We start from the raw sequence: 52,672 nt of genomic DNA, 5'->3' as shown, positions 1-52,672 counted from the left end.
GAACCCCTTCTCCGTGTCCGTTGCCTCGACATAGCGCCAGAGGCATGCGAGGAACATCTCCTGCGCGGGCTCTGGCTGGAAACGAATCTCGACGGGAATGTCGCGCTCGCCCGGCACGAGGTCTCGGTGCTGCAGTCTGTGGAGCGAAACGCTTTCGTAGAAGCGGCGCGCGACGATCACGCCGTGGTTGTAACCAAAGAGCTTCTTCCAGACAGTGTGCAGCTTGTCCTTGCGCGCATTGTACGTGCCCGGCCTCTCAATCTCGTCAGCCTTGGTCCATCCAGGCAAGCGACAGCGGTAGCGCGCCGGCACGATCATGCGCGCGCCGGTCGCGGGATCGCGGATCAGCACTGGAGCGAACTGGCCCGGCCACATGCGACCGTATCCATCAGCGTTGGCTTGAGATTTGATTTCGTCCAGCTTCTCGCGCGCAGCGGTTATCTTGTTGGTAGCCACCCGCTTGTCGTTCTCCGCCTTCTTTGTAGGCTTGAGTGAGGCCAGCACGACCTCCGCCTTCACCAAGCGCTCGGTCTGCACGGAGATCTCTTCTTCAACCGCGAGCGTGGCGGCCTGATAAGCCTCCAGCATCTTCTCTTTGACACCCATCTCGCCTTCGTTGCGAGGGTGCTCAAAGGGTTCACGCATGGCCTTGGGGACGACCTTGAACAAATCGCCCGTAAATCGCCTTGCCTCCATCATCTTGGCAAAGGCGTGGATATCGAGCGTGCCACCCATGCGCTCGTATAGACGGAAGTCTTCCCAAACTTCGGCGGAGTAGCACACGGCGTCCCCCTCCTAAGGGGAAGGTCGTACGTTCGAATCGTATCGGGGGCACCAAAAACAATGACTTACGGTATTGACAAATCCGTCCCTCCGTTTCTGGTGGTTCCTTTTCGGCCTGTTTGGTCACAGTGGTCACAGTGACTTTTAGGCCTTCGGGATCGTCTCCCAATGCGCTCCGGCCCACCTCATGGCATGCCGCTCCGCCCTCTCCCTGGTCCCGTAGTAGTGATACGTCTCGGGCTTGTAGATGCTGATACCTTGCGGGCAAAAGTGGAGCACCCATCCATGATCGATACGCTTGCTTATCTTGAGAAAAGGAACCGTGCGGACAGGGCTGATCAGCCTGCCCGTCCATAGGTCGAGAAGATCAAGTCCGCAGCTGACGCGCTCCCATTCGATGAGGATGTCGGGCATCGGCGCAGGGTACGCCGGGGCGGTCTCAGCGGCTTAGATGCGGTTATCCGTGACCGTGATGTCTTTGAACGCTGTAGCCGATGTGGCGTCAGTCACGGTGCAGCGGTAGGTGCCGGTGTAGAGGCCTGCGGGGGGGCGTCCAGGCCTCGTAAAGCTCGTTCCCTGCGTACTTGGCGAACTGATGCCGAACGAATCGCCGCTGATGTAGGTCCATGCGTAAGTGAACGGTGCCAACCCGCCCGTTACGGTGGCCGAGGACGATCCAATAGTGTCGTTAGAAACGGCCGAGTTCGTGCTGCCTGAGACGTTGCCGGCAGAGACTGACATGGGGGTGTATTTCACGGCCCCGGCGAGCTAGGAAAGACTGATGGGTAAGGCTGTTGGAACGCCAGCGTTAGCGGCCGTGTTCGGCACCCACGCTCCACCGCGGAGGAATGCAGATAGGGACGTTCCTGTGGGCGCCCCGAACTCGGTGTAAACGTCAGATAGCTTCGGATTGGACGGAACAGCCATGGTTATGCCTCAAGCGCCGAAACGCGCCCAGCAAGCTCCTTCAGCGCGTTGGTGATGAGGGCTGTCAGCTGACCATGGGATAGGGTCATGAGGCCGTCAGAGCGTCGCGCCACAGCCTCCGGCACCACTTCCGCCACATCCTGGGCGATGAAGCCGATTTCACTCCTGCCATCCTTCTCATAAGAGCACGGGGCTAACTTAAGGAGTGCCTAGAGACCACGATCAAGCGGCTTGATATTGGACTTCAGGCTTACATCCGATAGCGACTGGAAGTCCGGTGCCGTACATACGCCCGTCGTGTTCACGATGCTAAGCGTCTTGCGCGGCGTCGAGCCTGCCGAATCGTAGGAGTAAAACGAGAAGTCGGCGTTGGTTTCCAGCCACTGCTTCCAACGCGGCACACCGTTGCCCCAGCCGAAGTTAGATAGGTTGGTTTGCGTACCAACGGTGCCGATGCTCTGGTTGAACAGGCTGTTCACCTACATATTGCCGTTGGCTGTAATGAGACCCGAGAAGATCGCGCCAGCCAGAGCTGCATAGTTGGCAGGATTGAAGTTGCCAGCGTCCCAGGCAGCGTTACCGTTGAACGTAGGCCGGCTAGAGAAGGACCATGCACCAGCGCCTGACATGGTCGCATAGGTAGACGAGCCGGACCCGAACGCCAAGCCGGTGCCCGAAGTGGCCTCACCGAACTACACAAAACCATGCTGCGACGAGTCTACCTTTCGATAGATGCTCATGACAGCCGTCGTCCAATCTGAGCCATTAGAGACTCGGGTGTGCTGGGTAACGAGCTGATCGTTATTCGACGTGGCCTACTGGAACAGAGTCGGCACGTAGAAGTTGCCGGCTGTATTGCCCAAGGCTGCAGTCGGCGCAAAGGTTACGGAACCGGTCATAGTTCCACCGGCCACCGGCAAATAGCCAGGCTATTGGGTGCCGCAGACATAGATCCAGTTGCCAGAGCCGAGGGAGCGGAAACGAATCACATCGCCAGCCGCGGTAGTGATGTTTGCCGCACCTGGAATGGCGATAGCGCTGGAATTAACGATGGTGCAGGCGCCAGCGAATCGGCACTCGCGGACAATACCCGCAGCAGTCGTGCCAAAGGACGAGATGCTTGCCGATCCGGTGATCTGGACGGATTCGGCGTCTGCCGAGCCTAGATCGGTCGTAGAGCCGGCCGCCAGAGTCGCCGAAGCCAGGGCATTCGTAGAGCGTATAATGGCCTACACCGCCCTCAGATAGTCGTCCAGGCTATTGCCGATGGGATCGGAGCCAGCCGGGCTATTCGAAGCGGCGATGGTGAACAAATCCGCCATTTTTACAGGTACGGGCATGTCTGATCCTCAGATGACCTTTTTCAGGATTGCGGCTGGGTTCGTAGTGGGGCCGGTGATAGCCATTGTGCTGTTCGGGACCGCTCGGCTTGGTGCTATGGCCTTAGTCAAATGGATGCCGGATTCATGGCTGAAGCGCCGGCTTCTGACTGATACCGAGACCGGCAGATTGGCCTATAAGCCCACCAGCACTAGCGGCGTACTGCGCAAACGCTGATCGCTGTGCCGGAGTCATTCGGCGAATGATGGCTTGAGATTCGGCCGATTGCGGATTGAGCATAACCTGGGCAAGCTTTTCTTTGATTTGGTCAGGGACATTGAACAGCCCATAGACCTTGCTGACTGGTGTCGTGAGGCGGCCAAGTAGACCGCTGTCAGCCAGTGATGGCAGGCCTATGCCATTGCCTATCTCGCTCAAAAGATTCTGGCTTGCAAGGTTCTGGACAGTATTGGACCCGACTGAACGACCAGTGTTGTTGGCCACCTTCAGACGGGACAGGTCACCAAGGAGTGATGTAACCGCGTCCTTCTGCTGCGGAGCCAGGATAGAAGATGCACTCGCCTGCTTCTGACCCGTCACTTTCTATGCGAGTGAGTCAAGCTGCTTTACCGCATTACCGAATCGGTCTGGCGTAAGTACGGGGTTACCGAGCTGATCTACAATCTGGCCGAATTCACCAGCCTGTGGGCTAGTAACCCGCGAGAGAAGTCCGCGGCCAAGCTCAAGCTAATTAACCGGCTGACTCATGTCGCGGAATGCCAAGCGCGCATCACGATAAGCAGGATTCTGCCGCTCAAGTTCCGCTACAAATGCAGCCTTGGTGTTTGCAATGGCGCTTTGCTCAACCTTTCCGATGCCCTGCTGTTGCGCGGTGTTCAATGCATCATCAAGGGCCATCTTAACGTAGTGCTGCCCGCGAAGCGAAGTTAGCGGGTCGCCAAGATCAATCCCCTGATTATCTGCAATGGTCTTTGCAGTCTTTACGGCCTGCTAGATCGCCGGTCGCTGTGCAAGTTCCTGCATTCGCGCGGAAGGCTGAACGATCTTATCCGCCTGATCCATTGCCGATTGCAGGGTAGCGCCCTATTGCGGCGACAGGGGCAGGCCATACTGCTGCGCCTAAGCCTGTTGTGCAGCGTCTAAAGCTTGCTTCCTCGTCTGATCGGCGCTCCACTGCCTGGCGATCTGCTGCGAATCGTTGTCTTGGAACGCCTGTTGGTAGCGCATATCGGCTGTCGCACTTCGACGTGCAATGGCATTATCTAGCTGATCCTGCGTACCGGCCACGCCCTGAAGAAGCCCCAAGCGAGCGGCATTATTCTTCGCCTACTGCTCGGTGAACTGCTGCATGAGAGCAGGATCTCGCTCAAATACCGCACGCTGAAGCTAAGCTAGACCGGCATCGCCAGTCTGTTCCGCCATGCTCGCATTCACACCAGGAATCTGACTGGCAGTCGCATTCTTGGCTGCATTACCGCCGAATCGGGTGAGCGTATTGGCGACGATCTGGTCTTGCCCCTTATCGAAGAATGGGGCGAGCAGCGCTTTGGCTCCGCGATAGGTGGCGCCAAGGCCATTGACGATGCCGTGACCACCCAAGCCTGCCCCAGCACCGATGGCGGCATTTCCCAAGCGACTCCATTCGCTCTGGTCGGCGGAAAGGGGTTGGATGGCGCCCTGGAGACCACCAGAGATAGCCGCGCCCGTATATCCGCCAGGCACAATCGAGCCTGCCAAGCCGGCGCCCTTAAGGGCTGTGCCGCCAGCAATGGCTTGCAGTGCCTAACCGGAGATGTTTCCAAGGACGCCAGCCTTCGTCCCCATCAGGGGGGCATCCTGGGCGTTGGCGTCGGACTGCTCCTGCTTCAGACGGTCGTATGCGGCCTATGCTCGATCACCCACCAAGGGAAGGTGTGAGGCAAGACCCGCGCCGACCTGCTGAAGACCACGCAGGTTGTCCACCACAGACTTACCCATGCCGGCAGCATAGTTCTGCCAATCCGTGCCAAGGCCGTTCGCCGGAGCATCATCCAGGCCAACAAGATGACCCAAGCCAGCCTGACGATAGAAGTCCTGCGGCAGCATGTCGGCGTAATACTTCTTGCGGATAGCTGCTGCCAGCTTTCCGTCCGAAACGTCCGCGTACTGCGGGTACTGCTACCGGATATCGTCAAGAATGCTCACTGTCCAATCCCAAGGCCGAGAGGATCTTGCTGGTTAAGGTTGACCTGTGCGGAGGGCGCGCCAGCCGACCCGCCGGCAAACTTCTGGAACGTCTTCGCAGCCTTCGGCGTAACGACCTAAATGGAGCGTGAGCCGTAACCCATGGCCTGATTGGCCTAATCCTGGATCGCAGCCAACCGGCTCTATACAAGTTCGGCGTAGGTCTTCAGGGTTGCGCGCAGATTGCTGTTAGGAGCGTTGGGATTCAGCGATTCGCCGATTTCCTTGCGATCACCCAGCGCGCTTTGGCCGCCAGCGAAGACCTTTGCAGCCTCATCGCCCACCGCCTTGGCAGAGGTGTTGAACTGAGCCAGGGCCTGACCACGCTTACCGCCAAACTCCGATCCAACGAAGTTGCTTGCGCGGTTTACGAGAGAGATATTGGAGTTGTCCATCTAATCCAGGCTGTCAGAAAGGGTCTGTAGATGGCCCGCAAGCGTGTTGAGCGCCTTAATTTCCATCGAGCCTTTTCCGGATGTGAAGTTCTGCCGTGCGGCTGCGCGAGATTTGTAGCTTCCGGCATCCAGCGCGGGGTCTACCTGCTGAGCAGCGGCGATGGCAGATTGCCACTATGGACTCATGGCCTGTCGTCCGGTGGGGACCGGATACCGGCCATCCACGATGGCCTGAACCATGTTCTTCTCTTGATCGGGAAGACTATCCAAGTAGTCCTAACCGCTCAAATTGCTTTGCTGCGGTTGACCACCCCTTGGTTGAATGCCGAGTTTCGCCCGAATGTCATCGTCGGTTGCACCAAACTGGCGCATGAGGGCAATCTGCTGAGCAAGAGCCGATCCAGCGGACTGCTGAGGCTGCCAGCGTGGCGCTGTCGCTAGTGGCCTCCAGGAGCCGTCCTCCTGCTGCTCTTGGGTAACGATGTTGTTGCCCGAATTGATTTGCCGAACGGCCTTTGCACGAGCATCCGCCTGAGCCTTCTGCGCCTGCGCCTCGTACAACTTGGAATGAAGCAGATTCTGCTGCATCTCAATAGATGCTTGCGGATCAATGCTGCTCAGCGCCTACTGATAGCCCTGCATATCGAACGTGCCGTCAGGCTTGGCAAACTTGGTCGCAAGCGCCTGCATCTGCTGCTTACGCTGCATATCGGCCATCGCAGACTGCATCTGTGCCTGCCTGTAGCGTGAAGTTTGGAGATTGGACGCACCCTGCTGGACACTATCCATGCCACCGAGAAGTCCGCTAGAAATTGCCTGAAACGGCGTTACTCCCACTTGGCCGTTAGCCGACAGGATACCGAGGCCAGCGCGCAGAAGCCCCTGATTTGCGATCTTCTGCTGATCCTAATCGCTCAGCCCGCTGGTGTCACCGAATAGACCGCTATACCAAGCCATTAGCTGTGACTCCCCCAGCCATTCATCAACATCTGAAGGCCGATATTACCTAGGTTTTGATTGGATAGACCTTGCGATGACATGAGCCGCCTCAGCCGATCACCCATGCTGAATCCAGAGGCTCCCTGATTAGATAGCGGTCCATTCACATAGCTAGGGATGCCACCCTATTCACCCGTAGCGAAGTTCATCTGCTGCTATAGCTGTTGCGATGGATCGAGCCACGATGGCAGCTGACCCACATAATGTTGGGGCTAGCCATACGCTCCAATCTGATATCCGACCTAAGGAGATGCCTGCATTCCTGAGAGAAAGTTGAATCCGGTCATGATTTCCTCACAGATAGTAGCCAAGCAGGCCAACACCACCACCGATAGCAGCACCCCATGGACCGCCTACGGCCATGCCAGTGGCGGCTCCGCCCGCAGCTGATGCGAGCGCTCCTCCGGTGCTCCGCGGCTTGTATGCGGGATTCAAACCAGTGGTCGATTGACCCTAGAACGCACCCTGAACCGAGTTGAGCGCCTGCCCCATATTCGCCAGACGCTGCTGATCGTAGCCATATGCCTGGTTGTACCAGTTGTTCGCAGCCTGATCGAGCATCCCTTGATTGACCTGCTGCTGACCCGCAGCAAGGTTGCCGTACTGCCCCAAGAACTGGCTCTGCAGGGCATTGGCACCCGTCACGCCTTGCGATGCGTTGAGAATCAAGCCGGCATTCTGCTGGGCTGCACCGAGCTGATTAGCGATGCCTTGCTGATACAACGACGCGTTACGAGCAAGGTCGGTCTGCTGAGCCTGCACATTGCGATTCAGTGCGTTCTCGGCGAGCTGCTGCTGGTTCTGGTAGTCCTGGCCGTAGAGGCTCGTAGACACCTGGCCGAGGTTCTGGGCCAAGGTGTTCTGCGACTGCTGCATGGCGTCGTTGTAGGCGCTGCCGCCGAAGGCACCGTTCTGTGCGAACTGCGCAGCGAGAGCCGGTGACGTGTTCTTGTTGTAGCTGTCGACAATGTTTTGCTGGGCCTGGTTGACCATCTGCCCCAGGTAGGGATTCTGGCCGGCGTACCGGTTCGTGCCGACGTTCGTGGTCTGGCCCAGGAACGGGTTGGCGCTTGGATTGACGCTATAGCCGCCGTTGAGAACGTTCTGCAGCTGGGCGGCCTGAGCGGCCTGGTTGGTACCCTGGCCTGCAGCGCCCTAGCCCGCCATGGTGAGCGCGCCCATCTGCTCAGGCGTCAGCCCGGCAACGGTCTGTCCGTTGTACTGCTGATAGGGCTAGTTATTTACCGCCTGCGCCTAGTTGATGTAGTTCTGATAATCGTTCGACAGCCACGCAGGCAGCTATACCTGAGTGGTGGTCGTGGTGTTCTTCGGCTAGGAGCTGCCACCCATGGTTAGACCTCGTAGAGACTGGTAACGCGTCGGAACTTGCCGACCCAAGATGCGTCTTGCGGCGTCCAAAATAAAGTTCGGTTCAGGCCTGCCGCACTCTAAATATATTTGGCAACCTCAAACCCGTAGTGTCCTTGGCCCTTGGCGTCCGACCAGCCAAGCCAGATGTTCAGGTCAGCCGACACGGCGAATGGCATCACCACTACTTCGCAAACAATGAAGCCCGCAAGGTGGCCGTCCTCTGCATGGAAGACATACAGGGTGGCCTTATTGGCAGCTAGGGCTGCATAGACGTCCTCAGGCATCCACGGCTCATCATTCGTGCTGCGTATCTGCTGGATGCCAGGCAGAACTTCAGACCAAAACTGTCGAACAAGCTACACCGGGACCGCCTGAAACTTCATCTTCCCGTCGTTCGTGGTGCCAGATAGCATCGGAAGCATTCAATTACCCGTCAGTGCGCGTTCTTGGACAAAGGTTGGGGCAGTAGCGGAGAAATCGCCCGCCACCGTGCACCGCCAACCACGAATGATGTACTTCGATCCTGCCGTGCCAAGCTCCGATACGGCGCTGTTAGCGACGAAATCGCCCTAGTTCCACCTGCCAGAAGACGGGACTGCGGTTTGAGCGTTCGTGACGGCTTGCAGCTAACCCTCAGACAGGGCATTGAGCTAAAAAGTAATGTCTCGGATGAGCTGCGTCAGCCTCAAAATCTGCTGCTGCAGATCCTGGGGCAGCCTGGGGTCGGTCTGAATTCTCATTCGCGGCTCGCCTGCTGGATATCGACGTCAAGACCGTTGAGAGACACAGGCCCAGACCAGTCGAAACGCACGCGGTGCCAACGGGCGATGCGCCGGAAGTCGAAACGAGCCTGGCTTGACTGCGAAATCGTCTGATCTTGGGTCGGAGCAACGCCAAGATTGCCGCGGTAGTAGTTCGTGCCGATTCCGGTGGTCGGCTGCGTCCTGTAACGGGGGGTGGCTCGCCGGAACATGCTCCAATTGGTCTGGTCTCCAAAGTCACCAGAAACCAGATAAGAGGCTCCGGGGCTTCCCGTCAGCGAATAGAGCTTGTGATCGGTGCCAATCACTCCGGGCACAGTCTGATCGCTGATCCAGAACGGCGAGTCGTAGGCGATGTTTGGCAGATTGTCGTAGGTCGAATACAGCGTGCCAAGACCATCATAGGTGACAGCACCCGACGCATACTCAACAGCAGATTCGATGCTCTGCGATGCCCTTCCCCACTGATTCGTGCGGATGTTGTAGACGATGCAGCTATCACAGATTCCCGTGGTTGAAGCCACGGAAGGGTAATACCAGTACACAAGGTCGCGGGCCAGATCGACAGCCCCAATAATGTTGGCTCGCTGCGATCCGTTCAGTGATTGGAAGAACCATTGCCGAATAGGAGCGCCAATGGACCGCGGGACCGTACCGTCATAGACATAGATGTCCGCCGGACCGATGAAAAAGTGGGAAGAACCCACGACGACCACAGACTCCTGACCTGAGCACCCGATATCGCCTGGAATGCGCTGCCAACTCCACACAACGGGAGGGCCGACATATCGCCCCAGGAACATCGACTTGGCCTTGTAGGCCACGACATCGTCGCCAAGCTCGCGCATCGCCGTAATGCGGCCAGGCGCGGTAACTAGGCGGCCATTAGCGCACTGGGTGGATACAGCGGGCGTCCACACCGCCTGGTTGAACAGGCCAGAACACCACCACCCATCAGGCTGATCACCGAACGATCCGGTAAGGTCGGATACATCGCCTACGAGGACAAAGCCTGAGGCTGAACACATGACCGCTGCGGCGGGTGCAGTGGCGATATCTGCAAAATTGGCGCTTGGAGCAGCCTGTTGGATGCGCTGCGCCCGATTGGTGGCGAGCACATTGTTGCCAAACATCGTGAACCGCCAGCGATTCAGGCCCGTATATCCGCCAGCCTGGCTGCGATCCGTCCAAGTGCTGGCCGTGACATCCCAAAGCTTGGCCTGAGTTCCAGCCACGATGCGCTTGGAGCCATCCAGGAGGGTGCCCACATAGGCGCCCTTACACGCACTGTCCAGGGCAGACAGACCCACATCAACCCGGCTATTGGCTGCCGTGAAGCCTTGGGTAGACGGCACGATCTGGTCGCAGTCAGTGATAACGCCAGGAACCGCCGGATCGAGGTCGGGCGAGAACCCCTGAAGATCAATGCGCATTAGTGCACCACGAAGTCGGGACGCATGCGTGGCGTGGGGCTATAGCGTGCATAGTCATCTTGCCGTCTAAGCGCGTCCATGGCCGTTTCGTATCCAGATCGCCAAATGGGAATGCGGTCGTCATCCTGCATGTACGCTGCGGCCTCCAAGAGTGCGGCGTACAGATACACATTAGGATTGGCGATAACGAGCCAGTTCTAAGTGGCTGATGCGCTTAGCGACGGAACTCCGGCGAAATAGACCATCCGGTAGGCATAGTCCGTGTTGCAATTCAAATAGAGCGTGTTGCCGCCAATCCAGTAGCCTGATGGAACAACCGTGATCGATCGATTAGTGCTTCGCTCGGGAGGGAGTGGATGCAAAGCTGTCTCAACACCACCAATCGTGATGATAAAGGCTTCCATCTGCCTGAAATCGGAGGGTAGCGTAACCTGCTATCCCGAAGACGTGCCCGAGGTAATGGTTTGCTGTGAACGAGTGCGAAGATCGGAATTGATCCTTGCCTCGGCAAGCGCAATGAAGTCAGGAATGGACTGCGTAAGGTCGGTACGCGCAAGCCAGCGGGCGATGGCGTCCTATAGCGTGGCGTAGTCGTTAATCATTAGACCTTACCTTTCCAGATGCGGAACGGCTCGATGGCTGGATCATTGAGCAGCCGAGAGACATGCTCATCATTCGCCATGAACTCATGAACTGTAATGCCATTTCGATTGCAATAGGACTCCACCAACACGGCCGGCACCCTGGCTGCATGGCGCATTTCAGTAGAACCAATAGCACCAGCGGCACGAGCATCCATGACCTATTTAAGGATTGGCTCTACATCCTGGATGCGGTTCAGAGTGGCGTCGTCTCCATCCAAATGGAGCTTAGATATCACGCCCATTCGATGGGTACCACGTTGACCGTGCCGGCAGCAGTGTCCTGGATGGCGGCGATCACGTCACTTCCGGTCACGTTAAGGATGATCGCCTCATTGGGTGTCACAAGCATGTCGGTGGCGAGTGCCGTCGCCGTAGTCTTGCCTACGCGCACATGTGCATTAGCGGTCGCCGAAACACGCACATACCTGGCGACAATGCCTGCCTAGTTGTTGGGGATGGATGCCGACGCTGATGCAGCACCCGTTGTGATATTCACGCCAGTGAGGTTCACATCAAGGCAGATGATCGGACTTTTGAACGACATAACAGCTCCGAAAAGAGAGGGGGCCGAAGCCCCCTCGTTAAGACCATTAGGTCAGGTCGCGAATCACCGCATGAGCGTCCTTGTTGTCCATCTGCAGGCCATATTCCCAGGTCAGCAGCATCTTTTCGGCGTCACCGGTCTTCGCCAGCGGCTTGGCCTCCACGTTACGCAGGGTCTTGAACGTGACGTGGTCCAGATCGAGCAGGTATGCCGAGTTCTCAGAGCCGAAGAAGCGATCCGGCACGACATTCAGACGACCGAAATCGGTCACGTAGAAGTCGAACGCGGCGTTCAACTCGTTGCTGTCGGACTGCTCGAAGCGGGTTGCGTTGCCGGAGAACGTCGAGACAATCACCTTGTCCGAGGGGCGAACCAGCAGAACGCCAGGCGAGCCACCTGCCGTATACGCCGTCTGCATCGCCGACTTGACCAGCGACTCAGTAAGCGCACGGGCCGTACCGGCCACAGGGGCGGTATTGCTGGACGGGATCGGAAACGCACCCGTACCGGCACCCACCGAACCCTGGGTGATCCAGCCGGCGAGACCGCGGGTCTGGCGGGCGGTGCCCGTTGCGCCGGCATTGAAGGTCTGATTGCCGATCAGGGCGACTTCCGCGTCGCGCTTCAGCTCCTTCATCTTCTTCATCTTCTGGAACGCAATTTCGGACTTGCGGCCAGCCTTGTCGACCACCTCTTCAGTGTCCGAGATGATGAAGTTCTTGTAGCTGATCTGCGTGTAATTGCCCCAGCGGGTGCTGGGGGCGACGGCGGTGAACGAACTGATGTCATCGCCTTCCAGCTGGGCGTTGTTGGCCGCGGCCGCCAGGGCGTCGGTCTGCCACTCGAAGAAACGGGCGACGCACTTGGACTTCTTCAGAGACGAATAAAGCGGCGTCTCGGTGGGAGAAATGATGTCGATGACATCCGACAGGTCTTCACGCTAACCGATGGCGGTATACGTGGTGTAGGTATTTGCAACGATGGTCATGATTAGCCTCTATCAGAGCGAGCCATGAGCAGCGCAACCACATCATCATCTCGCCCGGACCGCTTGGCCTTCTGAGCGAGCTGTTGGATTTGCTGCGTCTTGGCGTTAGTTGGGGAATTGGCCGTGCCAGGCTTAACGACCTTCGGAGGGGTCTTCTGCTCCTGAGTCTGCTTGGATTTCACGGCCTGGGCGCGGTCCCATAGCATCGCCTTACGGGCGATGAGGACAGCGCGATGGTCGGTCAAACTGTTCAGCTCATCCGGCGAGTACCCTAGCGAAATGAGATGCTGGGCGATTTCTCGCTGTTCGGCACCACGCTTCGTTGAGTCACGCCAATCAGGCAGCGCATCCAGAAGCTTGGCCTCGTTCACCTTGACGGATTCGTGGAAGGCCTTTTCTTCCTCGTTCTTCCGGATCTGGTCGATGGCTTGGCGTTGCTGGTCTACCTGATTCAGCAGTGCGGCCTTTTGAGACATGCGCTGCTGCTGCCGCAAATACTCCTGCGGGTCGGTTTCGATGAGCTTGGCAAGTTCGGCCTGATTCCCGACAAGCTCCTGATAGAGCGCTGCCGACAGGTTATCGAGCTGGTTAATACGTTGGCCGTATTCCTGCTGGACAAACTGACGTTCTTGCTGCGCCTGCTTGGTTAGCTCTGCCGCTTCGGTCGTCTTGCGCGTGTAGTCCTGCTGCCGCATATAGCCCTTAAAGGCTTCGTCGGCGGAGATTTCCAGTTCCTCACCCTGGACGGTGATCTTGTGCTTGTTGGCAAGCCATTTGCGTTCCTCTGGCGTAGCCTCCTTATCGTCCTGGGCTTCTTCCTTCTGCCCTGCGGCCTATCCTTGGTCGCCTCCATTTTCTTCATCGTCTCCGCCAATGGCGGATGACGTGGAGTCCTCTTCCTCTTTGGGTTCAAGTCGCTTAAGGATGTCTTCCTCGGACAATTCCACCGCGGAGTTATTGTCCTGGCTTTCGTTGAGTTCCGTTTCCGGATTGCTCATGGTGTCACCTCACGGTTATGGCGATATGTCTCGCCCGTTGTTGAGGCGAACACACCATTCGCCCCGATCCACATGGGCGCCTGAGTGCTCGCCTATCCACACCGGGCAATGGCTGTCGAATGACACCCAAATCCGGCAAATCGTCAATGGCCTTATCTGCTTCTCAACGCGTCTTAGAACGATGTCGAGTTCAGCCCAGCTACGCGGGCCGCTTTCTGCGCCAGAGTGGCCTGGGCAACCTTCCCCGTTTCCACATGAGATTCGAGATGACCCTTCACTCTTCGCAGCAGGTGAAGCATCGTCCACAGCTTTTCGCGGCCTTCCGCGTCGCGGGCTGGCGAGTTCTGCCATTTCTCTAAAATCTCCGATTCGATAGCCACAAATGCGTCAACGAGAAGTGGATGGGCCAATAGTTGGGCGGCGTCCTGACCACGCTTGATTTCAAGCTCTGCCTTGTCGTCTGTCATTCCTGCTCGTTCCGCTGTTCGTAGGCCACCACTTCGTCAGCTGTGGATGCGTCCTTGGCGCCCATCGCCTTGGCCGCAGCGATCTTGGCCTCGGCATTGATGCGGGCCACCTCAATCTGCGTCTAGGACTGCAACTCGGCCTTGTAACGCGCCAGGTCTGCGTCTAGCTGCGCCTTGACGGTTGCCAAGCGCTCGTCCTGCTCCAACTTGAGCTGGTTTCGCTGTGCCTCAAGCTCCTTCTCGTGTTGCTGCTGAGCAGCCTAGGCCTGTTGCTTGACGATTTCCAATTGAGCGTCGTTCTGGTGCTTCTGCGACTGTAGCTGGGACTGACTTTGCACCTTGAATTGCTCCAGCTGCATCATTTTATCAGCCTCAGACGGCTGCGGTGGTTGCGGCGGAGCCTGATCGGGCGGCATGAAATATCGGGAAGCATCCTTCTTGCCCATGGCGCTCGCCATGTCTTCAAGCGCGTTGTACGCCTGCTGGGGCATGACTAAGCCATATTGAGCGGCCTGCGATTGAACCTGTAGCAGCTGCATCGCCATGGCTAGCTGGCGATCCTTGGATGCCGTGCCAACACCAACCGAGACCGTCATGTCATAGTTGTTCTTCCATGCACGCGGATCAATGGTCATCCACTTGCCGGAGATGCGGACCTATTCCTGTCGATCCTGGTATTGCGTGACCAGTTTCAGGAGCAGCTGGAAGATACGCTTGACGCCAGTCTCCGCAAAGACGCGGGCCATCAGCTCAACACGCTGAGCGCCCTAATCCATGAGCTGCTGCAGGCCTTCTGAGCCGATTTTTGACTTGCTCAGCTCGTTGCCAACAAGTCCTTGCGAGAACTCCTTGATGCCCGTCCTTGCGTCTCGCACGCCATCGAAGAACTGGATGCCACCAAGCGCTTGGGCACCAATGTCAGGCGTCTGGATGACACTCATGGCGTCCAGCGATTTAGTGCGAACCAGGCCGCCTGGACGAGGATTGAGCAGGTCGTCAAGATTGACCTGCCCCTCCACAACGGTTGTCCGAGGGGTATTGGCTAGGTAAAGGTTATCAAGGTACTGGCGGGTAATCGCGGTCTTGATGCGCTGCAGGTCTTCAACAAGATCCCACATCGAGAGGCCAATGAGCTTGTACGGCATCAGAACGGGCGAGAAGATGGCGAAGGGATGGTCCTCAACCACATCATTCTCGAAAACTACCGTGCCGCACTTCACGACACGACGATACTCCGAGATGCCATCACCGTCGAAATCCACCCGGATGTAGCACTCATTGAGCATGACAATGCGCTGGCTGATGTCGAGCGAATCGTCTTCGTCAATGCTCCATGAGCCGTCGTAGCGCTCACGCTCGTACTTCTCGCCGTATGTGTCGCCAAGCGTGCCCTTGGGAAGCTTATAGACCTGCTCTGCGTCATAGCCCAGGCTTAGGAGATCAGAAATGGTGCGACGAACATCATGGCCAATGCAGCGAAGCCCATCGACATAACGCGAGTCCTTCGAGAACCACATTTCCTCAGGCGGAACGCCCTCTACCTTGAACTGCCTCTTTCGCTCCTTGCGCTTTACCGTGACGTTGTAGGTCACTGGCTGCTACTGAGCACCGCCAACCTGACCGTTCATAATGGTGATGTCGGCCTATTCAACCTCTTCGACCTTCACCACGTCGACAAATTCGTCAGCGCTCAACGCCTACACGTCAACCTGCGAAAGGTTCTCGTAATATTCCTGCCGTTCATCCCAGCGCTCATCGCAGTACGCCTTGACCACGCCGATACGGGTAATGAGGGCCGACTTGATCGCGTCATGTAGTACGACGAAACCCGGGTTCTTGCGGTGCAGCAGATAGGAGCAGTATTCCGTGGCGTCGTTGCAGGCCTTCTCGTCGCCCATCGCCTCTGGTTCAAACTTAACGATGTCGTCCGTGCCGCAGTACATGCGCATGAAGACGGGCATCGCCCATTCCACGACCTCCATCAGCTCCTTGCTGACGATCTTGCTGCGGCCATCAACATCGGGCGGGGCGAGGACACCGCGGGCGTCGCCCACATAGAACGCCATGGCCTTGGCTCGATCCGAGGCAAGCTGGTCGTTCAGGCCGATGCCGTTCGACCGCTCATGGTCAATCAAGGCGCACAGCTAGCCATCCGTCATCGGACCATTCTGACGCTTAATGGCCTCAGCTTCGTCGTACTGTTCGTAGCTCATGTAATGGCGAGACTCGGATAGTTAAGCGTCTTGGTCGACCAGTCTTCGTTACTCAGGCTGGGGGCGACGATGTGGAGGTAGCGAAATGCGTCTGCCCCGTGGCTCCATTCGTCGTGTACGGGTGCGCCAGGCTCGCCAGTGGTCGTCGGGACGCCTCGGCGATACCGCTTGAGGCATTGAATAAGTCGATCCGTCTTGCTGCGGTCGAAGTAAGTCTAGGCAAAGCCGCGGCGGGCATTGCGTATGCCTGCCTCAATGGACTGGTTAGGGATAATCCGCACGTCCCAACCAAGATCACGCATGATTTGCTCTGCTGACTTGCCGGACTTGTAGTCCTTATGCTGGCCGTCATGGGGTAGCCAAATCGTGCCCCAATTCCATTTCTTGTTCTTCAACTCGGCCGAGTAATGATCGAGAGTCTTGTGGCTGTCCTCGATGTATTCAACCACGCGGATCTGGCTCACATGCCGCTAAGCCAAGATGATCGACATCTTGTCGTTCCAGCCAAGATCAAAGACTGCGTGCACCCTCATAGACGGATCGTACGGTAGCTCGCAGATACGGTCAGATGTCTGCGTTGCAGCGACCTCATCAGCATAGATCGCTCCCGTGATGGCTGGTTTGCACTTGCCTTCCCAAATGTTCCTGTACTCGGGATCCGGCAGCGTTGCCTACGCGTGCTTCCGCTCCTTCTCTAGGACTTCCGGAAACCATGGATTGTCGTGATAGTTGACCTCAACAACCCAGGCATCGGGAGGCCTGTTCTAAACGAACCGAACCCATGTCGAATCCGTGTCTAGCTCAGGATTGAAGCTAACCCATATCTCCGAACCGTCCTTTCGGATGGTCGGGATCAGGATAGACCAGCTTCGGTCGCTCACTGCCTGGGCTTCCTCAACCCATACAATGTCGACACCCTCAAACGACTTGATCGACTCAGCCGTCTAGTCGCTAAGGCCGGAGAAGATGAATTCCGATCCATTGGCGCCCTTCAGGACGGCTTGCTGCACCTCGTAGAATGACCCCAGGCCAAGAGCCTGTACCTGGTCGCCAAGGAGCTTGTGCACCGAGTCCTTGATGGACTTCTGCACCTCTCGCGTGCAAAGGACGCGTAGCTGCTTCTAGGCGGCAAGTATGAGGAGTGCTCGGGCGAAGCTCCATGACTTCGCGCTGCCACGGCCACCATGAGCCACCTTGTAGCGCATGGGCTTGAACAACGGCTTGAGCTTGGCGGGAAATTTGGCGTCCGTCATTCAAAGGTGACCGTAATGCTGGCCTTGAGGGGGTCACCATTCTCACCCGTCACTTGCATTGGCAGAACTTTAGCCAGAAGACTCATGAACGGCCCTGGATGCTCTTCGGCCTGCTTGGCGAGGTAGTCAACTCCGCCCTTGCGATCAAGCGCCTCTAGGATCATCTCCCGAAGCTATTTGTTGTTCTTATCGAGGCTGCCCTTCGGACGGCCTGCGCCTTCGCGCTTACCTCCGCGAGACATAAGGATTCCTCTGATTGAAATTCAGTTGGCGTTTAGTTGAACTGCCTGCTTACTGGTTCTTCGAGCATGCTTGCGGCGATACGAAGCATCTTCGCTAACACGTCGCGCTGAGCATTCGGAGCGATGACACGTACATCATTGCCATTGGTTCTGACCAGGATAGCCAGCTCGTTCTCCTGGGCGTAAGTGCGGACAATGCCGGCCACTTGCTCGTCAATCGACTCAAGGACGTTCACGCTACGGCACCTACTCTCTAAAGCGACGCCAGTTATTCATACGGAAATACGCCTGGATTCTTCGGCGACCATGGCGACAAGCTGAAAGATTGTATTGGCACCTTTCCTCCATGGCACCCTACCCCTAATCCTGGCTTCTAACATGTTTGCGGAGTTGTCTCCATTTCGTAGATGGCTAGGATTGACGCACGACGGATTGTCGCAAGAGTGAAGAACAAGATCAGGCTGATCACCATAGAACATCACGTAGGAGACGCGATGAGACTGCATAACTTTGCCGCGAACAGAGAACTGACCATATCCTTTCTGGTTTTTAGATGCCTACCAATTCCAGCAACCAGACTCCGTGTCCTGCTTCACCTTTGAAAGGAAGGAGTCCTTCCTTATCAAGGATGGATCAATATACGCCCGCTTCCCGTGATTCATCGTTGCCCTTAATGGCGGGGGTGGTCGGAATTGCGCCGACATTACCTGTTTTAGAGACAGGAGTAGCACCTACGCGCACCCCATCATGCTTGCCAAAGATGCGCGACCAATTGTCAGCCAGCGTCTTGTCATCGACAGCAGGTGGCCTGCGATCGCTACCCTTGCTCATTACGGACCAGGAGGTTGATAGTTGACGCCCAAGTAATACGTCAGCGCGGCGAAGGTCTCAAACACCACGCATTCAGTCGGATCTGCGCCAACACGGGGCATGCAGATGTAACCATTGGCCGAGCGCTAAATGACAACAGTGCTGCCAGCGAGCCAGGTGGGAACGCTCATTTCGTCTCCTTGGTGGGTTTAGACCAGCCGCAAATCTGCTTGCCGGTCTCGTCGTGATCGAGGATTTGTCTTGCCGTGCCGTCTGTCAGGCTGTCGTCCTTACTCGGATAGATAGGTTTGACCCATTCACATCCGTTGTTCGGCTCAGTCGCGGGTCCAGCTTTGCAGCTTGCCAGCAGCGCTATCAGGAGCAGCATCACCAATCCGCTGGATAGGCGCATCGGAAAGCTTTTGGGTTTCCTGCTCAACATGGCTTCGAACCTGCGCGCGTTTAGTGATTTGCTTCTGAGCCTCAATCTCAACCTTGGACTGCTTGGCTTCGTCGTGGATGCGGGCGAAATGCCAGCCACCCAGCAGCAGTACGATCGCCAAGACGGCGATAACGATGAGCTTGATGCGACCCATCTCAGAAGCCGTCTACTACGTCGTTCATTCGCACGGCTCCCCGTATTTGCTGAGGATGAATAGATAAATCGCCACGATTGCCACAATAATCAACATCATGGCGATTTCATTGAATAGATAAGGCCTGGCATGGAGGTGTCAAAGTTGACCGCCTCTCGCCACTGGCCCGGAGTAAATGCCAGGTCGAATGACCCCATGGTCTTCATGTAGCCCTCGCCAACCTGCTGGTACAGGATCGAGATAACGCCGATCAACTGTCCGTCACGGTTGAAGATGCCCGCTCCACTGTCGCCGAAGTAGCCGTTCAGGTCGTACAGCGTCGCCGATGCTTCAGGAAACTTCTTGTGCCCGGCGACATTGCCCTGACGGTAGATATCAACCAGCTCGCCAGGGTTGCCGATCACATAGACAGAATCACCCTGATTGGCCTCGTGGCCGCGCAGCGCGGCTTCCCTAAAGCTCAGGCTGGTCACCAACAACAAATGATCGTGCTTGTCGTCATAGGCCTTGTAGACCACCACCGGAATTCCATCGATGGCGAGCGAATGCGCATCAGCCAAGCAATGAGTAGCGGTCAAGATGGTGTTCTTGCCAACCACTGTGCCAGAGCAACTACCGTTGTCCATGGTGAGATGGACGGCAACCTTGTGGATCTTATCCACCGGGCTAGAGGCGCACCCCGCGAAGGCCAGTAAGGACCAGATGACCGCGAGATGTGCCAAGGTTTTCATGACTGCTTACCCTCACAAAGGGCGCGCTCTGCGGCCCTACGACGCACTAGACCAGGAAGCTTTTCACCGTTGGAATAAACCCAGCGGTTGATTTCTGCACAGGCCCCCGGCATATCGCCAGCATTAGCCTTGCGGACCAACGTTGACTGGCAGAAAGCTGCAGGCCCAACGTTGTATGTGAAAGAGGTGAAGGCGGCTGCCTCATACGGCCTTAGTGGCACTCGCACACAGCGCTAGACCGCGGCATAGGCCACTGCGAGATCGCCCTCTAGGAGCCTTTGGCACTCTTCCTGCGTAGCTACCGTGCCCGGGTTAACATCCGAACCCGTGTGGCCGTAGCAGATGGTCGGTATGCCAACCGGATCGGCGTACGTATGCGGAATGTAGCCCTCGAAATGCACTACTAGGCCAGCGGCCAGGCTCAGAACCAGACTGGCGGCTCCAGCTCCGACCTTAAGTCGGGTGCTTGCCATGGCGCTTAGCCCTCACCCACTTGATGCCCTTGTATCCAAGCTAGACGATGAGCATGGAGGTGTAGATGCTCGCCAGCAGATAGGAGATTGGCCCCCAGGGAATGTCAGCGATCCAACTGGCCCCGAAGAACGCTGCCAGCGGAGACGCCATAGCAGCATCACGAAGCACCTCATTCCCCTGAGCCATGGTTATTTCTTCTTGCCCAAGATCTTATTGGCCTTGCTATCGATCTTGGCCTTAGCGGCCGGCGACAGATTGCCCCTAGCTTCCTGCTGGCTAGCACGAGCCTTGGCGTTGGCGGCGTGGCTAGCATCCGGCATCGGATACTTGCGCTGCCCCGGAAGGCCGAAATCACTGGAAAGGAGACCCTTCCTCTACTTGCCAGTAAGCTTTGCCATGTCATTTCACCGCTGTTAGGTTGGTCTTGCTTTTGCCTTTGCCAATCACCACCCAGCGGTCATCCTCGGCGCTTAGGCCGTAGATGTCGCCAGGCTTATCTGGAATATGGAGCGCTTCGAAACCGCGAGCTTTGCAGAACTCGCCAACACCCTGCGGGAAGATGTACTGACCGCTATTGGCCGTACCGCCGCCGCTATAGACGACCCAATCGGCATCGCCGTGGTCTTCTTCCAGGTCAATCTCGCCGACAATATCAACTTCGGTTTCGTCGGTCATGGCTGGCTCCGAATGAATCTGGGTGGCAGAACGCCTACGCGTCGGCTTTACAGGCCACGGGTTCCCAAGGTTGTAGAGGGTTTTAACCTTTCGGACCTCTCCCGACCTCTCCATGCAGCCGGACCCGCATGGACGATATCTAGCCTGCTGCCACCCAAAACTTGTAAGTGCCGCTGGCCGTTAGGTCCCAGCGGCGGGAGACGGCGGCGCACCGCTATTCGCCTCCCTCATTTGTCAGTATGCATAATCAAGGGTGGATGATCGTTCCGGGTCGAAAGCGAGCATGAATCCAGTCGGGCTGTACGAATCCGGCCCAGCGATAGAACAGACCCTCAGCAAGCTTTCGCGTTGCCAAGTAGTCCTCACGGCGAACTCGGAACTTCTCAGCCCTGGTTGCAGCACTTCGCCTGATTCCGCAGAAGCGGTCAAATCCATCCAAGATCGCTCCTTTCGTCCAGATGCGGTCCTTATTGGCAATCCCTCGTCCTGTGCGATGGATAAAATCGAACGCCATCTGACACAGGCCAATGCGGTGCAGTTTCGAGCCACCCCAGAACGCCTCTAGCAGCTCAGGAGGCAGGCCGCTCTTACGGGCAAAGGCCAGGGCTGCCATATCGTCCGTCGTGTCCACGCAGTCCTCTAGCCCGGCTAGAAGACGCCAGAAATTGGTCTGCCCCTCGATCTTCGCTAGGCGCTCACACGGGTGGGGAGGCCGCTTGTCCCAGAACTCGCTCACGCTGCCCTCGCCAAAGTGAATCGCTGCTCAGCATTCGGGTACTTCTTCTGCAGGAACTCATGAAGCTCAATGCCTTCGTACTTCCGGCATAGCGCCTGCAAAGTGACCGGCATAGGCTCTAGATCCCCGTTGTTACGCACGTCGTTCAGCACGACAATCCCGCGCCAGTCGTTGTTTCGCTGGTGGCCGCGGTATCCCTCATCGTGCAAATAGGCTGACCCGGCGACGATGCCGTGGATGGTCCGGCCTATAGGCAGTGGCCGTCGATGCACCAAATAGCCCTGCTCATGGCCGCACACGAACGTCGCACCGATCTTGTTCAATCGGTTGTCCATCGATCCGCCGATGGGGCGGTCTGACTTCTCCATCTGGAAGTAATGGGAGTAATTCACTCCGTCCACTTCTACCACTCGCAGGAACGGATGCCGCTCGAATCCCTGCGTGTCCAGATGGTGTTCGCCAATCGTGCCGGCGAACCGAGGATCGTTGTTGATCGCTCGGTTGATCCGATTCTCGTGGTTGCCGAACGTGAAGATGCAACGAGGATTCCAAGCACCACGACGGCCACGGATCAATCGCGCCTGCTCAGCCCGCATTGGAGCCACCAGACGGGCATAGGCGTCGTTGCCGGTGGCTACGTCGTCCTCGTACCTAGCGCCCTCCTTGGCGAGGGATCCGGGGCCGTCATGCGACGACAGGCTAGGCATGTCCCACCAATCACCGATGTTCACGATCACATCCGGCTTATAGTCCACGATGGCCTGAGCGATCCAATCGATATGATCGGTTGGAACGCCCGGGCGAACCTGGCAGTCGGGGATAACGAAATGACGACGCGCGGCCATATCAGTCCAGAATCGCCTTGACCTTCTCCGCGATGCGGAGAGCACGGCTAGCCTCTGCTTTGTGGGCTGCGCTTTCTGAGACCAGACGATAAGACTCCGCCTCTTTCTCCGTCGCCTTATCCGTCAACGTCTGCGCGTGCTTGGTAAGCTTGTCGATCTTGCTTTCGAGGTCGCCAACGATCTTGCTAATGGTGTTCTGGAAGAGCATTGAAGTAATCCTCTTAGCCCGGAGTGATGGTTGCCATAATGGCGATGGCTACGATCAATATGACAATCATTGCGGAGATCCAAAGTGGCGATAGAACCCACCACCAAGACCACGCGATTGCGCCAAAAAGTTTTGCGCCGATGAATAAGAGGGTCAGTAGACCCACAAATCCAATGCGGCCAGTATTTGCATGTGCTGCCTCGGACATCTCTCAGACTCCGGTTGAGTTATCGTCACGGCTGTATTCGTCGCGAAGCGCTTCTGCGGCCATGGGATGGCTCTGTCCATGCCGCATGGACACATCAACTTCTTGGGCGGCAACGAACCCACGAACCATCCAGCTACACCATGGAGCAGCCTCCTGGCACTGCTTAGCCTTCAACAGCTCATGCAGGTAGCCGGAAGCATTGAAGATGAGCGCGCACAGCTCAGTCTCGACATCGTCACCGCTCTTGGTTCCATAGCCTCGGTGCGCTCTCCACCAGTCGCGGAAGTGGCGAAAGCCGGACTTCATGTAGTCCTTGAGCGGAATTCCTAGCTGCCAGTTGTCAGACTCGCGGTAGCTTCCATCTGGAAGACGGCGCTTCAAATGCATGTATTCACCAAAGCGCTCGATCACCAAGGGACTAAGAAATCCCTCAAAGTCGATCTTGTCCGTATCGGTGTCGCGAGTTGCACCAGAGGCGAATTGACGTATCGGAGCGCTCATGCACCAACCTCGATGTAGTTGGTGCCATTCTCTTCGCGCACGGGAAACTCAGGGGGAAACCAAAAGTACCTTTCTTGGTTTCCCTATAATCTTGTTGAAGCGCTTGCGCGCTGCCTGTTGGGTGATACCAAGTCGGTAAGCCACCGCTTTTGACCCATGCTCACGAAACAGCATTTCGTACTGCCGCTCATTCTTCGCCTTCGTCTCTGCGACGATGGCAGTCTGCTCAGCGAATAGAACTATCTCATCCACCGCTTCGTTGGGCACGTCGAATTCGTTAGCCAGTCGATCGGCGAACTCCCGGATGGCATCTTTCAGGCGTGCGTAGTTCATGGCTTACCCCTCAAACAAGTCAATCTCACGAAGCCGCAGCACGAATCCTTGATAGTCCAGTTCCTCCGTGTACTGGTGATCGAAGGTCCATGCCTCGTTGATCCCAAGAACCTCGCGCATCCTCATCCGAATACGCCAACCTTGCCGGTTGATCTTGTAGGCGAGGACCGGGGCTTTTTTGCACTTTGCTGCATCGGTGCAGGTTTGCTGCCACCAGGTCTTAATGCTGGTCTTGGCTGCGTGCTTGCACTGCACTGCGAACGGTCCCAGCAGGATGTCTGCCCCACCATCACGGGCCTGTCCCAGAGTGCGCTTGATCGTCATGCCAAGATCGTCGGATAGCATGGAAGCCAGCTGATTCTCGGCCCTGGCCCCTTTATCGCGCTGCATCTTGCCCATCACGCGACCATCCGCCCTTTGCCCATCACGGCCTCAAGGTCCTCCACCAGCCAGTCACGGTTCACCTTGCGCTTGTAGTGTCCAATGATCTTCAGTCGGTGCAGGAAAACCGCACTGTCTGATTCCGTTTCGATGTGAAAAACGCTACCGCGGCGGTCATAGCCAACCGCCCAGGTATGTGCCCCACCACGATTCATCATGCGGCGATCAATCTTCCGGGCGATCTGGTCGGCCGTGTCATCGTGGATGTTGCCGACCGGGATGGGCTTGATCTTGAACATGGTGTTACCTCTTGAGGATGAGTAGGCCATTGCGGATAAGCCAGTCATGGGCACGCAAAATGGCCTTGTCGATAAGTGCGCGGCGTTCATCGCGCGATAGGTGACGCCCCGAATCGATGGAAGCGTGGCATTCCGGGCAAAGCGGTGCCGTCATCCATGGATCGGTCTTCTTGCCCATGCCCTTGCCTTCATTGCGATGGGCCACCTGAACGCCATAGGCGCCACACAGAGCGCACGTTTCCATCATGGCAACGGCAGCGAACCATCTACGTTCTTCAGCGGTGCTCACTGATGCAACTCCACATCATGCTCGGCACAGTACGATTGGGCGAATTCGATAAGTTCCGACATCTCGCTAACGGGCAAACGCCGGGTCTGGATTCCAAGGTTCACCACGCTATGACCATCTAGGCTGGGAACGACTTTCCCTTGGCCGCGATCAGTGGCTCGCGCCCAGCAATCCACGAGCAACCTTTTCCATCCTTCGGTATCGATGGTTTGACCAGCCCACTGGCGCTGCTGAGATAGTTCGTGGCAAATACTGTGGAACATGTCGTTCTGCTCCGTGCTGCGCCTGGACGCCATCTCGCCCACCGTCACCCTCACCCGTTTCCCTGCCGCAACCATCTTGGTCACAAGATCCCATGCGCCGACCATGTTCTGGCGCGCGTCTGACTTGGTGAGGGTGAAAGACTTAGAGGCCATGGCTTATTTGCTGATCTGTACAAACAGGAACTTCGGACCACGCTTGATGATCTTGGCGATACGGGTGCCAAGGGCCGTTGAATGCACCCATCGCGCATCTTCACGGCGCAGATAACCCATTGGAGTGAGTTGGCCTCCGATCGTCACCCACTTGTCATCGACATAGATCAGGCCTGGATCATTGACAATGCGCTTCACATCACCGGTCTTGAGCGTCTTAGCCATGTCTGCGTTTCCTCTGCTTGGTTAGTTGGTCATGCAGGAGAAGCTTGTCTACGTCAGTCCCTTCGAATGGAACGGGCTTGCCAACTTCCCTATCGCCCTCTTTTGCGTACTTCACTTTTGCTCCCGGGAATGCGCGCCTCACTTCGTCCACAATCTGCGCAACTCCAGGCATCCATTCCCGCATCTTCTGAGCGCGTTGCTCGGCCGCAACCTGGTCTGCCCTGACTAGAGAAAGGGCGTCACTCGTGTTCGGCATAGTTTTCGAACCTCATGCAGTCGGCGAGCCACGCGGCTTTCACGATGCCGGTGGGCCCGTGTCGGTTCTTCTCGATGCTCAGGATAGCTAGCGCCTCTTCGGCGCTATCGTCGTGCACGGCTGGCCGGTAGAGCGTGATGATCTGGTCGGCCTCTTTCTCGATGGACGAGCTGTCTGACAAGTCGCCCATGCCAGGCTGCTTGTCGTCACGCTTGTCGACATCGCGACTCACCTGGGCAAGCGACACCACCGGGATGCACAGCTCGCGGGCAAGATCTTTAAGACCCTGAGCCACCTCACCCACATGCTCATCACGGCGAGCGTTCTTTCCGGCACGGCTAGAGCGGATGCGTTGCAAGTAGTCCACGAACAGCACGCGCATACCGTTCTGCTGCTTCCACTTGCGGGCCATGCGCGATACGTCGGCAATGGACGGCGAGCTGCGGTCGTAGATTTGGCAGACGCGATCATTCAGTTCTTCGATGGCGTAAGCGAGCTTTCCGTAATCCTCATCACGGAAGCGGCCATTGCGCATCTTCTCGGCAGCTACCTTCGACTTGGCGGCGATGATTCGGCCACCCACCTGCACCATGGGCTGCTCGGCAGAGACAATCCCGCACGGCACCTTGCAAGCGATGGCGAAGTTGAGCAGTAGAGCTGTCTTGCCCATCGCAGGACGTGCGCCCACCACGATCAGGTCTGAGTCGTGCCAGCCGCCCAGAACGCGATCCAGACGCTTCAGGCCCGTAGGGATGCCGGGAATGTCATCGCCCAGCTCACGCGCTCGCTGGGCCTCTTGGTAGGCCGCAGCCATGGCCTGCTTCAGCGTGAACTCAGAGCGCGTCTCGGTCTTCTGCAGCTCCATTAGCTCGACCACACCGCGGTCTACGAGCTGCACGCTGTCCTCGTCCGAACCGTAGGCGTCTTCCGCGAGCTTGGTAGCTCGGTCGATCACCTGACGGCGGACGGACTTGCCTCGGATGATTTCGGCGTAGGCCAGGATGTTGGCTGCGCTGGGGGTGGAGTTAGCCAGGTGGATCAGATAGCCGCCGCTTCCATCCAGCATCGTTCCAAGATCATTGGCGTCGAACCAATCCGCCATGGTCACGGCATCGCACGGCTGACCACGGGCCGAAAGCTCCAGCATCGCCCGGTAGATGAGCTGGTGGTCCTTGCGGTAGAAGTCCTGCACCGCCAACTGATCGGCAAGCGATTCGATCTTGTCAGGCACCAGCATCAGTCCGCCGAGAACAGCTTGCTCGGCGTCGACGGAATGCGGCGGCACGCGGATGCCCATGGCCCGTGCTTCGGCTGCAAGGCTCATGACAGCTCCTTGCGTTTCGGAGGCCGTGGAGCGTCAGCGGCGGTTGGCGTGGCCCGCGATAGCCAGCTCGTGATGAACCGCCCCACTCCGCGACGGGTCTTCCGGTTGGCCGGGTTCGCCAGGAGCCAGACGCGCATCTTCGCCAGCTCGGCCTTCACGTCGATCTTCGGGTAGGCGGAACGCAACTCGGCGATCAGGCCATCGGTAGCGAACTCCGACCCGTCATCGAGCGGAAGCGCGGGAAGCTCTTGAGATGGAGATGGAGATGGAGATGGAGATGGAGTGTTTCCTAACGGTTTCGAAACCGTTTCGGAAACACGCCAAGCGGAGACTATTTCCTGCTTGAAAGAAACCGAGTCAGGGATAGCCTCAATCGACTTGACGATAGCCTTCCGGATGTTGGGATTGTCAGGCTTGTTCCATTCATGGAACTTGCACACCCACACCCATTTAGTCTTCGCGCAACGCTTGGCGAAGTTAGCCGACGAAAGGGTTTCGAAACTGTTTAGTAACCGTTCCGTACTCCACCCTAGGTCTTCGCACGCATAGGCTTCCGGAAGGCGGAAAGCCCCGGATGCATTCGTGTGCGGAGACGTGAGCAGATACACCGCCAGTAGGCGGCCATCGGTATCAAGCCCAGCGAGCGTTTCGCTAGACCAGAACGACGTATGGATTTTCCCGTAATCGCGCATGAAGTGTTCCAATGGATGCGCGTGGCCTCGATCCCCCTCCCAGGGAATGGAAAGCGCGAAGGCTTGGTATTAGCTCATTGCCGCAAACCTCTTAACGAAGGTGTTGTAGTTCATGTCAGCCTTCCTGCGATTGCATGGAAGACATGCCGGCACGATGTTGCGCAAACCCATGGCCCCACCCTTCGACAACGGAACAACGTGATCTAGGGTGATTTCCATCAGCGTCAGGTGGCGGCCGCAGTAGTGACACTCGATCCACGGTCGACCACCCATGAGGATTCGACGGAATCGGTTCTTTCGCTCACCACCTTGCAGTCGACGGGTCAAGCCGCCTCCTTAACCTCAGTCAGTTCCTCTCGCCCATGCAGCTGCTTGATGTACTCAGCAGCCTTCTTGGCGACGGGGTCCCAGCTGCCCAGCTCGAAGGGAATCGGGTCGTCTTTGCCTTGGTCGGTAATCACGCGGCCTCCGAAAAGCTCGCGATGTAGGAGATGCGGTCCATCTCGCGCGGACGACCTTGGGCAGCACGGAGCGCCGATTGCAGGTCGCGGTACTGACGGACCAGATTCCAGCCGGTTGCCTCGATCAGCCGCCGAGCCATCTTCACCGTCAGCGTCCGCTCGCCCTTTTTCAGCATCGTCAGGTATGCCCCGCTGATGCCCATGCGCTTGGCGATTTCGGTCTGATGGCAGCCGGACAGGCGAAGGGACACGGCAATCGCCTCTTCCTCTGAGGCACAGAGCCGCAGCGTCTGGTCGTCCGCATTGCGTGCGGAAACCGAGGCCAGGACTCGCAATTCACCCTGATTCACTGCCCTTTACTCCCCTTCGCTTTCGTTAACAGGAATGGCTGGAGCCAAATAAAGGCCGTGAGCCGGCCTTGTGGCTCACATTAAAGCACAACTTGTATGTTGATACAAGTTCGAGTTGCTGTGCGCAGGAGGCCGCGAGCTTCAGACTTAAGCCCATGAAAAAGAAAGAAGAGTTCAACGCTGGGGCGGTTCTTGATCAGCTCATTGCCAGATCCGGCAAGAGCAAAGCTGCCCTAGCGAGGCATTTGGACGTGTCGCCTCAGGCCATTCAGAACTGGCTCAAATCAGGCGGATATGCCCGTGAACACATCAAGCCTATCTGCTTGTTTTTAGACTGTTCTGCAGACGAGCTAGTAGGACTTAGGGAACCCGCACCTCAGGTCCAGAGCGAATCTCAGGATTCTGGATTGGACCTTGAGACTCTGAAGTCCGCCCTCGCAGCAGTGAAGGAGGCGGCGAGCGCGATGGATGTGGTTATCGATGACATCTACAAGACGGCACCACTAATTGCATATGCCTATCGGGAGAGGCTCAATCTCCCGCCAAATCTTACGAAAGAAGAGTACAAAGCCTTTGATGTCGTGACGGTCGCAAGACTCAAGGGGGAGATGCGAGATGTCCAAGAAGCGAGACCCGCTCCTAGAGCAAGCCAGAGAAGCCTTAAAGCAGTTGAGACCCGCAAAGAGGAAACTAGGGGTGGTGAGCCACGAGGGAAGAATTAGCTATCTGCAGGATGCGAAGCTGCTGGAGCTTCGCCGCACCAGGCCAGAACGGCCTTCAAATACGGAGGGGGACGTATGAATAGGATGCTGTGTATGGCGGCCGTGGCCGTCGCTCTTGCCGGATGCGCCACGGGTGGCAAGATTCGAGATCTGACGGTGGGTCAGGACCGGGCGTCTGTCGAGCATCAGCTCGGCCGGCCGGATGGATATGCCCAGGTCGACGGTTATGACGTTCTTACATACAAGAATCGCCTTATGTCTGGCTGGTCATGGGATCGTGCCGACTATCAAGTTGTCTTAAGGGACAACAAGGTCGTGCAATATGGCCCTGGCGAAGTAAGACAGGCGCAGAACCATGCTGGCGTGTTAATTGTGGCGCCTGTCAGATGAAGACACTAATTTTCTTCGTCCTGATGGCTGCATCGATGACATGCGTGGGCCAAGAGAAAGCCCAATCTGCCGACATTGTCTATACAAATCTCAAGCGTTTCGTGGATTTTACGGAAGGACACCCGCCGACTCCTGACGCCGTTCAAGATGTAAGCATGTCGATGAGCGTTGGCTATATGCTTGGGTTGCTAGATGGACTTACAGTTGGGGCCGTAGTACGCCCGCACAACAACACGGACTGCCTGAAAGATCGAATCAGCACAATCATGTTGGCTCGCAACTTCATTGCCTATGTGGACGCCCATCCTTCCAAGCGAGGCTCTGAGTATCAGGGCGTTGCGATGCACTCAATAGTCAATGCATATCCATGCCTGGCACCTCTAGGCAAGTAGAGATTCGCTAGGGCGCGCAATGCGCCCTTTTTGTTGCCTATAACTTTTGGCATATACAAGTATAACTTGTATTCGTATGCAAATCATGGTTGAATTACCTCAACAGCCCAGGAGGCTGGGGAGGCAAGACCATGAAGACCACGATCTACACCGATCTGGAACAGGCCGAAATCCGCGCTGACGCTCTGGAAGCCGCCGGCCTGGATGTGGAAATCGTCGCTCGCACGGGTGGCTGGGAAGTGGTCCGCCGCGAACGCGATCTGCGGGGGTACTGAGCCATGCCCACCGTCAACTTCTACGCCGAACTGATCGGCGACAGCTTCCGCGGTGAAGCGGTCAACGCTGAGACCTACGAGACCGTATTCCGCACTCCCGGCACATACCCCGATCCGCAGATGGCACAGATGGCCGCGCAACGGATGTATGCGGCTCGGATCAATGCGGCGATGGCGCGTGAGTACGCCGATGCGCATCGTGGGGCGGTGGCATGAACCCCCGCACCCACTACGAGATGCTGGCGAAGCAGGCGGCTGGCGAGAAGGTCGATGTGCTGGCACGCATCCTCAACTGTGGTGAGTCGATGCGCGACGTGCACGACGTCGTTGCCGAGCTGATCGAAGCCTCGCGTGAAGTTGAATCTGATGCAGCGATGTTGGGGATGACCATCAAGCGCCTCAACGCCGCCCTCGCCCGCGTCGGAGGTGTGCAGTCATGAGCATCCAACTCCGCCTCATTCAAGGCGATCACCAGACGAACATCTGGAAGCTTGAGCGCTGCTATCGCGCCAAGGTCGCTCTGCCCAACGACGGCTTCGTACGCCTAATCGACTACATCGGGCCGTGGTACGGCTGGAAGCAGATCGATCCGGAAGCCTCCGTCGCAACGTGGAAGACGAAGCAGTGAACGCCGTCCTTGCGCTTGGAATGGGCGACTTCCACGACCGCGAACGTGATCGCCAAGAATATCGGGACGCAGCGATTGAGCGCGAGTCGGCTGAGCTATACGCCGATGACCAGGAGGTGAGCGAAGCGCTGTGTGACTTCCTCTCTTACCTGCGCGGCCATCGCAACGACCCCAAGGTTCTCGAAGCCATCAGCGCACTTCGCGATGGCGACCATCTTTACTTCGGCAATCTTTGTGCGCAAGCCGTGGACAAGCGGCTTGATCAGAAGGCCGAGGACAACATCACCGAACGCAACGCTTCCATTGAGCCTTACTGACCCATGAAAACGATCAAGCAGCTCCTCTCAGCGTTCATAGCGATTGATATCCCGATTCTCATTGCACTGCGTCTAGCGGCGTGATGCGACTCCCTCTAGCTGCTGGTGGACCTCCCGCGCCGCTCCCGGCGGCGTTGCAGCAGCACCGGGACTAATTAACTCGGAGCAATTTGATGAACATGGTTGTATCAAATGAGCAGGCCTCGGTGGGTGTTCTTGGCTCCTTGGCCAGTCACTACGGCATGGACAAGGGGGCCTTCATCCAGACGGTAAAGGCTACCGTGATGTCTGGAGCGAACGTATCCAATGAGCAGTTGGCGGCCTTCTGCCTGGTTGCCAAGGAGCATAAGCTCAACCCGTTCACCAAGGAGATTTTCGCCTTCCCGAGCCGTGGTGGCATTGTCCCCGTGGTCAGCGTTGACGGCTGGATGAAGCTCATCAATTCACACCCGCAGTTTGACGGGATGGAATTCAAGGACGTCCTGAACGAACAGGGCGGACTGCTTGCGGTTACCTGTCGCATCTTCCGCAAGGACCGCTCACATCCGGTCGAAGTGACGGAATACATGAGCGAGTGCCGCCGAAATACGGATGTATGGAAACAGTGGCCGGCCCGCATGCTTCGTCACAAGGCCACCATTCAAGCGGCTCGCTATGCCTTCGGCTTCGCCGGCATCCTTGAGCAGGACGAGGCTGAGCGAATGGGCGACGCCACATCTAACCAAGCGGAAATCGTTCCAGCCATCGCGATCACGGATGACCGCAAGAAGCGTTGCGATGAGGCCGCCGAACAGTACCGCCCTTCGGTGGACCTGATTAAGGCAAAGATCTCCGAGTGGGATCAGGACGACAACTCGGACCACCTCTATACCGTAGCTGAAGCGTGGTACGGGCTTCCGCAGGCCGCTCAGATGGATCTTTATCTAGCCCCGTCCAAGGGTGGCGTTTTCACCACGCACGAGCGTGACGTCATCAAAACCAAACTTCCCAAGCAAAGCATCGAGGACGCAGCATGAGCAGGGGCATCAATAAAGTCATCATCGTCGGCAACTTGGGCGCCGATCCCGAAACCCGCTACACCGGCAACGGCACCGCGATCACCAACCTGCGCATCGCCACCTCCGAGCAGTGGACCGACAAGCAGAGCGGCGAGCGCCAGGAGCGCACCGAGTGGCACCGCGTGAAGCTGTTCGGCAAGCTGGCCGAGATCTCCGGCGAATACCTGAAGAAGGGCCGCCAGGTCTATATCGAAGGCTCGCTGCGCACCGACAAGTACACCGACAAGGACGGCGTCGAGCGCTACAGCACCGACATCGTCGCCAATGAAATGCAGATGCTTGGCGGTGGTGGCGAACAACAGCAGCGCAACCCCACGCAGCGCAGCGCTCCGCCGCCGGCCGACAACAACAACTTCGAAGACGACGACTTGCCGTTCTGACGAGTCGTTCAAACCACATCACACGCAGGAGTACGTATGAGCACCAAGATCCTGGCCGTCAGCGGCGGCTTCTATTTCTTCGGCACTGAGGTGCAGGCCCAGGAGGGTTACATCGCCCTCAAGAAAGCCGCGATGTTTGGCGGCTTCAGTGGTGGTAAAGGCCTTCCGGGCGTGGCTCGCGGCGACAAGTCGGCCACGGTCACGCTGGATCGTTTCGATGCGGACGAAGAGCTTCTTTTCCCCGTTACGGCCGTCTTCGCCATCCTCCCGGCCATCGACCTGTACGCCTTCAAGGGCACCACGCTGCGCTGATCCTCGGGCATAAGGGAGAGCTGCTATGAACCATCTGTTTTCGCCCGATGTTCCCATTCTGCTGATCGGTCCGCCCGGCGTGGGCAAGACCGCCAGTGTCCAGGCTCATTTCGATCACGCCGAAGTCGTGCTTACGTCCACGCTGGTGGAGGAAGACATCGCCGGCCTGCCGTATCGCGAGGGTGAGTACGACTATCGGACGATTCCCTCGATCTTCCGTCGCCTGCAGGAGGCTTCCGACAAAGGACAAAGCACCGTCCTGTTTCTGGACGAGCTGGACAAATCGCGCAGGGCTGTGGCTGACACGCTTCTCACCCTGGTCGCCTCGCGACGAGTCGGCAATGCATCGCTTCCCAACAAGACGTGCATCGTCGCAGCGGCCAATCCCCCTGAATTCGGTGGGGGCGATGGAATCAGTGACGCGATGATGTCGCGCTTCTCCGCCATCGACTATATGCCCGATGTGTGCGCATGGTCGGAATGGGCCGACAAGCAGTTCGCCTCCAACGAGGCCAAGATGGTGATTTCCTCGGTACGAAATGGTGAGCTTGCCATTTTCGACATGGTTGGCGAAGGCCTGTCCAAGCGAATCACCACACCGCGCACGCTGACGATGGCTCTTAAGGTTCTTGAGCGCACCGGAACCGATGAAGGTTTCGACTCGATCATGCGCGGCCTTCTCACGCCGGCTTCGGCCAGCCAGATCCTCCACATCGTCACGCATACGCGAAACGAAGTCATGAATCACTCGATCATGAATGCGCGGAGCGGCGTCTCGAAGAACAAGAACCGTCCTGTCCTCAGGGTGTAACCATGCAACTGACCGCCGCCCCCATAGTCCGTCAGCCCATGCATGTGGTGGGTGCTCCTGGAAAGACGGACTTTGTCCGAATCTACCTCGCATCTGAGCTGAATAAGTCCGAATACAGGACGACGCTCAGGCATGAGCAGGGACATGTCTGGTCAGCCCATAACCGGCGACGCCCGAAGGAAGCCATACAAGAGCTTTGGGTAATCGCCTGCGAAATGGAGATCGCCAGGACGATCTACGACCAGACCGACATCGACAATATCAATGCACCGCGTTCGCGCCTAGCAGGTGGATACCTACCTGGCTCGATTAAGGGCTTGCCTGACGATGTTGTGTTGGCCGAAGACATTTATGAGTGGCTCGTCACCCATCCAGAGCAGAAACCGTCCATGCAGTGCTGCGGTTGCGGCATGGGTGATGGCGATAGTAGTGACTCGGAAGAAATAGACGGCGGAGCGGTGTCCATTGCCGCTAGGGAGAAGCTTGACAGCGACGAGAGACAGAAGGAATCGCAGGTTGCCGCTGAGGCAAGCTACGCCTTGCTGAAGAACCGGACACCATCACTCACTTGCGCGGTAGATGCTGCGCTGCGTGTTCGTATCGAGCGTGAGCGTTCTTATCGTCGTCCATCCCGTAGATATGACAATGTTTCACTTCTCCCGGCCGGATCAATTTCCACTCCCCGTCCGCCGCTGGTAGAGATTTTCGTAGATCGTAGCGGTTCGTTCACGCCACAGAAGACGCGCATGGCTGAGCAGAGGCTTAAGGAGCTTCTCGCAAGGTACGGATCTTCCATCCGCTCGGACGTGTGGTTTTTCGGTAATGGAAAGCTTTCAGACAAAGACTACGGCGGCGGCGGCGATACGCCCTACCAGTTGATTCCCGCACATCTGCAGAGCACTAAGCCGAAGCTGGCAATCATCATCACCGATGATGATCCGGTGTCGGACAGGATTGGTCAGGTTGATCGCTCAACCAGTGTTATTTGCGTCCCCATTGGTTGTGATTGCACCAACCTGGCGCGCGTCCTCCGCGGCACCGATGTGGCGCAAGCCTAATGAAGTACCCGAAGGGCTACGGCTACGGCTACGGCGACGGCTACGGCTACGGCTACGGCAACGGCTACGGCAACGGCAACGGCTACGGCTACGGCGACGGCTACGGCGACGGCAACGGCTACGGCTACGGCTACGGCAACGGCTACGGCAACGGCTACGGCAACGGCAACGGCTACGGCTACGGCGCTTACCCCTACCCCTTGGTGACGCGATGAAGTACCCGAAGGGCTACGGCTACGGCTACGGCTACGGCTACGGCTACGGCTACGGCTACGGCTACGGCTACGGCGACGGCAACTATCCCTATTCACTTACGACTAAGAGCGCTCAGCCATGAGCCAAAGGCCACTCCCTATGACGAGTTACACGGATGAGCAGGTGCGCAACGCGCTTGAGTATCACGCCATAACCGGCGCGCGTTGCGCTCCCGAATTGGTTGAATCCCTCCTCGCCGACCGCACCCGCCTGCAAGCGGAGGTGGAGATGTTGATTAATTCTGCGGATCGATTGTTAGAGGCATCCCATCACTGCACTGAAAATCAGTGGTGCGGAGAGGATGAGCCGTGGGAAAACATGCGCCAAGCCATCGACTCCACCCGAGCCAAGAAGGGGGATGTATGAGCAACCTAAAGCAATATTTGCAGTACGTGAGGAATACCAATGGCGGAGCGACGAAAGATCATTTTATCGATGATTACGACCCCATTGGTGAAACGCTGTGGAAGCAGCTGAAATACCACCTCTATGTCTCCGAGGATACGAATGGTCGCATCTATCTAACAGATGCAGGCAATTCCGAGTTAGACATGGAGGATGTATGAGCAAAAGACTGCGTACTTCTCTTGAATTGAAGGATGGCGAATCAATCGTAACCGCCTATGCAAAGCCCTGCGCTGGGCCTGGATGGTCGAACATGCCTATATGGGTCGTTATCCGTGATCGAGAAGGCATCATGCGCGAGGCTTGCATTCAGCCAGAGCAGCAATCAGCCGGCATGCACCTTCTATACCGCATTTCTTCCGCCATTAATTCGGAAATGACGTACGAGGTTGAACGCGAGATTACGGGGAGGAAGGTATGAGCATGACCACCAACCACGAACATCTGCGCGATGTGGCTAAGGTGGTGCTCACAGCTCCGGAGCGGATTTTTCTTCAAGTATCCGACCAGGAATGGGATAGCGATAAGCCATTTCCAGTCGACTGCGACGGCGTTAGCTGGTGGAAAGAGCCAGTGCTCGACGTAGAAGTTCAATATGTCCGAGCTGATCTTTTCTCAGCAGCAGAAGACGGACTCGCTCGCCTGCGTGGCGTCATGAAGCGAGCACTCGCTGAGTTGGAAAACTACCGCAGCGATTGTGAGAGCTATGAGGCGCCCGAGCTTGTTGATGAACTGGATGCCACCATCGACGCCACCCGAGCAGCCATCGGAGACAGCCATGAGTGAGATGACGCCTAAACATGGCATCAGTGGTCTTGTCGACGTATTAATCCGCAACCTTTGTGGGCGTAGTGGTTTCGATGCAGCCTTTGACGTCGGTCACGAAGTGTTGCGTGAAATAGAGGACGAAATGGCTACGACCATTAAGACGTTCATCGACGCCCACCTCACCCGCGATCCGGTGCAGATGACGGATGGCATGGTCTACGCCTCCGATGTCATGGCCGCACTTCGACAGGTAGCAGACTTCGTATTCGTGCATCAGGGCTGGGAACTGTCCAACATCCATCTCTGGATCGAAGAGTCATTCGGCGAATCCCTCTCCGCGCGTATGGCGCAGCCTATGGCGGCGAAGGTGCCGGAGGAACTGCCACGCAACGGGGTGACTGTTCGTGAGCATGAATACAACGCCGGCTGGAATGACTGCCGCGAAGTGATGCTGTCTCACATGAACGAATCCCAACCCCACTCGCAAGCCGCGCAAGGCGGTGAGGCGCAGGGGAAGGTGGTGGAGTGCGGAGGATGTGCGCCGCCCATCATCGCGATGCACAGCGCCGAGCGCGCGGCCGTGCCGGAGGGGATGGTGCTGGTGCCCCGTGAGCCGACACAGAAGATGATTATGGCTGGATCGGCATCGCTTAAATGCGATGTGGACTACACGCGCCGACCACAGATGCCGACTCGTCAGCGCGCAGCACGCAATGCCTATGTGTCGATGCTATCCGCCGCCCCGACGCTCGCCGGGAAGGAGAAGGGGTGATGATCGCTGCCTGCAAACGCCACAAGTGGAAGTGGTTAAAGAACGTCATCGTTAGAACCGAGCGCGGGTTCATGGTCCATATCATGAAACGCGGACGCTATGAATGCGAAAAGTGCGGCAAGCGTCGCATTGGCGTAGTCAAGCCGGAGGTGCAGCCATGACCGACGAGCAGAAGGTGCGCGCGGACTTCGAGGCATGGTGTCGTGACAATGGCATCTACATCGGCAAGAGAATCGACGGCCACGACTACAACTACCGCGAGACTCGCATCGCATGGAGTGCATGGCAAGCCGCCCTCTCCCATGCCAGCGCAACTGCCGAGGAATGCTCGGTAGATGCGAACGACGCATTCACGCTGATGCGCTTCATCTTCTCGCACTTCGGCGATGTGTCTATGTCGCACCACCTGACGGACGAAGTGGTCGCGGCAACTCGTCGAATCGAGGCCGTGGCGGCGAAGACGGGCAACCAGGCAGTAGCGCCTAAACCGCTCGGATGGTTCGACACACTACGTGTCGGAACCAACTCCGGCCACGGCCATGCGTGGGCGAGACCTGACGGCGTGAAGGCACGCTGCGGCGGACCAGCGCTATGCAGTCAGTGTGCGAGAGACCAAGCCATCGCGGCCAAGAGAGGTGATGGGAATGGCTAAGCTCCTCAAGTGCGATACCTGTGATCGCATCTCGCCTGATGCCAATGGCCTGCATCAGGCAAACCACTGGTTCACAGTGACGGTCTCGCTTCCTCGCCTGGGTGGCGGATTGCCTAACGTCCAGAGCGAATATCTGGTGTGCGATGAGTGCTTCAAGGGCACTGTCAATCTGACGCTCGATGCGGCCAAGAGGGGTGAGAAATGAAGTGGCAGCCGATTGGTGAGGCGCCAGTCCCGAAAGACGACATGGTGTACAACCGAATCTACGTTTTGCTGTGGGGCATTGGGTTTGACCGTCCAAGCATCGGCTGGCCGACTGTTCATAACGGCTGGATGGATGAGGATGGTGACGAATGCGAACCAACCCACTGGATGCCGCTGCCTGAGTCGCCGGAGGTGGAGTAATGAGCAACTTCATCGGCACATGGCTTGGAAAGCCCATCGAATCTCTTGAGCGTGATGAGCTTCTGGAGGTTATCCAATACCTTAGCAAGCGACTCGAAGAAGCCAGAGAACAGTCATCGCACTATCGGGATCATGTGGACTGGCTGAGTTATTTAAGTGATGGAGATCGAGATGGGCGCCGCTGAGGATCTAAACCTATCCGGCAAGGACTGGCTAACCGTCATCGAGGCGGCGCACTACTGCGGCGTCCATGAGGACACGTTCGCCAAGAGAGCCAGCGAATACGGACTTCATCCCCGCAACTTCATGGGCAAGAAGCTCTACGAGAAGGCAGAGCTTTACAAGGTCATATACCAATCACCGCAATGGCAAAGGTCACCCTCTATTGGCGCGATGGAACTGCCTACCTCAATTGGAGGGATGGCAATGGCCGTCAGCGGAAATCCATCGGTAGACGAGGCGCTATCGAGGCTGAGACGATCCGCGCCGCGAAAGAAGCGGAGCTGACCTATGGCGTAAGGATCATTAGTACGGCGCCTAAGCTTGCTGACTTCATCGAGCACTATCTGGAGTGGTACAAGGCTGAGCACCCGCGAACGCACGGGAAGGCTAAAAGCGAGCTACGTCTCCTGAAAGCCGAGTTCGGTCATCGCCCTATCGACACTATCACGACGATGGAAATCGAAGCCCATAAGGCTAGGCGCCTGACGAAGGATCGAGCAGCCAAGGAGACAGTCAGCAAGGAGCTTCGGCGGTTCAGAACGGCTATCCGACGCGGCATGCGGTGGAAGCTGTTTCAGGTTGATCCCATGGAGGGCGTGGAGATACCGCGCGGCGTACGAAGCGTGGCGGTGAAGTTCTACGGCAAGAAGGAGCTGGTCAAGCTCTATGAGGCCAATCCGTCCAGATCCAGCCTGTGGCGATTCATGACGCACACCGGTATTCGCCGCGGTGAAGTGGCCGGATGCTCCAAAGAGAAGGTGCGCCGCAACGTCCTCCATGTGGAATCAGAACCCGGCGAGAACGAAGAAGGACGCACCAAATCAGGAAGGTGGCGCGATGTTCCTCTCAACAAGGAAGCCAGGAAGGCATTCGCTGAGCTTCCTGATCCGCTCGTATCTGTCCACCCGGACACCATCTCCGACTGGTTTGCGGAGGACGCCAAGAAGGCTGGCATTGGTGGGAGCCTACATCGCCTGCGGCACACGTTTGGTGCCACCCTGACGATGGCTGGCGTGCCTCTGAGGCGCATCCAGCTACTCATGGGCCATGCCGATTACGCGACCACCGAGAAGTACTACGCTCACCTCACGCCGAACGGATCGGACAAGGCCGTGATGCTTCTGGAGAAGCTGCTTTAGTCACACCTTGGGCACAGTTGCGTTGCAAGTGTTTGATTAAATTGATGCAAGCAACCCCCTCCTAAGGGGATGGTGCCCCGTGGAAGGTAAGCATACTCTCCAGCTTGTCGGCGGCCCAATCGTGCTCTGGGCCAGCGTCTTCGATGATCGCCTCCGCTTCGCCCGCAAAGGCAGACCAAAACTCGCCTGGCTCGGGGAAATGCTCCAGCAGGTGCGGAAGATAAGCCTCAATTCGGTTCAAGGCTTTTTGTAGAGTGGCACGAGTCGTCATGGCCTCAACCTAAAGTCGCCGCGTCTCATAGGCCGAGAATGCCGAACGCCCCGGATCGTGCTGGACTGGTAAGGTCGCTCCATGATGAACCGCCCAGCGCGCCACGCGCGCGAAGCCCTTCTCCTTTGTACCAACCGAGAAGGACTTGACTCTGTCGGAGCTAACGTTGGGACACCAGACCAGATGCCACCGGTTGTCGATGCGCGCATGTGCACTAATGAGGCAAAGTTGCCCGTGACGTGAGACTCGATAACCCGGAACAGGTAGAGAGCGTGGTCAGCTGTGAAACGGGGCCGCTCGCATTCGATAACGATGGACATTTCGTTAGGCTACGCTGGGGATGTCTCAGTTCCTGCGAGCAACTACCTGCCTGCTTATGAGTCCCCTCTTGGGTCGGAAACAGACCGTCGACTGGGTGAGCATTCGTCACGCCACCAGACCCCGGTAACGTTCATTTTGTCGTCCGACCTTGCCTAAAACAGAGGGTTGGGAATGCTCATAAGTGATTCAACTGAATCAGCCATCTCCCGGGGTCTCAGGCTTGGCAGGGTCGAGTTCCAAATACACATAGTGTGCCTCCCGCCTTAGCCCCTCAGCGGGAGATGTCTTGACCAGCCGGCAGTTTTCTTCATCGTACGCAGTATTGGCTACAAGGCATGTCTCCGCGACCCGGAAATTGTACTTGTGAAGCCAAACATAGTTCTTGCGCGTCCACGCAAGAACCGCCTTGTGCAAAGCGCGACCTCTGTCTTCATCCTTGCCCTCTCTTAACCCCATCACGTTGAGGCAGAAGGCGAGGATCTTTGCCCCCTTGAAATTTGGGAAGTCACTCATGCGCGCAACCTCGTCGTATAGCTGCCTTCTAACCTTAAACATCACGACCTTTCCCGCAACATTGGCTAGCTTGTGGGACTCGAACAAGCCATCCCATACTAGGTTGTGCTGGATGTTCCAACACTCCCACCAGGGCGATGCGACGGACGATGCATGAAAAATCACTTCGCAGATCATGCGTGCGAGGTGGTCATAGAACGTTTCATGCAGGTGACGATGCTCCCCCTTCACGCGGAGCTGCAGATGGGGCGGCAACGGCTTCTTGCCAAGGATTTCAATCGCGTCAGCAATGAAATCGACAACGACGCGGAGGCGTGCGTAGATATCGTTATCCCACGCCAACCCGGCGACGCCGTTGAGCTTATAGAGATCGGAAACCGAGTTCTCGATATAGCCCTTCGCGCGGAACAGAACATACGAATGCTCGGCCGCTCCTTTTTCTACGTAGTCTTGAAAGGTCAACAGGACAACGCGGCAATAGGCTTCCCACTGTTCCGCATCCCACCTGGCCATCACCTGGTAGTGAGGATCTAGCAGGGTGCCTATGGTTTCTACCATTCTGTAATTGCTAAACATGGCTTGGCTAAGAGGCTTGTGGTAGCCAATGAGTCCACTGTCGTAGCCTTCCGCCTCGTTATACAGAAACGAATCCTTGTTTGCGATGGCCTCGCCCACAATGTTTTTTCCGAACGTGCCGATGTTGATCGCGTACTTATTCTGTTCGCTCATTTCCTGGAAGATCGCGAGCGCCGTTGCCGGGGACGATTCCACGACAGTGCGACAGAACCTTCTATCCCCAATCAGTAGTAGCAGGTCGTCTGCCAGGCCTTCGACCAACGGTGTCCGACCACGCACATTTTTAGCACCCATGTCAGGCGAAGGGCGGCCGTCTGATGCATACCGAACTAGCGCCTTAGCCGAATGGATCAGTTCCTCGGCCACCACTACAAGTTCGTTTGGCACACCTTTCAAGATGTTCTGATAGAGCGCCCAGGCGTACCACCTAGCATTTCGCTTTCCATAAATCGGGGGCCTTATGAATGCAAACCACGCCCAAGTCAGAAACGTGAGGAGGAATGCGGCTGCCAGAATGGCCTGCCAAACGGTCGGGCTAATCAAGTTTCCGTTTGGGACCAACCATTGCTCGGCTCTCCACAGGTCGGTCAACAGCGTAAGGACGCCAACGATCGCGACGACAAAGTATGTGGTTCGTCGCAGCGGAAGAGGTGCTGTCATGACCCGGAAGCGATAGCGAGCATCCGCAATGGTCCAGGCCAAAACCATAAGCGCGAGACCCGCCAGGAACTCAGGGTATCCGAAGAGTTTGGGCCCTTTCCCATCCAGTGGCACGAAGCAAATTGCCCAAAGACATCTCACATGCGTCACACGCACCTCCTTGGTAGTTTGGGTCGAAAGCGGATATTTACGGCGACGTGATTTCAGTCCATCGCATGCTGGTTGAGGGCTTCCTGAAGCGTTGCCGCCTCAGAGAATCCCATATGGATATAGAGCTCGATCCACCAACGTAGAGCTCGGCCATAGATGTCGAGATCGGGTGTTCGCTCGCCGTCTATACAAATCCAAACGCGGGTCTCTTTAGTTTCGTCGTCGTGTTCGACTTCAACGGTATGATTCTTCAGCTCGCCACGACTGATAGCGACGTGCTTTCCGGCGGTAGCCAGTTCGCGACAGATCGCTAGATCAATGCTGATCTCACGAACTCTATTGGCGAATGCCGGCCAGCTGTCATCGGCCGCACCCACTACGGCCGCCAACTCTGTCCGTCTTTCCTGCGGACAGGTCATCCATGTCCAGTCAGCCAAATGCCACGCCGTAGTTGCGGCGTTCTGCGACATGAACATTCGGATCAACGGGCTAGATACATCGGCTTCAAATATCTGCTGGCATTCCCAGAGTAGCTTCGAAAGCGGGCCAATTGGATCGTTACCGAGCAGGGTTTTGCTGAAGTCGATCTGTTCGCCGGAGTCATTAGCCATGTGGGAACTTCCCGTCCTCTACCTCGACGATAAGCTTGCCAACTGCAATCTCGAGATTTTTTCGACCCTTCAGCACGAATAACGCCCCTTCGCTCACTGCCTTAATGCTCAGAGTTGGTCGGAAGTAGACCTTTCCACAATATAGCCGTGAGCGCTCGTCGACACCCCCTTGGTAAGCTCCAAGGGGCGGCGCTTACCGGACTTGATGTTCCGCGGGCCAACATCCGCAGCGTTGAAGACATATCCAACGCTGCGACAGAGAATATTGACCACCCGTGTGTGGGTGTCGAAATGAGCTGGGCCGAACTGGTTGGCCGAACGCCAAATCCCGAGCGAGAGTGCCAAAAGCTGCCCCGCTTTTTTGCAGACTCCGCAAAAAACTCTTCTACCGATCCCCAAGCCGGGAAAGATCACGAGCGCTTCGACCCCTAGCTCAGCGTCTCAGCCATTGAGGCGGCCTTGGCCTGGCACCGATAGCAAGCGACTAAGCGTCCAGCATCGCCGAGATTACGAGTACGCGCACGCGTTTTTGACGTAGCACAAACTGTGCTACGCGAAACTCACTTTGTGGCACAGCTTAAATGGCTTCATGGTGCCACTTGCTGGTCATATCACCGGTGCGGTGTAGCACACCCCTTTATGTTCCACTAGGTAACATCTCCGGGGTACTGCAGCATCGGTCGTATGGCGGCCCCAAAATTTATCCAGCCATGAGCTGGTGCGGCAGCTTTAGCACCACGCGGCGACTCCACGCATGGAACGTCCGCCAAATTTGCAGAGTTCGCAAAAAAGGCTGTTTCGATTCAAGACATTGGTGTCCATGCTAGGCGGTCGGTCTTTCTATCGGCGAAGACAAACCGCGAGCAAGCTACCAAAATTTGCAGAGTCTGCAAAAAAGCCGCTATAGCGAAACCGTGCGGCGAACTTACGAGCCGCTGTTGGCTGCCGAATCGCCCATCAATTCAACCATGCTTATTTCACCGTTGACGTAGCGTCGAGCAAGCTCCTGCACGGCGTCGCTAGGGCTGAAGCCCTCAAGCCCCACCGTGGCCAACGCGTAATCCACTGCCTCTTGCCGACGCTGACGCTCCGCCACTGAGATTCCAGCGTTTCCATGAACTGTCACGTACTGACCCACCGCTTCGCCGCGCATGGCGGCGATAAAACGAGCGCGACTGTCCTCGCGCTCACTTGCTTCGACGATGATGTGCTTTCTGGTCATAGCGTAACCCCAGCAATACCCGACCAAATGTTTGGCCCACCAGAGGTATCCGACCCAACGATCCCGAAGCTATCTTTTACGAAGAGTATCAAGTCTGCTCACAAGGTCTTCTGCCCTTAGATGCGTGTAGCGCTTGAGCATCTGCATCGACTTATGACCACTTATCGCAGCCACTTCTTGATCACTAAGTCCACCTTCTACAAGCCGGCTAACCGCCTCATGGCGCAAGTCATGAAATCGCAAGTCACCGACGCCCAATTCGGCTTTTATGCCAAGCCAAGCCTTGTTGAAATTATATGGTCTACGTTGACCATCTCTTCCCGGTTCCCCGAAAAAGATGAGGTCACAATCTTTCGGTCGTACCGGATTTGACAATGCCGCAGCGAGCACCTCCTTCGCGTGCTGAGTCAGGGGCACGGTGCGGGCGCTGTCATTCTTCGTCTTGCTTAGGCGCACGATGCGACGACCAAGATCAACCTGACCCTTAGTTAGGCCAGTGATCTCCGAGGATCGCATTCCGGTTTCAAGTGCCAGATCGAAAATCCAGCGAAGCATGGAATTTGAATGGACTCCTACAGCCTTGCGAAGCCGTCGCTCCTCATCCCGAGACAGTCGCCGATCACGACCCTCGCCAGCGCTGGGCTTCCGAATGTTAGCGACGGGGTTTTGGGCCAAACCTATACGCCACTCCTTTATGGCCACCGAGAACAAGTGACTGGCAAGCGCCAACTCCAGACGAACCGTGTTGGGCTTCCTACCCTCTCCGAGCCGCTGGTCACGATATCGAGCGACCAAGTCGGCGTTTACTGCAGCCAATGAATATTTTCCGAAGAAGAGACGCAGGGAGGCTGCCTTGAGGCGTTCCGCCTTCTGCGTTGATTCCTTCTTGGTAGGCGTGACCTCGGCGAGGTAGCGATCCAACGCCAAGCCGAAGGTCATTCGTTCTGACGGCGCTCGTTGAATGAAGACGCCACGAACCATCTCGTCTTCAGTTCGGCGTGCCCAATCCTCTGCGTCACGTTTTGTGCGGAAAGTCTTTGCCGACGTCGGCCAACCTTGTTTGCGGATGACTGCTTTCCACGTACCAGAGGGAGTCTTTACTAGGGTCGCCATGGGAGGACCGCGATTCGGTGGTGTACTGAAACTGTACCTTGTACCGAGGGACTTTCAACTGAAAGTCGGAAAAAACCCTGAATTTATGGTGGGCCCACCAGGATTCGAACCTGGAACCAAGGGATTATGAGTCCCCTGCTCTAACCGTTGAGCTATAGGCCCTGACGCTGCCAGCCGCATTGCACGGCCAGATCACGCAACAGCCCGTCATGTTAGCTACACACCCAGGGACCGTCGAGAGCGCCGCCCCCACCCACCGGCACATCCAGACTTATCCCATCCGGCGTAGGCTCATAAGCCCTTTGACCCGGAGGTGCACGATGAGCACGGAATCGGTAGCGAAGCGGTTGGTGGCTTTGTGTCGCGAGGGCAAGTACGAGGAGGCGCAGAAGGAGTTGTATTCCAAGGATGCCGAAAGCATCGAGCCGGAGGGCGCGCCGGGTGGTGCGCTGGGCAATGTGAAGGGGCTGGATGCCATCTTCGAGAAGGGACGCAAGTTCCAGGAATCGATCGTGGAAGTGCATGGCGGCAACGTCAGCGACGCGGTGGTGGCCGGCAACTGGTTCAGCCTGGAAATGACGCTGGACGTGACCATGAAGGAATACGGCCGCGTGAACATGACGGAGATCTGCGTCTATCACGTCAACAAGGACGGCAAGATCGACCGCGAGCAGTTCTTCTACGACATGGGTTGAGCCGCTACGCCCGGCGCAAAAGAAAAGCCCCGCATGCGCGGGGCTTTTCGCTTTCTGCCGTTCGCTTAAGGTAGCGATCAATCGATATCGAGGAACGAACGCAGCTGCTCCGAGCGGCTCGGGTGGCGCAGCTTGCGCAGGGCCTTGGCTTCGATCTGGCGGATGCGCTCGCGGGTCACGTCGAACTGCTTGCCGACCTCTTCCAGGGTGTGGTCGGTATTCATGTCGATGCCGAAGCGCATGCGCAGCACCTTGGCCTCCCGCGGGGTGAGGCCGGCGAGCACTTCGCGCACGGTTTCCATCAGGCCGGTTTCCGTGGCCGACTCGATCGGCGAGCTGGCGTTGGTGTCCTCGATGAAATCGCCCAGATGCGAGTCTTCGTCGTCGCCGATGGGGGTTTCCATCGAGATCGGTTCCTTCGCGATCTTCAGCACCTTGCGGATCTTGTCTTCCGGCATCTCCATTTCCTTGGCCAGTTCTTCCGGCGTCGGCTCGCGGCCGAACTGCTGGAGCATCTGGCGGGAGATGCGGTTGAGCTTGTTGATCGTCTCGATCATGTGCACCGGAATGCGGATGGTGCGCGCCTGGTCGGCGATCGAGCGGGTAATGGCCTGGCGGATCCACCAGGTGGCGTAGGTGGAGAACTTGTAGCCGCGGCGGTATTCGAACTTGTCCACCGCCTTCATCAGGCCGATGTTGCCTTCCTGGATGAGGTCCAGGAACTGCAGGCCGCGGTTGGTGTACTTCTTGGCGATCGAGATCACCAGGCGCAGGTTCGCCTCCACCATTTCCTTCTTGGCGCGGCGGGCCTTGGCCTCGCCGACCGACATGGTGCGGTTGATTTCCTTGATGTCGGTGAGCGGCAGGAACAGCTTGTGCTCGATGGAAGCGAGCTTTTCCTGCTCGGCGTCGATCGCTTCCTTGTAGTTCTTGATGTTCGGCGACCACTTCTGGCGCTTGCGGCCCAGCTCGTTCGCCCACTCGAGGTTGCCCTCGTTGCTGGGGAAGGTCTTGATGAACTCGGCCTTGGGCATCTTCACCTGCTTGACGAAGATGTCCATCAGCACGCGCTCGTGGTGGCGGATGTCGTTCACCACCTCGCGCAGCTTGCGCACGAAGCTGTCGATCAGCGCGGACGGCAGCTTGAGCTTGAGGAATTCCTCGGCCATCTGCTCGCGCAGCTTGATGATCTTCTTGTCGCCGATGTCGGTGGTCTTGGCCGAGGCCTTCTGGAACTTGCCGTAGTAGTCGCGCAGCAGTTCCATGCGGCGCTTGACCTCTTCCGGATCGGGGCCGGTCGGGCCGGTCTCCTCGTCCTCGCTGGCGCCTTCGGTTTCCTCGTCCTCGTCGGCTTCGGCGTCGCTGTCGCTGGCTTCCACCTCGGCGGCGGCCAGGGCGGCGTCGGCGGCTTCCTCCAGGTCGGCGAAGCCGGCCAGGATCTCGCTCAGGCGGCGCTTGCCGTCCAGGTGCTGGTCGTATTCCTCCAGCAGCATCTCGATGGTGAGCGGGAAGCTGGCCAGCGCGGTCTGCACCTGGCCCAGGCCTTCCTCGATGCGCTTGGCGATGGCGATTTCGCCCTCGCGGGTGAGCAGCTCGACCGTGCCCATCTCGCGCATGTACATGCGCACCGGGTCGGTGGTGCGGCCCACTTCGGAGTCGACGGCCGACAGCAGGGCGACGGCTTCTTCGGCCGCGGCCTCGTCGTCGGTGGCGGTGCCACTGGCGTTGTCGGAAAGCGGGTCGGCGTCCGGGGCGGCATCGTGCACTTCGATGCCCACGCCCTTGAGGACGGCCATGATGTCTTCGATCTGCTCCGGATCGACGATGTCGTCGGGCAGGTGGTCATTGATTTCGGCGTAGGTCAGGTAGCCCTGCTCGAGACCTTTGGAGATAAGCGCCTTGATTTCAGACTGTTGCTCGGGAGCTTTGTTGTTCATACCTACCGCCGCGGATGCAGGAACCGATCAGTATAGCGATGTGATGCTTTTTTGACCAGTTTTCAAGTGAAAGATATGGGCATCCGGCGTACGCAAAAAGCGCGCCAAACACCCGTTGTCTGAGAAGTTTTTTTCGGAATCGTCGCGGTAGCCCGGTGGGTCCGCGGTCATGGCGTTTCGAGCCAGAAGGTGACCGGTCCGTCGTTGACCAGCTGGACTTTCATATGGGCACCGAAGCGCCCGATTTCCACCCCCGGGTGCGCGGCCCGGGCCAGTTCCACCAGGCGGTCGAACCAGCGCCGGCCCTGCTCGGGCGAGGCGGCGCTGGTGAAGCTGGGGCGCATGCCGGAGCGGGTGTCGGCGGCCAGGGTGAACTGGCTGACCAGCAGCAGCTGGCCGCCGGTGTCCTTGAGCGAGCGGTTCATGCGGCCCTGTTCATCGGCGAACACGCGGTAGCCGAGCAGGCGCTCGAGCATGCGGCGGGTGCTGGCTTCGTCGTCGGCCGGCTGCACCGCCACCAGGGCGAGCAGGCCGGGGCCGATGGCGCCGACGGTTTCTTCGGCCACGTCGACTTGGGCGGAAAGGACGCGCTGGATCAGGGCGATCATCGATAAGCGGCTGCGGCGGACGGCGGGGCGCAAAGATTAACCACAAAACGAGGCAGCGGCCGGAGGGTACACGGCTTGAGCCGCTACACTGTGCGGCTCATGCGCTTCGATATCTTCCTGCTCTACCTCCTGCTGCGCCTGGTCGGCCTGCTGCCCCTGCGGGCCCTGCACGGCGTGGGCGCGCTGCTGGGCCGGCTGTCGCTGCGGCTGGACGGCAAGACCGTGCAGAACACCGCGGTGAACATCCGCATCTCCCGGCCGCGGCTGGACGCGCCGGCCCGCGCGGCGCTGCTGCGCGAGGTGATGATCGAGAGCGGCAAGTCGATCACCGAGATCGCCAAGATCTGGGGCAGCGATGCCGAGCGCGCGCTGGACCTGGTGCGCGAGGTGCGCGGCGAGGCGCTGTTCGACGCGGCGCTGGCATCCGGCCGCGGCGTGATCATCGCCGCGCCGCACCTGGGTTGCTGGGAACTGCTCAATTACTGGCTGTGCCGCAAGACGCCGATGGCGATCCTGTACCGGCCGCCGCGCATCGCCGCAGTCGAGGGCCTGCTGCGCAAGGCGCGCGGCGCGCTGGCGCCGGAACAGGTGCGCGCCGAGGGCGCCGGGGTGCGCACGCTGTTCAAGCGGCTGGGCGCGGGCGGCACGGTGGGCATCCTGCCGGACCAGAAACCGCGCGAAGGCGAGGGCGAGTTCGCTCCGTTCTTCGGCCGCGAAGCGCTGACCATGGTGCTGCTGCCGCGGCTGGCGGCGCGCACGGGGGCGACGGTGCTGTTCGCGTTCGCCGAGCGGCTGCCGCGTGGCGAGGGCTTCCGCATCCATCTGCTGCCGGCGCCGGAAGGGCTGGCGGATGCGGATCAGCGCGTGGCGTGCACGGCGCTCAACCGCGGTGTGCAGAACTGCGTGGAATTGGCCTATGCGCAGTATCAGTGGCACTACAAGCGGTATTCGGCGAACGATCGGCCCAGTCCGTACGACCACCCGGAAGTGCTGGACGACGCGCGCTGAGTCAGCCCGCGTCCTTCGGCTCCAGCCGGCGCAGGAACACGGCCATTTCCTTTTCCGCCTGCTTGTCGCCACGCTCGCGCGCGGCGTCGATGCCTTGCCGCCACGCTTCCGCGGCGCCGGCGCGGTCTTCCACCGCCAGCAGCGCCTTGCCCAGCAGTTTCCACGCAGCGGAATAGCGCGGATCGAACCGCACGGCGTGGCGCAATTCCTCGGCCGCCGCCGGTGCATCGCCCTCGGCCAGCAAGGCATGGCCCAGCGAGAAACGCAGCAGCGCACCGTCGCGGGGGCCGCCGCACTGCGCGCGCAGGTTGGCGATCAGCGGCGAGCTCATTGCATCGCGCGGTACCGCCACGCGTCGACCTGGTACAGCCGGGTCGGGTGCGGCGGCTCGGCCGGGGTGTGGCCGGCGCGCTGGGCGGCCAGCGACGAGGCCGGCCAGATCACCACCCAGCTGGAGCGGAACGGCTGCACCAGCAGCGGGTAGCGCAGGTCGGCGTCGGCCAGTTTCTCGGGGCGGGTGATGATCAGGCCGTCCGGATGCAGGCGGGCGAAGGCCTGGATCGACTCGCCCTCGCTCAGCCGCTCGATCGGCCGGCTCAGGCGGCCTTCGAAATGGAACTGGCCTTCGTAGTTGCCCACGTAGCCGATGGCGCGGCCTTCGCCATCCGCCGCGCCCAGCAGGCGGGCGGCCGGGCGCAGGTCGAAGTTCGGCCACATGGTCAGGGTGAACAGCGTGTTGAGCGCCAGCACGCCGATCAGCCCGGCCACCGCCAGCCGGCGCAGCTCACCGCGGCCGCGCAGCAGCAGCAGCGCGCCGAGCACCACGAACACCACGCTGAAGAAGCGGCTGTACTGCGAGGTCGAATCGATGAACTCGCCGTGCATCAGGTTGTGCGCCACCAGGTTCGGCAGCACGAACAGGAACACCGCGAACAGGATGCCGCCCACGCCCAGCGGCCAGGTGCCCAGCCACGCCGTATTGGCCAGCTTGGGCCGCTGCTCGCGCAGCACCGCGATGGCGCCGGCCAGCAGCAGGCAGGCGCCGGCGAATTCGGGCAGCGGGTAGTACAGCTGCTTGCCGCTGATCAGCGAGAACGCCAGCAGCACCGGCAGCAGCCAGCACAGGCCGAAGCGGATGCCCGGCTCCAGCGGACGGCGCAGCGCGCCCAGCGCCACCCAGGCGCGCGGCCAGCCGCTGAACGGGAACAGCAGGGCCGGGATCATGGTGAGGTACCACCAGAACGGGCGGGCGTGGTCGAACGCATCCACCACGCGGCCGGCGGTCTGGGTGAAGAACAGGCGGTGGCGATAGTCGTCGCCGCCGCTGAAGCCGGCCGGCAGCGCCCAGGCCAGCAGGATGATGCCGCCCAGCAGCACCGCCAGCAGGCCGCGGCCGTACCAGCGCCCGCGGTGGCGGTTGGCCCAGTCGTTCCACAGCGGGCCCAGCAGCCAGGGGAAGGCCACGTGCAGCAGCATCACCGGGCCCTTGGTCATCAGGCCGGCGCCGATGCACAGGCCGAACAGCAGCCAGCGCGGCTCCTCGCGGCCGGCCTTCGGGGTGAGGGTGAGCAGCGCCGCCAGCACCCATACCGCCAGCAGCACCTCGTACATCACCTGCAGGCCGAACAGGAAGGCGTAGCCCAGCGCCAGCAGCATCCACGGCGCGCCCTTGGCCACCCACGGGCGGTTGGGGAACAGGCGCCGCGCCAGCGTGGCCAGCAGCACAAGCTGGGTGCCGCCGAAGATCACTTCCAGCACGCGCGGCCACACGTCGTTCACGCCGAACACGAACCAGCCGGCGTGGATCATCCAGAACAGCAGCGGCACCTTGTCGCTATAGGGCTGGCCATTGATGTGCGGCACCAGCCAGTGGCCGTGGCTCCACATCTCCCACGCCACCGCCAGGGTGCGGGTCGAATACAGCGGCATCGGGCCATGCGAGAAGATCGCCAGCAGGGCGACCACGGTCCACAGCGGCAGCCAGGGCCACAGGGAGCGCAGGTGTTCGGAACGGCTGTAGGCGCTGGAAGGCAAGGGGGCAGCTCTTTCTCAGGAGGGTTGCGATTCTAGTGCGGCTTTTCTGTCCGGAGGCTTTAGGAGCGCGCCGGACCCCAATAGCCGATGCGGCGCCGCAGCTTGAGCTTGCGCCACCAGTTGCCCGGCTTCGGCTTGCGGTTGCGCCCGCCCTTGGCGATGAAGGCGTCGATGGCATCCAGCACGCGCTCGCTGGAATGGCCGTCGCGGTACGGGTGGATGGCGTCGGCGAAGTCGCAGATGGCCTGCATCAGCTCCGGCGGCCGGCTCAGCGCGCGGCGGATGGCCGGCTCGAACTGCGCGGCATCATCGATATCGATCAGCTGCGGCCCCGGGCGGCGGTTCTTGAAGGTGACCACCGGCTTGCCGGTGAGCAGGAACTCGCTCAGCGCCGAGGACGTGTCCGAACACATCATGTCGGCCCGCGGGAACAGCTCCAGGATGTTGTCGTTCTCCGCGAACGTGAGGTGCTCGCCCTGCAGCGCCTTGAACTTGGCCACCGTCTCCGGATTCATCTTCGGATGGAAGGTGACGATCCACTGCCACTCGCCGCTGCTGGAGAGGCGCTTCACCTCGTCGTACAGGGTCTCGGCCGCGCTCCACGAGGGCGAAAAAGTGGAGTGGTAGAGGATCACCGGCTTCTCGCGCACCGGCGGCAGCGGGCCGGCGATCTCCTTCATGAAGGGGTCGAGCTTGGGCCAGCCGGTCTCGGCCACCGCGAAGTGGCCCAGCTCGTCGGCCAGCGCCTGGAATTGCGCGGTGTCGCGCGGACCGGTGGTGCAGTACAGGTCGAAGAAGCCGCGGATATAGATGTGGCGAGGCTTGCCGGCGTCGAAGCCGTGGAAGGTCTCCACCTTCACGCCGGGGAAGAAATGCGGCAGATGGTTGGACGAGGTGATGCAGGCGATCGGCTTCCACGCGCGCACTTCGCTCACCGTGAGCAGCCGCTCGCCTTCGGCCAGGTCTTCCGCGCCGGGGCCGTCGAAGAACCATGCCGCCTCGTCGCCGCGCGCGCGGATGGCCTCCTGTACCGGCCGCAGGATGGCCAGCGCATAGCGCTCGGAGCCGTACAGAAGGTAGTGCTTGGGCATGGTCAGCGGTCGATTCCGTGGCGGTGGAGCGCGGCGGCCGCGCTCTCGATGGAGGCCGGGTTATGGCGCATCTCGTAGTAACGCATGCGCTTGTACACCGCATACGAGGCGGCGGTCTGGGCGATGGCGTAGCCGCGCCAGCCGTCGAGGAAGGCCAGGCGGAACAGGTAGTCCTTGAGGAAGGCCAGCGCGAACACGAACGGCGTCTGCCACATGCGCACGGGCTTGTCCTTCTCCAGCCAGTCGCGGCACTTCAGCTCCGCGTAGCGCAGCACCTTGATCTGCTTCTCCGGCAGGCTGGGGTTGTTCTCGTGGTTGAAGCGGGCCTGGAAGATGGCCGAAGGGCCGTCGAAGCGCAGCGACTCGTGCACGCGCACGTCGGCCCAGCGGGCGCGGCCTCGGTGGTAGAGGCGGGCCATCTTCTCGCCCATCGAGGGCAGGTAGAAGCGCATCGGCGCACCCATGTAGATGGTGGCGCGGCGCAGCCACACGGCGCAGGTGTCGCCGGC

The 52,672-nt window shown here is 58.6% G+C and carries 76 protein-coding genes, 2 tRNA genes and 2 pseudogenes (2 of these 80 only partly in view); 28 read left to right on the top strand and 52 right to left on the bottom strand.

The genetic code is table 11. The features are described from left to right. The 40 genes and pseudogenes from FHW85_RS12665 to FHW85_RS22500 all read right to left on the bottom strand — a co-directional run. Positions 1–783: the 5' portion of an SOS response-associated peptidase family protein gene (locus tag FHW85_RS12665; RefSeq protein WP_168648466.1), read on the bottom strand. It extends 246 nt beyond the left edge of the window; only the first 783 of its 1,029 coding nucleotides appear in the window; the start codon lies at positions 781–783; its stop codon lies beyond the left edge, outside the window. A gap of 1,136 nt (positions 784–1,919) precedes the next feature. Continuing rightward, on the bottom strand, positions 1,920–2,189 hold the full coding sequence (locus tag FHW85_RS12655) for a hypothetical protein (protein ID WP_168648465.1): 270 nt from the start codon (positions 2,187–2,189) through the stop codon (positions 1,920–1,922). A gap of 985 nt (positions 2,190–3,174) precedes the next feature. Further along, a complete protein-coding gene (locus FHW85_RS12650) occupies positions 3,175–3,630 on the bottom strand; it encodes a hypothetical protein (protein ID WP_168648464.1) in 456 nt (151 codons plus the stop codon). Positions 3,631–3,777: 147 nt separating this feature from the next. Beyond that, a complete protein-coding gene (locus tag FHW85_RS12645) occupies positions 3,778–3,948 on the bottom strand; it encodes a hypothetical protein (protein ID WP_168648463.1) in 171 nt (56 codons plus the stop codon). Between the two features lie 489 nt (positions 3,949–4,437). Continuing rightward, positions 4,438–4,788 (bottom strand): hypothetical protein, encoded by a 351-nt coding sequence (locus FHW85_RS12640; protein ID WP_168648462.1) that lies wholly within the window; start codon positions 4,786–4,788, stop codon positions 4,438–4,440. Between the two features lie 147 nt (positions 4,789–4,935). Next, on the bottom strand, positions 4,936–5,136 hold the full coding sequence (locus FHW85_RS12635; protein ID WP_168648461.1) for a hypothetical protein: 201 nt from the start codon (positions 5,134–5,136) through the stop codon (positions 4,936–4,938). Between the two features lie 281 nt (positions 5,137–5,417). Then, a complete protein-coding gene (locus tag FHW85_RS12630; protein ID WP_168648460.1) occupies positions 5,418–5,669 on the bottom strand; it encodes a hypothetical protein in 252 nt (83 codons plus the stop codon). A gap of 276 nt (positions 5,670–5,945) precedes the next feature. Then, entirely contained in the window at positions 5,946–6,257 is a 312-nt protein-coding gene (locus tag FHW85_RS12625; protein WP_168648459.1) for a hypothetical protein, read from the bottom strand. 864 nt (positions 6,258–7,121) lie between these two features. After that, positions 7,122–7,661 (bottom strand): hypothetical protein, encoded by a 540-nt coding sequence (locus tag FHW85_RS12620; protein WP_168648458.1) that lies wholly within the window; start codon positions 7,659–7,661, stop codon positions 7,122–7,124. A gap of 455 nt (positions 7,662–8,116) precedes the next feature. After that, the gene (locus FHW85_RS12615) at positions 8,117–8,323 is read right to left on the bottom strand and encodes a hypothetical protein (protein ID WP_168648457.1); all 207 of its coding nucleotides are present in this window, start codon (positions 8,321–8,323) and stop codon (positions 8,117–8,119) included. 452 nt (positions 8,324–8,775) lie between these two features. Continuing rightward, positions 8,776–10,233, bottom strand: coding sequence for a hypothetical protein (locus FHW85_RS12610; protein ID WP_168648456.1), 1,458 nt, complete (start codon positions 10,231–10,233; stop codon positions 8,776–8,778). Positions 10,234–10,834: 601 nt separating this feature from the next. After that, a complete protein-coding gene (locus FHW85_RS12605; RefSeq protein ID WP_168648455.1) occupies positions 10,835–11,032 on the bottom strand; it encodes a hypothetical protein in 198 nt (65 codons plus the stop codon). 435 nt (positions 11,033–11,467) lie between these two features. Continuing rightward, positions 11,468–12,352: a DUF5309 family protein gene (locus FHW85_RS12600; protein ID WP_168648495.1), complete on the bottom strand. Its 885-nt coding sequence runs from the start codon at positions 12,350–12,352 to the stop codon at positions 11,468–11,470. Positions 12,353–12,411: 59 nt separating this feature from the next. Beyond that, positions 12,412–13,104, bottom strand: a complete 693-nt coding sequence (locus FHW85_RS12595) for a hypothetical protein (protein ID WP_168648454.1) — start codon at positions 13,102–13,104, stop codon at positions 12,412–12,414. A 138-nt stretch (positions 13,105–13,242) separates the two neighbouring features. After that, positions 13,243–13,407: a hypothetical protein gene (locus tag FHW85_RS12590; RefSeq protein ID WP_168648453.1), complete on the bottom strand. Its 165-nt coding sequence runs from the start codon at positions 13,405–13,407 to the stop codon at positions 13,243–13,245. Positions 13,408–13,580: 173 nt separating this feature from the next. Next, a complete protein-coding gene (locus FHW85_RS12585; protein WP_168648452.1) occupies positions 13,581–13,874 on the bottom strand; it encodes a hypothetical protein in 294 nt (97 codons plus the stop codon). 260 nt (positions 13,875–14,134) lie between these two features. Continuing rightward, on the bottom strand, positions 14,135–14,509 hold the full coding sequence (locus tag FHW85_RS12580) for a hypothetical protein (protein ID WP_168648451.1): 375 nt from the start codon (positions 14,507–14,509) through the stop codon (positions 14,135–14,137). Between the two features lie 132 nt (positions 14,510–14,641). Then, positions 14,642–15,466, bottom strand: a complete 825-nt coding sequence (locus FHW85_RS12575; protein WP_168648450.1) for a hypothetical protein — start codon at positions 15,464–15,466, stop codon at positions 14,642–14,644. A 105-nt stretch (positions 15,467–15,571) separates the two neighbouring features. Continuing rightward, entirely contained in the window at positions 15,572–16,009 is a 438-nt protein-coding gene (locus tag FHW85_RS12570) for a hypothetical protein (RefSeq protein WP_168648449.1), read from the bottom strand. Between the two features lie 293 nt (positions 16,010–16,302). Continuing rightward, on the bottom strand, positions 16,303–16,551 hold the full coding sequence (locus tag FHW85_RS12565) for a hypothetical protein (protein WP_168648448.1): 249 nt from the start codon (positions 16,549–16,551) through the stop codon (positions 16,303–16,305). Between the two features lie 1,063 nt (positions 16,552–17,614). Then, positions 17,615–17,818: a hypothetical protein gene (locus FHW85_RS12550; protein WP_168648446.1), complete on the bottom strand. Its 204-nt coding sequence runs from the start codon at positions 17,816–17,818 to the stop codon at positions 17,615–17,617. A 438-nt stretch (positions 17,819–18,256) separates the two neighbouring features. Further along, positions 18,257–18,326: transfer RNA gene (locus FHW85_RS12540), tRNA-OTHER, on the bottom strand. A gap of 401 nt (positions 18,327–18,727) precedes the next feature. Then, positions 18,728–18,988: a hypothetical protein gene (locus FHW85_RS12535; RefSeq protein ID WP_168648444.1), complete on the bottom strand. Its 261-nt coding sequence runs from the start codon at positions 18,986–18,988 to the stop codon at positions 18,728–18,730. 95 nt (positions 18,989–19,083) lie between these two features. Then, complete coding sequence (locus FHW85_RS12530; protein ID WP_168648443.1) at positions 19,084–19,719, bottom strand: serine protease; 636 nt, start codon at positions 19,717–19,719, stop codon at positions 19,084–19,086. Continuing rightward, a pseudogene (locus tag FHW85_RS22575) lies at positions 19,716–20,192 on the bottom strand (lysozyme). The gene FHW85_RS12530 and the pseudogene FHW85_RS22575 overlap by 4 nt, the downstream one beginning before the upstream one ends. Positions 20,193–20,592: 400 nt before the next feature. After that, positions 20,593–20,868, bottom strand: coding sequence for a hypothetical protein (locus tag FHW85_RS12520; protein ID WP_168648442.1), 276 nt, complete (start codon positions 20,866–20,868; stop codon positions 20,593–20,595). A gap of 247 nt (positions 20,869–21,115) precedes the next feature. Next, positions 21,116–21,604, bottom strand: a complete 489-nt coding sequence (locus FHW85_RS12515) for a hypothetical protein (protein WP_168648441.1) — start codon at positions 21,602–21,604, stop codon at positions 21,116–21,118. Next, the gene (locus FHW85_RS12510) at positions 21,601–22,449 is read right to left on the bottom strand and encodes a hypothetical protein (protein WP_168648440.1); all 849 of its coding nucleotides are present in this window, start codon (positions 22,447–22,449) and stop codon (positions 21,601–21,603) included. The genes FHW85_RS12515 and FHW85_RS12510 overlap by 4 nt, the downstream gene beginning before the upstream one ends. 1 nt (position 22,450) lies before the next feature. Next, positions 22,451–22,657 carry a hypothetical protein gene (locus FHW85_RS12505; RefSeq protein WP_168648439.1) on the bottom strand — a complete coding sequence of 69 codons (207 nt, stop codon included), beginning with the start codon at positions 22,655–22,657 and terminating at the stop codon, positions 22,451–22,453. Between the two features lie 211 nt (positions 22,658–22,868). Beyond that, positions 22,869–23,366 carry a hypothetical protein gene (locus tag FHW85_RS12500; protein WP_168648438.1) on the bottom strand — a complete coding sequence of 166 codons (498 nt, stop codon included), beginning with the start codon at positions 23,364–23,366 and terminating at the stop codon, positions 22,869–22,871. Between the two features lie 48 nt (positions 23,367–23,414). Continuing rightward, complete coding sequence (locus tag FHW85_RS12495; protein ID WP_168648437.1) at positions 23,415–23,699, bottom strand: hypothetical protein; 285 nt, start codon at positions 23,697–23,699, stop codon at positions 23,415–23,417. A 3-nt stretch (positions 23,700–23,702) separates the two neighbouring features. Further along, positions 23,703–24,098: a hypothetical protein gene (locus tag FHW85_RS12490; RefSeq protein WP_168648436.1), complete on the bottom strand. Its 396-nt coding sequence runs from the start codon at positions 24,096–24,098 to the stop codon at positions 23,703–23,705. Continuing rightward, positions 24,098–24,379, bottom strand: coding sequence for a hypothetical protein (locus tag FHW85_RS12485; protein ID WP_168648435.1), 282 nt, complete (start codon positions 24,377–24,379; stop codon positions 24,098–24,100). The genes FHW85_RS12490 and FHW85_RS12485 overlap by 1 nt, the downstream gene beginning before the upstream one ends. 4 nt (positions 24,380–24,383) lie before the next feature. After that, positions 24,384–24,668: a hypothetical protein gene (locus tag FHW85_RS12480; protein ID WP_210427769.1), complete on the bottom strand. Its 285-nt coding sequence runs from the start codon at positions 24,666–24,668 to the stop codon at positions 24,384–24,386. Beyond that, positions 24,665–25,084 carry a recombination protein NinB gene (locus tag FHW85_RS12475; protein WP_168648434.1) on the bottom strand — a complete coding sequence of 140 codons (420 nt, stop codon included), beginning with the start codon at positions 25,082–25,084 and terminating at the stop codon, positions 24,665–24,667. Before FHW85_RS12475 ends, FHW85_RS12480 begins: the two co-directional genes overlap by 4 nt. A gap of 3 nt (positions 25,085–25,087) precedes the next feature. Next, complete coding sequence (locus tag FHW85_RS12470; protein WP_168648433.1) at positions 25,088–25,309, bottom strand: hypothetical protein; 222 nt, start codon at positions 25,307–25,309, stop codon at positions 25,088–25,090. Positions 25,310–25,548: 239 nt separating this feature from the next. Further along, positions 25,549–26,889 carry a replicative DNA helicase gene (locus tag FHW85_RS12465; RefSeq protein WP_168648432.1) on the bottom strand — a complete coding sequence of 447 codons (1,341 nt, stop codon included), beginning with the start codon at positions 26,887–26,889 and terminating at the stop codon, positions 25,549–25,551. After that, positions 26,886–27,581, bottom strand: a complete 696-nt coding sequence (locus tag FHW85_RS12460) for a hypothetical protein (RefSeq protein ID WP_168648431.1) — start codon at positions 27,579–27,581, stop codon at positions 26,886–26,888. Before FHW85_RS12460 ends, FHW85_RS12465 begins: the two co-directional genes overlap by 4 nt. A gap of 323 nt (positions 27,582–27,904) precedes the next feature. Continuing rightward, positions 27,905–28,042, bottom strand: coding sequence for a hypothetical protein (locus FHW85_RS12450; RefSeq protein ID WP_168648430.1), 138 nt, complete (start codon positions 28,040–28,042; stop codon positions 27,905–27,907). Then, on the bottom strand, positions 28,039–28,392 hold the full coding sequence (locus FHW85_RS22500; protein WP_168648429.1) for a helix-turn-helix transcriptional regulator: 354 nt from the start codon (positions 28,390–28,392) through the stop codon (positions 28,039–28,041). Before FHW85_RS22500 ends, FHW85_RS12450 begins: the two co-directional genes overlap by 4 nt. A gap of 155 nt (positions 28,393–28,547) precedes the next feature. Here FHW85_RS22500 and FHW85_RS12440 point away from each other — a divergent pair, with 155 nt between their 5' ends. From FHW85_RS12440 to FHW85_RS12320, 26 genes and pseudogenes are all read left to right on the top strand, one after another. Beyond that, positions 28,548–29,114, top strand: coding sequence for a helix-turn-helix transcriptional regulator (locus FHW85_RS12440; protein ID WP_168648428.1), 567 nt, complete (start codon positions 28,548–28,550; stop codon positions 29,112–29,114). Positions 29,115–29,189: 75 nt separating this feature from the next. Then, on the top strand, positions 29,190–29,504 hold the full coding sequence (locus tag FHW85_RS12435) for a hypothetical protein (RefSeq protein WP_168648427.1): 315 nt from the start codon (positions 29,190–29,192) through the stop codon (positions 29,502–29,504). Further along, positions 29,501–29,896 carry a Rap1a/Tai family immunity protein gene (locus tag FHW85_RS12430; RefSeq protein WP_168648426.1) on the top strand — a complete coding sequence of 132 codons (396 nt, stop codon included), beginning with the start codon at positions 29,501–29,503 and terminating at the stop codon, positions 29,894–29,896. Before FHW85_RS12435 ends, FHW85_RS12430 begins: the two co-directional genes overlap by 4 nt. Before the next feature lie 131 nt (positions 29,897–30,027). Continuing rightward, on the top strand, positions 30,028–30,171 hold the full coding sequence (locus tag FHW85_RS12425) for a hypothetical protein (protein WP_168648425.1): 144 nt from the start codon (positions 30,028–30,030) through the stop codon (positions 30,169–30,171). A gap of 3 nt (positions 30,172–30,174) precedes the next feature. Continuing rightward, on the top strand, positions 30,175–30,387 hold the full coding sequence (locus tag FHW85_RS12420; RefSeq protein WP_168648424.1) for a hypothetical protein: 213 nt from the start codon (positions 30,175–30,177) through the stop codon (positions 30,385–30,387). After that, entirely contained in the window at positions 30,384–30,611 is a 228-nt protein-coding gene (locus FHW85_RS12415; protein WP_168648423.1) for a hypothetical protein, read from the top strand. The genes FHW85_RS12420 and FHW85_RS12415 overlap by 4 nt, the downstream gene beginning before the upstream one ends. After that, positions 30,608–30,799, top strand: a complete 192-nt coding sequence (locus FHW85_RS12410; protein WP_168648422.1) for a hypothetical protein — start codon at positions 30,608–30,610, stop codon at positions 30,797–30,799. The genes FHW85_RS12415 and FHW85_RS12410 overlap by 4 nt, the downstream gene beginning before the upstream one ends. Then, positions 30,796–31,116, top strand: a complete 321-nt coding sequence (locus FHW85_RS12405; RefSeq protein ID WP_168648421.1) for a hypothetical protein — start codon at positions 30,796–30,798, stop codon at positions 31,114–31,116. Before FHW85_RS12410 ends, FHW85_RS12405 begins: the two co-directional genes overlap by 4 nt. A gap of 173 nt (positions 31,117–31,289) precedes the next feature. Continuing rightward, positions 31,290–31,847 (top strand): annotated as a pseudogene (locus FHW85_RS12400) (recombinase RecT); the annotation flags it as partial. Between the two features lie 281 nt (positions 31,848–32,128). Continuing rightward, positions 32,129–32,554, top strand: coding sequence for a single-stranded DNA-binding protein (gene ssb / locus FHW85_RS12395; RefSeq protein WP_168648420.1), 426 nt, complete (start codon positions 32,129–32,131; stop codon positions 32,552–32,554). A 36-nt stretch (positions 32,555–32,590) separates the two neighbouring features. Continuing rightward, positions 32,591–32,866, top strand: coding sequence for a hypothetical protein (locus FHW85_RS12390; protein ID WP_168648419.1), 276 nt, complete (start codon positions 32,591–32,593; stop codon positions 32,864–32,866). A 25-nt stretch (positions 32,867–32,891) separates the two neighbouring features. Continuing rightward, positions 32,892–33,677 (top strand): AAA family ATPase, encoded by a 786-nt coding sequence (locus FHW85_RS12385; protein ID WP_168648418.1) that lies wholly within the window; start codon positions 32,892–32,894, stop codon positions 33,675–33,677. Positions 33,678–33,679: 2 nt separating this feature from the next. Next, complete coding sequence (locus FHW85_RS12380; RefSeq protein WP_168648417.1) at positions 33,680–34,735, top strand: hypothetical protein; 1,056 nt, start codon at positions 33,680–33,682, stop codon at positions 34,733–34,735. Next, entirely contained in the window at positions 34,735–34,950 is a 216-nt protein-coding gene (locus FHW85_RS12375; RefSeq protein WP_168648416.1) for a hypothetical protein, read from the top strand. The genes FHW85_RS12380 and FHW85_RS12375 overlap by 1 nt, the downstream gene beginning before the upstream one ends. Beyond that, the gene (locus FHW85_RS22495; RefSeq protein WP_282597535.1) at positions 34,947–35,072 is read left to right on the top strand and encodes a hypothetical protein; all 126 of its coding nucleotides are present in this window, start codon (positions 34,947–34,949) and stop codon (positions 35,070–35,072) included. The genes FHW85_RS12375 and FHW85_RS22495 overlap by 4 nt, the downstream gene beginning before the upstream one ends. A 17-nt stretch (positions 35,073–35,089) precedes the next feature. Then, positions 35,090–35,356: a hypothetical protein gene (locus tag FHW85_RS12370; protein ID WP_168648415.1), complete on the top strand. Its 267-nt coding sequence runs from the start codon at positions 35,090–35,092 to the stop codon at positions 35,354–35,356. Continuing rightward, entirely contained in the window at positions 35,353–35,556 is a 204-nt protein-coding gene (locus tag FHW85_RS12365; protein WP_168648414.1) for a hypothetical protein, read from the top strand. Before FHW85_RS12370 ends, FHW85_RS12365 begins: the two co-directional genes overlap by 4 nt. Then, positions 35,553–35,816, top strand: a complete 264-nt coding sequence (locus FHW85_RS12360; RefSeq protein ID WP_168648413.1) for a hypothetical protein — start codon at positions 35,553–35,555, stop codon at positions 35,814–35,816. Before FHW85_RS12365 ends, FHW85_RS12360 begins: the two co-directional genes overlap by 4 nt. 2 nt (positions 35,817–35,818) lie before the next feature. Then, the gene (locus FHW85_RS12355; protein ID WP_168648412.1) at positions 35,819–36,181 is read left to right on the top strand and encodes a hypothetical protein; all 363 of its coding nucleotides are present in this window, start codon (positions 35,819–35,821) and stop codon (positions 36,179–36,181) included. Further along, complete coding sequence (locus tag FHW85_RS12350; RefSeq protein WP_168648411.1) at positions 36,174–36,935, top strand: hypothetical protein; 762 nt, start codon at positions 36,174–36,176, stop codon at positions 36,933–36,935. The genes FHW85_RS12355 and FHW85_RS12350 overlap by 8 nt, the downstream gene beginning before the upstream one ends. Further along, complete coding sequence (locus tag FHW85_RS12345) at positions 36,935–37,096, top strand: hypothetical protein (protein ID WP_167254496.1); 162 nt, start codon at positions 36,935–36,937, stop codon at positions 37,094–37,096. Before FHW85_RS12350 ends, FHW85_RS12345 begins: the two co-directional genes overlap by 1 nt. Then, positions 37,093–37,587 carry a hypothetical protein gene (locus FHW85_RS12340; RefSeq protein ID WP_168648410.1) on the top strand — a complete coding sequence of 165 codons (495 nt, stop codon included), beginning with the start codon at positions 37,093–37,095 and terminating at the stop codon, positions 37,585–37,587. The genes FHW85_RS12345 and FHW85_RS12340 overlap by 4 nt, the downstream gene beginning before the upstream one ends. After that, the gene (locus FHW85_RS12335; protein ID WP_168648409.1) at positions 37,580–37,792 is read left to right on the top strand and encodes a hypothetical protein; all 213 of its coding nucleotides are present in this window, start codon (positions 37,580–37,582) and stop codon (positions 37,790–37,792) included. Before FHW85_RS12340 ends, FHW85_RS12335 begins: the two co-directional genes overlap by 8 nt. Further along, a complete protein-coding gene (locus tag FHW85_RS12330) occupies positions 37,789–37,992 on the top strand; it encodes a DUF551 domain-containing protein (protein ID WP_168648408.1) in 204 nt (67 codons plus the stop codon). Before FHW85_RS12335 ends, FHW85_RS12330 begins: the two co-directional genes overlap by 4 nt. Continuing rightward, entirely contained in the window at positions 37,992–38,177 is a 186-nt protein-coding gene (locus FHW85_RS12325) for a cell wall metabolism sensor histidine kinase WalK (protein WP_168648407.1), read from the top strand. Before FHW85_RS12330 ends, FHW85_RS12325 begins: the two co-directional genes overlap by 1 nt. Before the next feature lie 180 nt (positions 38,178–38,357). Continuing rightward, complete coding sequence (locus tag FHW85_RS12320) at positions 38,358–39,353, top strand: tyrosine-type recombinase/integrase (protein ID WP_168648406.1); 996 nt, start codon at positions 38,358–38,360, stop codon at positions 39,351–39,353. Between the two features lie 61 nt (positions 39,354–39,414). Here FHW85_RS12320 and FHW85_RS12315 read toward each other — a convergent pair whose 3' ends face one another. From FHW85_RS12315 to FHW85_RS12290, 6 genes are all read right to left on the bottom strand, one after another. Further along, positions 39,415–39,624: a hypothetical protein gene (locus FHW85_RS12315; protein WP_168648405.1), complete on the bottom strand. Its 210-nt coding sequence runs from the start codon at positions 39,622–39,624 to the stop codon at positions 39,415–39,417. A gap of 516 nt (positions 39,625–40,140) precedes the next feature. Further along, positions 40,141–41,844, bottom strand: coding sequence for a hypothetical protein (locus FHW85_RS22190; RefSeq protein ID WP_210427767.1), 1,704 nt, complete (start codon positions 41,842–41,844; stop codon positions 40,141–40,143). 53 nt (positions 41,845–41,897) lie between these two features. Next, positions 41,898–42,455: a hypothetical protein gene (locus FHW85_RS12305; protein WP_168648404.1), complete on the bottom strand. Its 558-nt coding sequence runs from the start codon at positions 42,453–42,455 to the stop codon at positions 41,898–41,900. A gap of 925 nt (positions 42,456–43,380) precedes the next feature. Next, entirely contained in the window at positions 43,381–43,677 is a 297-nt protein-coding gene (locus FHW85_RS12300; RefSeq protein ID WP_246866731.1) for an antitoxin VbhA family protein, read from the bottom strand. A 69-nt stretch (positions 43,678–43,746) separates the two neighbouring features. Further along, the gene (locus FHW85_RS12295; RefSeq protein WP_246866730.1) at positions 43,747–44,616 is read right to left on the bottom strand and encodes a site-specific integrase; all 870 of its coding nucleotides are present in this window, start codon (positions 44,614–44,616) and stop codon (positions 43,747–43,749) included. A gap of 260 nt (positions 44,617–44,876) precedes the next feature. Further along, positions 44,877–44,952: transfer RNA gene (locus FHW85_RS12290), tRNA-Ile, on the bottom strand. A 158-nt stretch (positions 44,953–45,110) separates the two neighbouring features. Between FHW85_RS12290 and FHW85_RS12285 the strand changes: the two genes are divergently transcribed. Continuing rightward, positions 45,111–45,485, top strand: a complete 375-nt coding sequence (locus FHW85_RS12285) for a SnoaL-like domain-containing protein (RefSeq protein ID WP_168648402.1) — start codon at positions 45,111–45,113, stop codon at positions 45,483–45,485. A 77-nt stretch (positions 45,486–45,562) separates the two neighbouring features. On the opposite strand, the gene rpoD is transcribed toward FHW85_RS12285, so the two are convergent. Then, a complete protein-coding gene (gene rpoD / locus FHW85_RS12280) occupies positions 45,563–47,422 on the bottom strand; it encodes an RNA polymerase sigma factor RpoD (RefSeq protein WP_167253174.1) in 1,860 nt (619 codons plus the stop codon). Positions 47,423–47,589: 167 nt separating this feature from the next. After that, positions 47,590–48,030 (bottom strand): D-aminoacyl-tRNA deacylase, encoded by a 441-nt coding sequence (gene dtd / locus FHW85_RS12275; RefSeq protein ID WP_167253176.1) that lies wholly within the window; start codon positions 48,028–48,030, stop codon positions 47,590–47,592. 99 nt (positions 48,031–48,129) lie between these two features. On the opposite strand from dtd, the gene FHW85_RS12270 reads away from it, so the two are divergent. Next, positions 48,130–49,038: a lipid A biosynthesis acyltransferase gene (locus FHW85_RS12270; protein ID WP_168648489.1), complete on the top strand. Its 909-nt coding sequence runs from the start codon at positions 48,130–48,132 to the stop codon at positions 49,036–49,038. Position 49,039: 1 nt separating this feature from the next. Here the strand turns inward: FHW85_RS12270 and FHW85_RS12265 are convergent, their stop codons facing one another. The 4 genes in view from FHW85_RS12265 to FHW85_RS12250 are tightly spaced (at most 59 nt apart) and all read right to left on the bottom strand, a layout consistent with a single transcriptional unit that may run on beyond the window. Next, complete coding sequence (locus FHW85_RS12265; protein WP_168648401.1) at positions 49,040–49,369, bottom strand: hypothetical protein; 330 nt, start codon at positions 49,367–49,369, stop codon at positions 49,040–49,042. Beyond that, a complete protein-coding gene (locus tag FHW85_RS12260; protein ID WP_168648400.1) occupies positions 49,366–51,072 on the bottom strand; it encodes a glycosyltransferase family 39 protein in 1,707 nt (568 codons plus the stop codon). Before FHW85_RS12260 ends, FHW85_RS12265 begins: the two co-directional genes overlap by 4 nt. 59 nt (positions 51,073–51,131) lie before the next feature. Further along, complete coding sequence (locus FHW85_RS12255) at positions 51,132–52,163, bottom strand: CDP-glycerol glycerophosphotransferase family protein (protein WP_168648399.1); 1,032 nt, start codon at positions 52,161–52,163, stop codon at positions 51,132–51,134. A gap of 2 nt (positions 52,164–52,165) precedes the next feature. Further along, on the bottom strand, positions 52,166–52,672 hold the 3' portion of the coding sequence (locus FHW85_RS12250; protein WP_167253184.1) for a glycosyltransferase family 2 protein. It continues 309 nt past the right edge of the window; the window shows 507 of its 816 coding nt (coding positions 310–816); its start codon lies beyond the right edge, outside the window; its stop codon occupies positions 52,166–52,168.

Origin of the sequence: Dyella sp. SG609 (assembly GCF_012275375.1) — a bacterium.
Lineage (GTDB): Bacteria > Pseudomonadota > Gammaproteobacteria > Xanthomonadales > Rhodanobacteraceae > Dyella_D > Dyella_D marensis.
Note: the sequence above shows the minus strand (reverse complement) of the source record. Positions and strands in the feature narration are given on the sequence as shown.

Coding starts and splice junctions, on each gene's coding strand:
- FHW85_RS12645 (WP_168648463.1), bottom strand. CDS start 3,948: ATGGCCCTTGATGATGCATTGAACACCGCGCAACAGCAGGGCATCGGA.
- FHW85_RS12635 (WP_168648461.1), bottom strand. CDS start 5,136: ATGCTGCCGCAGGACTTCTATCGTCAGGCTGGCTTGGGTCATCTTGTT.
- FHW85_RS12630 (WP_168648460.1), bottom strand. CDS start 5,669: ATGGACAACTCCAATATCTCTCTCGTAAACCGCGCAAGCAACTTCGTT.
- FHW85_RS12625 (WP_168648459.1), bottom strand. CDS start 6,257: ATGCAGCAGAATCTGCTTCATTCCAAGTTGTACGAGGCGCAGGCGCAG.
- FHW85_RS12620 (WP_168648458.1), bottom strand. CDS start 7,661: ATGGTCAACCAGGCCCAGCAAAACATTGTCGACAGCTACAACAAGAAC.
- FHW85_RS12615 (WP_168648457.1), bottom strand. CDS start 8,323: ATGCCTGAGGACGTCTATGCAGCCCTAGCTGCCAATAAGGCCACCCTG.
- FHW85_RS12610 (WP_168648456.1), bottom strand. CDS start 10,233: ATGCGCATTGATCTTCAGGGGTTCTCGCCCGACCTCGATCCGGCGGTT.
- FHW85_RS12605 (WP_168648455.1), bottom strand. CDS start 11,032: ATGGATGCTCGTGCCGCTGGTGCTATTGGTTCTACTGAAATGCGCCAT.
- FHW85_RS12595 (WP_168648454.1), bottom strand. CDS start 13,104: ATGCGGCAGCAGGACTACACGCGCAAGACGACCGAAGCGGCAGAGCTA.
- FHW85_RS12590 (WP_168648453.1), bottom strand. CDS start 13,407: ATGAGCAATCCGGAAACGGAACTCAACGAAAGCCAGGACAATAACTCC.
- FHW85_RS12585 (WP_168648452.1), bottom strand. CDS start 13,874: ATGACAGACGACAAGGCAGAGCTTGAAATCAAGCGTGGTCAGGACGCC.
- FHW85_RS12580 (WP_168648451.1), bottom strand. CDS start 14,509: ATGACCATTGATCCGCGTGCATGGAAGAACAACTATGACATGACGGTC.
- FHW85_RS12535 (WP_168648444.1), bottom strand. CDS start 18,988: ATGGGTCGCATCAAGCTCATCGTTATCGCCGTCTTGGCGATCGTACTG.
- FHW85_RS12530 (WP_168648443.1), bottom strand. CDS start 19,719: ATGAAAACCTTGGCACATCTCGCGGTCATCTGGTCCTTACTGGCCTTC.
- FHW85_RS12520 (WP_168648442.1), bottom strand. CDS start 20,868: ATGACCGACGAAACCGAAGTTGATATTGTCGGCGAGATTGACCTGGAA.
- FHW85_RS12510 (WP_168648440.1), bottom strand. CDS start 22,449: ATGGCCGCGCGTCGTCATTTCGTTATCCCCGACTGCCAGGTTCGCCCG.
- FHW85_RS12505 (WP_168648439.1), bottom strand. CDS start 22,657: ATGCTCTTCCAGAACACCATTAGCAAGATCGTTGGCGACCTCGAAAGC.
- FHW85_RS12500 (WP_168648438.1), bottom strand. CDS start 23,366: ATGAGCGCTCCGATACGTCAATTCGCCTCTGGTGCAACTCGCGACACC.
- FHW85_RS12495 (WP_168648437.1), bottom strand. CDS start 23,699: ATGAACTACGCACGCCTGAAAGATGCCATCCGGGAGTTCGCCGATCGA.
- FHW85_RS12490 (WP_168648436.1), bottom strand. CDS start 24,098: ATGGGCAAGATGCAGCGCGATAAAGGGGCCAGGGCCGAGAATCAGCTG.
- FHW85_RS12485 (WP_168648435.1), bottom strand. CDS start 24,379: ATGTTCAAGATCAAGCCCATCCCGGTCGGCAACATCCACGATGACACG.
- FHW85_RS12475 (WP_168648434.1), bottom strand. CDS start 25,084: ATGGCCTCTAAGTCTTTCACCCTCACCAAGTCAGACGCGCGCCAGAAC.
- FHW85_RS12470 (WP_168648433.1), bottom strand. CDS start 25,309: ATGGCTAAGACGCTCAAGACCGGTGATGTGAAGCGCATTGTCAATGAT.
- FHW85_RS12465 (WP_168648432.1), bottom strand. CDS start 26,889: ATGAGCCTTGCAGCCGAAGCACGGGCCATGGGCATCCGCGTGCCGCCG.
- FHW85_RS12460 (WP_168648431.1), bottom strand. CDS start 27,581: ATGCGCGATTACGGGAAAATCCATACGTCGTTCTGGTCTAGCGAAACG.
- FHW85_RS12440 (WP_168648428.1), top strand. CDS start 28,548: ATGAAAAAGAAAGAAGAGTTCAACGCTGGGGCGGTTCTTGATCAGCTC.
- FHW85_RS12435 (WP_168648427.1), top strand. CDS start 29,190: ATGAATAGGATGCTGTGTATGGCGGCCGTGGCCGTCGCTCTTGCCGGA.
- FHW85_RS12430 (WP_168648426.1), top strand. CDS start 29,501: ATGAAGACACTAATTTTCTTCGTCCTGATGGCTGCATCGATGACATGC.
- FHW85_RS12425 (WP_168648425.1), top strand. CDS start 30,028: ATGAAGACCACGATCTACACCGATCTGGAACAGGCCGAAATCCGCGCT.
- FHW85_RS12420 (WP_168648424.1), top strand. CDS start 30,175: ATGCCCACCGTCAACTTCTACGCCGAACTGATCGGCGACAGCTTCCGC.
- FHW85_RS12415 (WP_168648423.1), top strand. CDS start 30,384: ATGAACCCCCGCACCCACTACGAGATGCTGGCGAAGCAGGCGGCTGGC.
- FHW85_RS12410 (WP_168648422.1), top strand. CDS start 30,608: ATGAGCATCCAACTCCGCCTCATTCAAGGCGATCACCAGACGAACATC.
- ssb (WP_168648420.1), top strand. CDS start 32,129: ATGAGCAGGGGCATCAATAAAGTCATCATCGTCGGCAACTTGGGCGCC.
- FHW85_RS12390 (WP_168648419.1), top strand. CDS start 32,591: ATGAGCACCAAGATCCTGGCCGTCAGCGGCGGCTTCTATTTCTTCGGC.
- FHW85_RS12385 (WP_168648418.1), top strand. CDS start 32,892: ATGAACCATCTGTTTTCGCCCGATGTTCCCATTCTGCTGATCGGTCCG.
- FHW85_RS12380 (WP_168648417.1), top strand. CDS start 33,680: ATGCAACTGACCGCCGCCCCCATAGTCCGTCAGCCCATGCATGTGGTG.
- FHW85_RS12375 (WP_168648416.1), top strand. CDS start 34,735: ATGAAGTACCCGAAGGGCTACGGCTACGGCTACGGCGACGGCTACGGC.
- FHW85_RS22495 (WP_282597535.1), top strand. CDS start 34,947: ATGAAGTACCCGAAGGGCTACGGCTACGGCTACGGCTACGGCTACGGC.
- FHW85_RS12370 (WP_168648415.1), top strand. CDS start 35,090: ATGACGAGTTACACGGATGAGCAGGTGCGCAACGCGCTTGAGTATCAC.
- FHW85_RS12365 (WP_168648414.1), top strand. CDS start 35,353: ATGAGCAACCTAAAGCAATATTTGCAGTACGTGAGGAATACCAATGGC.
- FHW85_RS12360 (WP_168648413.1), top strand. CDS start 35,553: ATGAGCAAAAGACTGCGTACTTCTCTTGAATTGAAGGATGGCGAATCA.
- FHW85_RS12355 (WP_168648412.1), top strand. CDS start 35,819: ATGACCACCAACCACGAACATCTGCGCGATGTGGCTAAGGTGGTGCTC.
- FHW85_RS12350 (WP_168648411.1), top strand. CDS start 36,174: ATGAGTGAGATGACGCCTAAACATGGCATCAGTGGTCTTGTCGACGTA.
- FHW85_RS12345 (WP_167254496.1), top strand. CDS start 36,935: ATGATCGCTGCCTGCAAACGCCACAAGTGGAAGTGGTTAAAGAACGTC.
- FHW85_RS12340 (WP_168648410.1), top strand. CDS start 37,093: ATGACCGACGAGCAGAAGGTGCGCGCGGACTTCGAGGCATGGTGTCGT.
- FHW85_RS12335 (WP_168648409.1), top strand. CDS start 37,580: ATGGCTAAGCTCCTCAAGTGCGATACCTGTGATCGCATCTCGCCTGAT.
- FHW85_RS12330 (WP_168648408.1), top strand. CDS start 37,789: ATGAAGTGGCAGCCGATTGGTGAGGCGCCAGTCCCGAAAGACGACATG.
- FHW85_RS12325 (WP_168648407.1), top strand. CDS start 37,992: ATGAGCAACTTCATCGGCACATGGCTTGGAAAGCCCATCGAATCTCTT.
- FHW85_RS12320 (WP_168648406.1), top strand. CDS start 38,358: ATGGCAAAGGTCACCCTCTATTGGCGCGATGGAACTGCCTACCTCAAT.
- FHW85_RS12315 (WP_168648405.1), bottom strand. CDS start 39,624: ATGACGACTCGTGCCACTCTACAAAAAGCCTTGAACCGAATTGAGGCT.
- FHW85_RS12305 (WP_168648404.1), bottom strand. CDS start 42,455: ATGGCTAATGACTCCGGCGAACAGATCGACTTCAGCAAAACCCTGCTC.
- FHW85_RS12300 (WP_246866731.1), bottom strand. CDS start 43,677: ATGACCAGAAAGCACATCATCGTCGAAGCAAGTGAGCGCGAGGACAGT.
- FHW85_RS12295 (WP_246866730.1), bottom strand. CDS start 44,616: ATGACCTTCGGCTTGGCGTTGGATCGCTACCTCGCCGAGGTCACGCCT.
- FHW85_RS12285 (WP_168648402.1), top strand. CDS start 45,111: ATGAGCACGGAATCGGTAGCGAAGCGGTTGGTGGCTTTGTGTCGCGAG.
- rpoD (WP_167253174.1), bottom strand. CDS start 47,422: ATGAACAACAAAGCTCCCGAGCAACAGTCTGAAATCAAGGCGCTTATC.
- dtd (WP_167253176.1), bottom strand. CDS start 48,030: ATGATCGCCCTGATCCAGCGCGTCCTTTCCGCCCAAGTCGACGTGGCC.
- FHW85_RS12270 (WP_168648489.1), top strand. CDS start 48,130: ATGCGCTTCGATATCTTCCTGCTCTACCTCCTGCTGCGCCTGGTCGGC.
- FHW85_RS12265 (WP_168648401.1), bottom strand. CDS start 49,369: ATGAGCTCGCCGCTGATCGCCAACCTGCGCGCGCAGTGCGGCGGCCCC.
- FHW85_RS12255 (WP_168648399.1), bottom strand. CDS start 52,163: ATGCCCAAGCACTACCTTCTGTACGGCTCCGAGCGCTATGCGCTGGCC.